Consider the following 57671-nt stretch of genomic DNA (forward strand, 5'->3'; position numbering starts at 1 on the left):
GTTCTTCGCAATTACACATAGATTATATTTTAGCAGATAGTTGGTTTTCATCGAGTATAAATATGAAACATATTGTAGCAAACAGTTTAAATTTTATAGTAGCATTAAAATCAAATAGATTAGTGGCTTTATCCGAACAAGATAAACAAGAAGGAAAATGAATAAATATCAAATCGATCGATTTAAGAGCAAGTATCAACGAAAGTTTAGCTTAAAGGCATTAACTTTCCGCTGTTGTTCACAAGACAAGTCTTCAAAAACGGAGATGATACAGCATATTTGTATCTAATAAGTAGCGATTTGAGTTTATCTTTTGAACAAGTAACTGCAATTTACAAAAAACGGTGGACTGTAGAGCAATACCATAAAGAGGTAAAGCAAATAACATCTTTTGGAAAATCACCAACTAAAACAGTAAAAACTCAAAGTAATCATTTTTACCTTTCTATTATGGCATACTCTAAAGTTGAAATACTGAAAATTAGAACAAAATCTAATGCCTTTGCTTTGAAAGATAGAATTTATTATAACGCTCTAAAAAACGCAATGAAACAAATTAATGAGTTATCAACAAATAAATATCAAAATGTGGCGTAATCGTGAATGTTTTGCGTAAGGTCAGTAAAATAAGTTAAATTTGTAAAAATTTTAAAATTATGTACGGAACCATAAAACAAGAACTTAAAAAAGAGTTAGAAAGCCTTAAAAATTCTGGCTTATACAAATCAGAACGTATTATTACATCATCACAAGATGCGGTTATTAAAATTAGTACTGGAGAAGAAGTTATTAATTTTTGTGCCAATAATTATTTAGGATTATCTAATAATAAAGAAGTAATTGAAGCAGCAAAAAAAACTATGGATACTCACGGATACGGAATGTCATCAGTACGTTTTATTTGTGGAACTCAAGATATTCATAAACAATTAGAACAAAAAATTGCCACATTTTATCAAACCGAAGACACTATTTTATACGCAGCAGCTTTTGATGCAAATGGTGGAGTTTTTGAACCACTTTTAACAGAAGAAGATGCTATTATTTCAGATGCTTTAAATCACGCCTCCATAATTGATGGAGTTCGATTATGTAAAGCGGCTCGATATAGATATGATAACAATAATATGCAATCTTTAGAAGAACAGTTAATTGCTGCCAATACTAAAAATCATCGTTTTAAAATAATTGTAACGGATGGCGTTTTTTCTATGGATGGAGTAGTTGCTAAATTAGATGAAATATGTGATTTAGCAGATAAATATGATGCTTTGGTTATGGTAGATGAATGTCACGCTGCCGGATTTATAGGTAAAACAGGCAGAGGAACACTTGAGTTAAGAAACGTAATGGGGCGAGTGGATATTATTACAGGAACTCTTGGAAAAGCTTTAGGTGGAGCAATGGGAGGTTATACTACAGGTAAAAAAGAAATTATTGAAATGCTTCGTCAACGATCAAGACCATACTTATTTTCAAATTCATTAGCTCCATCAATAGTTGGAGGCTCTCTAAAAGTATTTGAAATGCTTTCAAAAGACACTTCTTTAAGAGATAAGTTAGAATGGAACACCAATTATTTTAAAAAAGGAATGACCGAAGCTGGTTTTGACATAGTTAAAGGTGATTCGGCTATTGTACCTATTATGTTATACGATGCTAAATTATCTCAAGATATGGCGAATATGTTGTTAGAAGAAGGTATCTATGTAATTGGATTTTTCTATCCAGTAGTTCCAAAAGAAAAAGCTAGAATACGTGTTCAATTATCAGCTGCCCATTCAAAGAAACATATAGATAAAGCAATAAAATCATTTATAAAAACAGGAAAAAAACTAAAAGTAATATAGAAAATAAAAAAAAAACACGATATTTACACATAAATTACTATTTTTGCTATTAAGTTAAGCGTAAAACGTAAACTTTTATATAAAGAAAGAACATTAAATTTAAATTTTTAAAAAATGAAACACTTTAAAGTAGCCATTTTGGCTTTATTATTAATTACAGGTTTATCCAATGTAAATGCACAGGATAAAAACAACCCTTGGGCTGTTGGTGTTGGTGTAAATGCGGTAGATTTTTACCCAACAAACCCTGGTTTAACAGGGCATGGATCATGGTTTAATGAATTTGCAAACGCAGATGCTCATTATAACATTCTTCCATCTGTTAGTAAAATAACAGTTAGCAGATACTTAAATGATGGATTTACATTTGAGGTTGCAGGAACTTTAAATAAAATTAAACATGATGGAGACATAAATGTTCGTGATTTGATTTATTATGGAGTAGATGGTGCCGTTAAGTACAATTTATATAATTTATTTGGAGAATCTACATGGTTTGAACCTTATGCATCTGTTGGAGGAGGTTATACTTGGTTAGGTCACGATTTAGGAACAGGTACTTTTAATGGAGGTTTAGGAATTAACATTTGGGTTACTAAAAATATAGGATTTACTATCGAAACAAAATACAAACATACATTTGATAGCAAAATTGTGCAACACTTCCAACATTCAGCAGGTATAGTTGTTAAATTTGGAGGTACTGATACTGACGGAGATGGCGTTTATGATAATGAAGATGCTTGTCCAGAAGTATTTGGTTTAGCTGAATTTAAAGGTTGTCCAGATTCTGATAACGATGGTGTTATTGATTCAGAAGATGCTTGTCCAAATGTAGCTGGTTTAGCAACATTAAACGGTTGTCCAGATGCAGATGGTGATGGTATTGCTGATAAAGATGATGCTTGTCCAAATGTAAAAGGATCTAAAGCAAATAAAGGTTGTCCTGATACAGATGGTGACGGCGTTGTAGATAAAGATGATGCTTGCCCTCAAGTTGCAGGTCCTTCTGCAAACAAAGGATGCCCTTGGCCAGATACTGATAAAGATGGAGTATTAGATAAAGATGATCATTGTATTGATATTGCAGGTCCTGCTTCTAATAATGGTTGCCCAGTAATTACTCAAGTTGAAGTAGCTAAATTAGAAGAGTTATTTAAAACTGTTTATTTTGATTCTGGTAAATCAAATATTAAAAACAATTCTGCATCTCTTTTAGATGAAGCAGCTATTATTATAACAAAATATCCAACCGCTAAGTTCTCAATTTCAGGTTTTGCAGATAGTACAGGAAGTGCTAAACGTAATTTACAGTTAACTGATGATAGAGCTAATGCTGTTAAAAATTATTTAGTATCTAAAGGAGTTTCTTCAAACAACTTAACTGCAAAAGGTTATGGTGAAGCAAATCCAATTGCTTCAAATAGAACAAGAGCTGGTAGAGCTGAAAATAGAAGAGTTGAAATTAAATTAGTAAAATAGTTTAAATTAACCTTTTAATATAAAAAAAAAGCCATTCGTTAACGAATGGCTTTTTTTTTAATTATTTTTTTGAGATTAAAATATAACCACTTAAATTAGTAAAAACTAATCTTATGAAAACGAATATTTTACCCAAAAGAATTTTAATTTTAGCATTACTTTTTTTATTTATTATTCCTATAAAAGCTCAAGACAAGGATAATCCATGGTTAATTAGTTTTGGTGTGAATTTTGTTGATTTTTACCCTACAAATATACAAGGAATGACTTCAGAATCTGGTGTTCCAACGAAGTGGTATGATCAATTTTTTAATTTAAATAATCACTACAATTATGTTATTGCACCTACAAAACTAAGTTTAGGACGGTATATTAACGAAAGTTTTAGTGGAGAGTTAGCTGTTAGTGTCAATAAAATTGATAAAGTGGGTTCAATTAAATTAGCTGAAAGCGTATCTTATTTTGCAATTGATGCCAACTTAATTTATAATATCAATAAAATTATAGGGGAAACAGGATGGTTTGAGCCTTATGCTGTAGCTGGATCAGGTTTTAATGCAAAAGGGAATAATATAGCTAACAGTATTCAGTTCAAAAACTATGCTTCATTTAACAGTGGTTTAGGGGCTAAAGTTTGGCTATATAAAAACTTAGGAGTAAAAGTACAATCTGTTTATAAACACTTTTTTAATAATGGTTCGTATCCTCATTTTCAACACTCAATAAGTATCATGTATAAATTTGGTGGGTATGATGAAGATGATGATGGTATTTATGATAAAAATGATAAATGTCCAGAAGTTTTTGGATTAAAAGAATTTAATGGCTGTCCAGATACAGATGAAGATGGAATTTCAGATGCAGAAGATAAGTGTCCAAAAGTTTATGGATTAAAAGCATTAAGTGGATGCCCAGACACAGATGGAGATGGAGTAACCGACAAATTAGATAAATGTTTGTATGCAAAAGGAAGTTTAAAAAATAATGGATGCCCAGATACAGACAATGATGGAATTATTGATTTAAGAGATGCTTGCCCAAAAATAGCTGGACCATTATCAAACAGAGGTTGTCCTGAGCCAGATACGGATGGAGATGGAGTTATTGATAAATTAGACCATTGTAAATATGAAATAGGAACAAAAACAAATAACGGATGCCCAGATATTAAAAAAGATTTAGAAGCTAAGCTAACTAAAATAACAAGTAATATTTTATTTATTTCAGGTACAGATAAGTTCAGTTCTAAATATGATAAACAATTAAATGAAGTTTCTGAGTTAATGAAAAAACATAAAGATTTAAAATTTCAAATTCAAGGATTTACTGATAACGTTGGTTCAAAGGAGTATAATAAAATATTATCACTTAAAAGAGTTAACAGAATATTAGGATATCTAATTTCTACGGGTGTTAATCAATTAAACTTACGCGTTAAAGGGTTTGGTGAAAAAAAACCTATAGCTCCAAATAATACAGCAGAAGGAAGAGCTAAAAACAGAAGAGTTGAAATAAAAATAGTTAATTAAAACTACTAAATAATTATAAAAAAGCCATTTCAATTGAAATGGCTTTTTTACTTTTAAGGTTTAAAAAATTATATGGCTTCATTTATTACAAACGTTGTAAAAGAAATTTTACAAAATCATCAAATTAATAATCAACTACAACTTGTTATGCCAAGCCAAAGGGCTTGTGTATTTCTAAAAGAAGAACTGTTAAAAAATAGTTCAAAGGCATCATTTTTGCCTGAAATTGTAAGTATTGAAGAGTACATTCAAAAAATAGCAGGTATAAATATAATAGATAACACAAAATTATTATTTGAATTTTATAGTGTTTACAAAAAAGTTATTCCGAAAGAAAATTTAGAAGAATTTAGCTCTTTTTCTCAGTGGGCAACAACTGTTTTACATGATTTTAATGAAGTAGATAGTTATCTTATAAACGCAGAACAATTATTTACTAATTTAAGCGATGTAAAACAGCTAAACAAATGGTTTCAAAATAAAAAACCTAGTGAATTAGCTGTTAATTATTTACATTTCTTTAAATATTTACATCAAATTTATAAAGCATTTTATCAAAGATTACAAAAAAATAAGTTCGGATATCAAGGACTTATTTATAGAGAAGCAATTCAAAATTTACCTTATTACATAAATATTAACAAAAATTCACACACGGTTTTTATAGGGTTTAATGCTTTAAATGGGGCAGAAGAAAAATTGGTTCAAGAATTATTGCAATCAGGTATTGCTTCAATTTATTGGGATGCCGATGCTTCTTTTTTTGAGACTACAAATGAAGCAGGATATTTTTTACGAAAATATAAAACTACATGGAAATATTACACAAATCATCCTTTTTTATGGATTAATAAAAATTCTTTTTCTAATAAAAATATCGAATTAATAGGAGCTCCAAAAAATATTTCTCAAATTAAATTGGTAGGGGAATTATTAGAAAAATTTAATAATTATTCAAAAACAGCAGTTGTTTTAGCAGATGAAAACTTATTAAACATTACGTTAAATTCGTTACCTGAAAAAGTAGAAAAAATAAACATTACTATGGGCTATCCGTTAAAAGATATTCCTTTAGCTAATTTATTTTTAAACCTATTTAAATTACATTTAAATCAGGATAAATTAGGAAAAACTAAACAACAAGAATTTTATTATAAAGATGTTTTAAACATATTATCAAATTCAGTTTTAAGTAAAAAATGTGAAAAAATAATAGCTAAATTAAAATCAAAAATAAATACTGAAAATGCAATTTTCCTAAATCTAAAATCCTTAACAGAAAGTATTTCTAATGAAAACGAGTTGCAATTTTCTGAATTAACTTTAATTTTTGGTAAAATTGATACTGTTTCTCAATTAATAATTGTTTGTAAAACTTTAATTGAAAAATTAAAACAAGATGTAGTTGGACTTGAAAAGGAATATTTATATCGATTTTATCAAATTTTTCAACAGCTTGAAAGTTTAAATAATTTGTATGGATATATTACCGATTTAAAAACATTTTATCAATTTTTTACACAATTATTAAAGGTTGAAAAACTTTCGTTTAAAGGCGAACCTTTAGAAGGTTTACAATTAATGGGAATGCTTGAAACCAGAACTTTAGATTTTGAAAATGTAATTATTACTTCTGTAAATGAAGGCGTTTTGCCAGGAGGTAAAAACGAATTTTCCTTTATTCCTTTTGATATTAAGGTGCATTTTGGATTACCAACTTATCAAGATAAAGATGCTATTTTTTCATATCACTTTCAACGATTATTATGGCGAGCTAAAAATATTTATCTACTCTATAATACAGAAAATGATGGTTATGGAGGTGGCGAAAAAAGTAGATTTTTAACACAATTAGAAATCAAATATCCCTTTATTAAAACCAGCACGGTAAGTCCAAAAGTTAAATCATTAAAAACTGCACCAATACAAATAGAAAAAACAGAAGAAATTCAACAAAAACTTAAACATTTTTTTTCAAAAGGTATTTCCCCTTCTGCCATAGCAAGTTATATTTATAATCCTATTCAATTTTATGAACAAAAAATATTAAAAATTTATGATAAAGATAATGTAGATGAAAATATAGCAGCCAATACTATGGGAACTGCAATTCATGAAACTTTAAAAGATTTATACTCACCGTATTTAAATACTTTTTTAACGGTACAGCATATAACCGAAATGCAAAAAAAAGTAGCGGAATTATTAAAAAAACAATTTAAAATATATTACAAAAAAGGGACTATTGAAATTGGTAAAAATAAGTTGATTTACGAAGTAGCTAAAAATCAAATTCAACTTTTTCTAAAAAAAGAATTGACATTAATCAAAGAAGGAAATACCTTAAAAATATTAGAAATAGAAACGGATTTAGCTTCTGAAATCCAAATTAAAGGAATTAATTATTCTATTAAAATTATAGGTACTGCCGATAGAATTGATGAGTTAAATGGGGTGGTTAGAATTGTAGATTATAAAACGGGAAAAGTAATTTCAAGCGATTTAAAACTACCAGATTTTTCAATGATAAAAGACAATTACAAATACACTAAAGCCATGCAGGTTATGTTGTATTCCTTTTTGTATAAACAAACTTTTAAAAAAAATAATTCACCTATGGAAAGTGGTATTATTTCTTTTAAAAACTTAAATGAAGGATTTTTAAAAATTAATTTTGCCGCAGGAAGAAGTAAAGATTATGAAGTTACCGATGAAAAAATTGCAGATTTTATGATTGAAATAAAAGAAATAATTAAAGCCATTTTAAATCCTAAAAATCCATTTATAGAAAATTTAGACTTACCTTTTTAGCCTTATGAATATTATTAAAAATAAAATTATTAAAAGCACGCATCATCAAAAGCCAATAATTACTGATTTCTTTTTTAAAGAAAATAACATAAAAAAACCAATAGTAATTTTTTGCCATGGTTATAAAGGTTATAAAGATTGGGGTGCTTGGAATTTAGCAGCATCAACATTTGCAAAAAACGATATGTTTTTTGTTAAATTTAATTTCTCACATAATGGAGGAACGTTTGAAAACCCAATTGATTTTCCTGATTTAGATGCTTTTGGAGAAAACAATTTCACCATTGAACTTGATGATTTGGAAGATGTTATAAACTCTGTATCGGAAAATGATGAATTTAAGGAAGAATTAAATCCTAATAACATAACATTAATTGCACATTCCAGAGGTGGCGGAATAATAATTATTAAAGCTGCTGAGAATTCAAAAATCACTAAATTAATTACTTGGAGTTCAGTTTCTGATTTTGGTTCTCGTTTTCCAAAAGGCGAAGCTTTAGAACAATGGAAAAAGGATAGAATAGCCTATATTTTAAATACTAGAACGCATCAAAAAATGCCACATTTATATCAGTTTTATCAAAATTTTAAAGATAATGAAAATCGGTTAACCATTAAAAAGGCAGTTCAAAAATTAAACATTCCATATTTAATTATACATGGAGAAAAGGATGAAGTTGTTTTACCTCAAGAAGCAAAAAATCTGCACCTTTGGAATCCTAAAAGTGAACTTGTTTTTATAAATGAAATGAATCATTCTTTAGGATGTACTCAACCTTGGAATCAACCAAAAATGCCAATTCATTTAGAAGAAGCTGTTCAAAAAAGTATTGACTTCATTAGAAAAAAATAAGATTTCAATGTAAATGTACAAAGAGTCAAATATATCTTTTAAAGGAATTAATAAACTTGCCATTCCCGCAATTATTTCAGGAATTGCTGAACCATTACTTTCTATTACTGATACGGCAATTGTAGGTAATATTCAAAACCACCCAACAGCAGCTTTGGCTGCAGTTGGTATTGCAGGCTCTTTTATTTCTGCTTTGGTTTGGATTTTAGCTCAAACACGTTCTGCTATTTCAGCCACTATTTCTAAATATTTAGGTGCAAAAAAATTAAATGAAATTGCAACCTTACCAGCACAAATTATTGGAATTAATTTATTAGTAAGTATTATCATTTATTTGGTTACGCTATTTTTTGTAACAGAAATATTTCAGTTGTACAACGCCAACGGATTAATTTTAAATTATGCAGTATCCTACTACAAAATTAGAGCTATAGGTTTTCCATTAACCTTATTTGTGTTTTCGGTATTTGGTATTTTTAGAGGATTACAAAACACTTTTTGGCCAATGATGGTAAGCATTGTTGGAGCAACTTTAAACGTTGGATTAGATTTTATGTTAGTATACGGAATAGAAGGCTTTATAAATCCAATGAATGTTGAAGGAGCGGCTTGGGCAAGTGTTATTTCACAAGCTGTTATGGCAATTTTTGCATTAATCTTAATCATTAAAAAGACACCATTTAGTTTAAAAATCACCTTCCCTTTTAATAAAGAAATTAAAAATTTATTATCTATAAGTTTTAATTTAATTATTCGGGCTATTTCATTAAACGTAGCTTTATATTTGGCAAATTCCTATGCTACTAAATACGGAGAATTCTATATTGCAGCTCAAACTATTGCATTTCAAATATGGTTGTTTTTTGCCTTTTTTATTGATGGCTATGCTAGTGTTGGTAATATTGTTTCAGGAAAGCTTTTAGGTGAAAAAAATTATAAAAAAATGTGGAAATTAAGTATAAAACTTAGTCGATATTCAATTATAGTTTCCCTTTTATTAAGTTTAGTTTGCGGACTAACTTATTTTTCAATTGGAAAATTATTTTCTCAAGAAACCGAAGTTCTTAAATTGTTTTATAGCATTTTTTGGATTGTTTTAGTAATGCAACCAATCAATGCAATTGCGTTTGTTTTTGATGGAATTTTTAAAGGATTGGCTGAAGCGGCAACACTTCGAAATTTATTAATATTCGCTACATTCTTAGGGTTTTTACCAGTATTGCTAATTACTGATTATTTTAATTTAAAATTATACGGAATTTGGATTGCCTTTACCGTTTGGATGTTACTTAGAGCAGGAATTTTAATGGTGAAATTTAAACGAAAATATTTACATAAAAACACGTAACTTTGAACCTTATGAGCAACGGAAGTCTATATACAAATATTCAGCACAACATAGCTACAGTTGAGTTTTATCACCCGTCAAGTAATGCTATGCCAAGCGAGCTTTTATTGCGTTTGGCTAAAACCTTTGATGAGTTAAGTAAAAATAATGAGGTTTATGTAATTATTTTTAAAAGTGAAAAAGATACTACTTTTTGTGCGGGAGCTTCTTTTGATGAATTAAAGGCAATTTCAAATTTAAATGAAGGTAAAAAATTCTTTTCAGGGTTTGCAAATGTAATAAACGCAATGCGAAATTGCTCTAAATTAATTATAGGAAGAGTTCAAGGAAAAGCAGTTGGCGGTGGTGTTGGCTTGGCAGCTACCTGCGATTATTGCTTTGCCACAGAAAAAGCGTCAATAAAACTTTCTGAATTTACTATTGGGATTGGTCCTTTTGTAATTGCTCCAGTTGTTGAACGTAAAATTGGAGTTGCTGCTTTAAGTGAATTAACCTTAGATGCTACCCATTGGAAAACGGCTTATTGGGCACAACAAAAAGGATTATTTGCTCGTGTTTTTGAAACCATTAAAGAAATGGATATTGAAGTGGATGATTTGGCATTAAAATTATCAAGATATAATCCAGAAGCATTAACTGAAATGAAAAAAGTACTTTGGAGTAATTCAAAAAATTGGGAGTTATTATTAAAGGAAAGAGCAGAAATAAGTGGTAAATTAGTACTTTCAGAATTCACGAAAAACGCCTTAGAAAAATTTAAAAAATAAAAATGTTCTTATCTAGTATTAGTTTATTAACACAAGTTAATATAGAAGAAAAGCTAAAAAATTCACCTGATAGTAATTATCAAATAGGAGTAGTTATTGGTACATATTTGCCTTTTGTATTACTTGTAATATTGGCTTATGTTATTTATTACAGATTAAAAAATAGAAAGGATTTAGACGATTAGCAATGGGAAAAATTAGAATTACAAAGCATTTCTTTTTTGAAACAGGTCATGCTTTATATGGTTATGATGGAAAATGTAAAAACGTTCACGGTCATAGTTATAAATTATCAGTTACGGTTATAGGAATGCCTATTAAAGATGCTACTAATGTTAAATATGGAATGGTTATAGACTTTGGTGATTTAAAGAAAATTGTAGCTTCTGAAATTGTAGATAAATTTGATCATGCTACTGTTTTTAACCAAAACACACCACATATAGAATTGGCTCATGAATTACAAAAAAGAGGGCATAATATAATCTTAGTAGATTACCAACCTACAAGCGAAATGATGTTGATTGATTTTGCTAAGAAAATTAAAAATAAATTACCAGATACCGTTAAATTACATTCGTTAAAATTACAGGAAACTGGCACATCTCATGCTGAATGGTTTGCTTCAGATCAAGTGTAGTTTATTTTCCATTAAAAGCATTCATGGTATTATTTAAGCCAGCCAAACCAAAAGAAATTATTAATTCTGTTGCTTTTGTTAAGCGTTCTGGTAATAATTTTAATTCATCAGAACTCCAATCTCCTAAAACGAAATTGCATTGTTTCCCTTTTGAAAATTCTGCACCAACACCAAATCTAAATCGTGCATATTTTTGAGTTTGTAAAATAGCGTTTACATCTTTTAAACCATTGTGACCACCATCACTTCCTTTAGCTTTTACACGAATTGAACCAAAAGGTAAATTCAAATCATCACATATAATTAATAAATTTTCTAAAGGAATATTTTCTTTAGTAAGCCAGTATTTAATTGATTTTCCACTTAAATTCATGTAAGTTGAGGGCTTTAAAAGTACAAAAGTTCTTCCTTTAAATCTAAATTTTGAAACTGCTCCTAATTTTTCATTTTCAAAATTTAGCTCTTTATTTTTAGCCAATTCATCTAAAATAGTAAATCCAATATTATGTCTGGTATTTTGATAGTTATCACCAATATTTCCTAAGCCAACAATTAAGAATTTTTTCATAAGATCATCTGCTGTAGTTTTTTCTTTTTTTAAAAGGAATATTTTTTTAAGTAAACTAATAAAATTCATAACACAAAAGTAAGAAAACCCAACCTAATTTCTAAAAATAAAAAAAGCGTTGTTAATTAACAACGCTTTTTACATCTTATTAAAGGATTTACTATTCAGTAGCTTCAGTTGCCCCTTCTTCAGTTGCTCCTTCTTCAGTTCCTTCAGTTCCTTCAGCTCCTTCTTCATCAACCACTTCGTCTTCTATAGCAGCACGTGCAGTTCTAACTTGTGCAACAACAGTATTATCAGGGTGAAGTATTGTGAATTTTTCATTTTCTAACTCAGTAACATATACTTTACTTCCAATTCTTAATTCTGAAATGTCCGCATTTATAAAGTCAGGTAAATCTTCTGGTAAAGCTCTAACGTGCAATTTACGCATTGGAAAACGTAATGAACCACCATTTAAAACTCCTGGAGCGTTCCCAATTAATCTTACTGGAATATTCATAGCCACTAGTTTATCATCAAATAATTGATAAAAATCTACGTGTAATATTTTATCACTTACAGGGTGAAATTGAATATCTTGCAAAATAGCATTATAAGTTTCGCCGTCTAACTCAATCTTAGCAGTATAAACGTTTGGAGTGTACACTAATTTTTTGAACGAAATTTCGTCAGCTGAAAAGTGTAATGGTTTATCTCCTCCGTATAATACGCAAGGCACCTTTTCAGCATTACGTAAGGCTTTGGTAGCAACCTTGCCTACGCTTTCTCTTTTGGATCCTTTGATTGTAATTGATTTCATTTATTCTATTTATTTATTATTTACATTAAAAATTGTCCGCTTATAGATGTATTGTTTTGTACTTTATACATTACATCAGCGAATAAAGGGGCGCAAGATACAACTTTTATTTTAGAACTTGTTTCTTTTAAAGGAATTGTATCTGTAACAATTAATTCAATTAAAGATGAATTTTCAATCTTTTCATAAGCATTACCAGATAGTATTGGATGCGTACAAATTGCTCTTACACTTAACGCTCCTTTTTCCATCATTAAGTCCGCCGCTTTTGTTAAAGTTCCACCAGTATCAATCATATCATCTACAATAATTACATGTCTGTCTTTTACATTACCAATTAATTCCATAGATGAAATTACGTTTGCTTTTAAACGCTGTTTATAGCAAATTACCACTTCACTTCCTAAAAATTTAGAATATGCATAAGCGCGTTTTGAGCCACCCATATCAGGAGATGCAATAGTAATATTATCTAATTTTAATTGATGAATATAAGGTAAAAATATAGTGGAAGCGAACAAATGGTCAACAGGTTTTTCAAAGAAACCTTGAATTTGATCTGCGTGTAAATCCATCGTCATAATTCTGGTTGCTCCTGCTGTTTGCAATAAATTAGCTACTAATTTAGCTCCAATAGCAACGCGTGGCTTATCTTTTCTATCCTGACGAGCCCAACCAAAATAAGGAACTACTGCTGTAATATGACGAGCTGAAGCACGTTTAGCGGCATCAAGCATAAGTAATAATTCCATTAAATTATCTGCATTTGGAAAAGTAGAACCTATAATAAAAATTCTTCGTCCTCTAACCGATTCTACAAAAGCTGGTTGAAATTCTCCATCACTAAAATGTGAAATATCAACATTTCCTAATTTAGTTCCATAACTTTTAGCAATTTTTTCTGCTAATTCAATACTTTGTTCACAGGCAAAAATTTTAGGTTCTAAAAGATGTTCTTCCATTTTTTTGTTGTGTTGGTTGTTAATTAGTGTTGTTTTTTTGTTTCTTGTGTGCAAATTTAGAATTATTTACAGAGTATTTAAACAACTTAGTTAAGTTTTTATGTTTTAGATAAAAATTATTTATAAATTTGCAATCCATTTTATTAGCCTCGATGGCGGAATTGGTAGACGCGCTGGATTCAAAATCCAGTTCTTTCGGGAGTGTGGGTTCGATTCCCACTCGAGGTACTTAAAAAAAATCCTGTTAATTAAATTAGTGGGATTTTTTGGTTTTTAAGCTATTTGAATATAAAAATTGGTTTGAGAAAAGTATAAAAGCTCATTATTACTTTTTATTTACGTGATATTACAAATCTCTTTTAAAGGTTCATATCCTCTCCATTTATCTGTAAATATTTTGGCAGAGGTATCAATGTGTTCTTCAAAAATAGGAATTAATGATTTAGATGAATAATCATCTATTGATTTCACATAAACTCTCTTAACTCTATGTTTATCTGTTAGTTCTACTGCTATAATTGCCTTTTTCTTTTTTGGATCGTAACTTCTTCCTTGTTTGTCTTGTTCTTTTCTGCCAACAGTAAATTCATCAACATGAACTAGTTCTGATAAAAAATGTTTTTTACTACTCTCCATTGATTTTCTAACTTTTTGCATAAAAAACCATGAGGTTGTCTGACTTATTCCATAGCGTTTTCCGACTTGAATACTTGACAAACTCTTACTACTAGTACTCATCTCAAATACGATACAAAATGCTTTGTGAAGACCAAATTTAACCTTATGAAATAGCGTATTTGCTGTGGCACTTTCTACATGATCACAAGAATAACAATGATACTTATATCCTGATTTTTCACACTCTTTTGTATTCCCACATTTAGTACATTTAAAACCATCTCGCCATTTTATTTTTGTTAAATAGGCTTTACAAGCATCATCATTTGGTAATTCTTTTACAAAGTTTAGTATATTTACTCCTATAAATTCTGACATATCTTTTTATTGATTGACAACAAGACACGGAATTTATGTTAATAACTCAATAAATTTATATTAGAGCAAAAAATCCGTTTCTAAAATATTCACTTAAATTTGTTAATTAAAAAACAGGAGTTTAAATTGATGTCACCAAAGTTTAAAAAAATATTTTTTTTAATAGCAATATTCTTCAATATTCAAATAATTAGTGCTCAATTCTCACATTATCTTAAAAATTTCACTACTACTGATTACAAATCGAGTAATCAAAATTGGGATATTAAAAAATCTGAAGACGGTAGAATTTATGTTGCAAATAATAGTGGCCTTTTAGAATTTGATGGAGTTCATTGGAATTTATGGAAAATGCCTAATGAAACCATAGTTAGAACAGTTTTTGTAGATAAAAAAAGAATTTATGTTGGCTCCTATGAAGAATTTGGTTATTTTAAAAGAAATGCCAAAGGGGCATTAAAATATTATTCTTTAATAGAAGAGTTAGGTATAAAAAATATTCATAGAAATGAAGCCTACTGGCAAATAATAAAGTATAAAAATGCGATTGTGTTTAGATCGTTTTTAGATATTTATATTTATGAAAACGGTAAAATTTCTCGATTTGAAACAGGGTCAACCATTATGTCTTGTGATGTTGTTAAAAATAAATTATTGGTTTCTACATTAGGAGATGGAATTTTTATTTACAAAAACAAACAACTTAAACCGTATTTTAATTCTTCAATATTATCTAATGTCAAAATAGTAAATATTTATCAGAATAATAATCAACTTTTTATTAATACAGCTTTAAATGGTATTTTCATTCTTAAAAACAATCAATTAATTGCTTTAAACACAGAAATAAATGGTCTGATTAAAAAATTTCAATTAAACAGATTTTCACAACTACCTTCAGGAAACTTGATTTATGGAACTATCAAAAACGGAATCTATATAACTACTAAATCGGGTAAAGTTTTATTTAATATTAATAAAGAAACAGGATTATTAAATAATACTATTTTAGGACAGTGTTTATCAAATACAAATGAACTTTGGCTGAGCTTAGATAATGGCATTGCCTTTGTTGATTTAAATACACCCAATTTTTTTTATAATGATAGATCTGGAAGATTGGGAGCAGTTTATGACGTTATTAACTATAAAAACACTATTTATTTGGGAAGTAACACGGGTTTATATTTTATAAATAAAGAACATAAAGTTGAGTTTATAAAAGGATCTCAAGGTCAAGTTTGGTATTTAAAAGAAATTGATGGTAAATTGTTCTGTGGTCATAATAACGGAACATATATTATTGAAAATAAGCAACTGAAATTAATTAGTAATTTTACAGGTGGTTGGGTTATTAAAAAAGTACCTGAACATACAAATATATATATGGAAGGTACTTATGCAGGTCTTGTGCGTTATAAAAAAGAAAATGGTATTTGGACACCAAAACATCTAGGAATAATATTAAGTCCAATACGGTTTTTAGAATTTGAAGATGAACATACAGCTTGGGCTGGTCTTGCAAACAGAGGGCTTTTTAAAATTAAGTTTAATAGTGCTTATGATAGTATTGAGCAAGTCACTAATTATAACAAAAAAGGACTTTGGTCAGATTATTTTGTTCGTATCCATAAAATAAAAAATACGATTGCTTTTCACACTATTAAAGGATGGCAAAAATATGAACCCTTGCTCGACAGCATTGTACCCTATACTCTTTTAAGTAATAAGTTTTCTAATAATAGTTATATTATTTCAGAAGACAAAATAAATGAACTTTTCTTTAAAATAGGAAATGCCATTACATATACTCCAATTTTGGAAGGAAATGAATCCATTTCTATACCGGTAGAATATTTTAGTAAAAGACTTATCAGTGGAAATGAGAATGTATCGAAAATAAGTGATTCTACTTATGCTCTAAGTTTGTATGATGGGTTTATGGTTATAAATACCAAAAATATTACAAAAAAAGAGGTATTACAAAAACCAAATATGGTTAAACTTGTTTTAAACGGTAAAGAATTAGATTTAGACACAAAAAATATTACGCTCCCTTTTAGAAAGAATGACCTAAAAATTGAAGTGTCTTCTTCAATGTTTAAAATACATAATTTTGAATATAAATTGTCAAATTCATACATTAATGAAAACTGGATAAAGTTTAAAAATGGCTTATTAGAGTTTTCGAACCTTTCTGATGGTGATTATAATTTAAGTATTAGAACAGTAGATTTTAACAATAAAAAGTCAACTATTTTGCCAATTCAATTTACAGTATCATCCCCCTGGTATAAGTCAAATATTGGTTTTTTGTTATATACTTTTTTAATTATATTATTTAGTTCATTATTATATTTTATAAATAACAGAAAAACTATTAAACAACAAAACATATTAAAGAAAGAGTTTCAATATGCTCAAAAACAAATGTTGGATGAGCAAAGCAAAAAATCTGAACAAGAAATAATTAAGATAAAAAACGAAACACTTAAAAATGAATTACTATTAAAAAGAAAGGAATTAGCGAATACAGCAATGGCATTAGCGAACAAAAATGAAACGCTATTAAAATTAAAGAATGAATTAATTGATCAACAAGAAAATTTTTCAAACCAATATTCTTTTAAAAAGATTTTAAAACAAATTGACCGTTCAGTAAAACATGAAGATGAATGGAAAATATTTGAACACAATTTTAATCAGGTTCATGAAGAGTATTTTAATAAACTAAAAGCCAATTACCCTAATTTAACTCAACGGGATTTAAGGATATGTGCTTATTTAAAAATGAACTTAAGTACTAAGGAAATTGTACCGCTTTTAAACATATCTATACGGGGTATTGAAACACAACGATATCGATTAAAAAGAAAACTAAATTTAGATAAGAACGACAGTTTGAGAGGATTTCTTCAAAACTTTAATTAATTTACATCATAAATCTTTCTAAAATAATACGTCAACACTACTTCAATTTAAAAGATTGTCCCTTATTATAGTTAATAAACTTCACTAAATACCTACGTCAATACCCGTTATTTAACATTATTTTAAGAATGACGTAACTAAAACGTATTCGGATTTTTTTTGTACAACTTCTTTAGAATTATCTTTAATAAAAATTTAACATTAATTTAATTTTATGAAAACAAAAATAATTTATGCCTTTTTGTTATTGCCTTTTTTAATTTTCGCACAAGAAAGAACAATAACTGGTAAAGTTACTTCATCTAATGGAGAGCCAATTCCTGCGGTAAATGTTTTAATTAAAAACACAACAAATGGAGTTACTACTGATTTTGATGGAATTTATTCTATTAAAACTGCTCAAAATGATATTTTAGTTTTTAGTTATGTTGGTTTCCAAACTAAAGAAATTACGGTAGGGTTAAGCAACGAAATAAATGTTGTTTTAAATCAATCTAATGAACAGCTTGATGAAGTTGTTGTTGTTGGATATGGAACAAGTAAAAAGAGAGATTTAACAGGTTCAATAGTAAGTATTAAATCTGCCGATTTGTTAAAGCAACCAGCATTAACTCCTGTCCAATCTTTACAAGGAAAAGCAGCCGGAGTTCAAATTACTAGTTCTGCAGCTCCAGGAAGCTCTCCTATAGTTAGCATTAGAGGTACTGGAACCATTTTAGCTGGTAGAAATCCTATTTATGTGGTTGATGGAATTATTACAAACAGAATTGATAATATTAATAGTGATGATATTGTATCTATGGATATTCTTAAAGATGCATCATCACTTGCTATATATGGTAGTAGAGGTGCTAATGGTGTAATAATTATTACTACTAAATCTGGTAAGATAGGAAAAATGCAAATTAATGTTTCAACTTATTATGGAACTAAAGACGTTTTAAGTAAAGTAAAAATGGCAAACTCTTTGGGCTTTGTTAATTTTTCAAATATAGCTTTTGGAACAAATCGTTTTTCTCAAGATCAACCGTATAATACAGATTGGTTTGATGCTATTACAAGAACGGGTTCTGTAATGAATCAAAATATTTCTATTTCTGGAGGAAATGAAAAAACGAGAACTTTTTTCAGTGCAAATTATTATGAGGAAGAAGGAATTTTGTTAAATGATGATTTTAGAAGATTAAATTTAAGAAACAAAGTAACCTATACAATTTCTCCAAAATTAAGATTTGAACATAGCATTTCATTATCATTAAATCGTTCTACTCCAAAGCCACAAGGGGTATTTACAACCGCATATAAACAATCTCCTTTAGTTCCAGTAAAATACTCTGATGGTGCATTTATTGGTAGATGGGGAGTTCCTTTTGATGATGCAGGAGCTCAATATAATAATGTTGGTAATCCTGCTGCAGAATTATCATTAAGTAATAATTTGATTAAAAATTTATTATTACAAGGAAATTTTAATGCAGAATATAAAATAAATGATAATATAAAATTAAACACCAGTTTTGGTATAGAAAGCAGTTACGGTAAATCGCGTAATTTTAATGATAATTTAGCAGCATTTTTAAATGGAGATCCTAATAGAGAAATTTTAGATTTTGCTTCAACAAACTTAAATACGTTAACGGTTAATAATAGTAATTCATACCATTGGGTTTATGATGCTTATTTAACTTACTCCAAAACAATTAAGGACAATCATAACTTTAATTTAGTATTAGGTACAACAACAGAAAAAGGTCAAAGTGAATTTTTACAAGGAGTAAGAAATAATGTGCCAACTGATGAAAATTTATTTTCGTTAAATAATGGAGATATAGGAACAGATGTTGCCAACAGCTCAAAATCTAATGTTAAAACGTTACGATCTTATTTCGCTAGATTATCTTATAACTATATGCGAAAATATTTGCTAACAGCAACGATAAGGAGAGATGGATCTAGTGTATTTGCTAACAAAAGTAGAAACTGGGGGAATTTCCCATCCGTTGGTTTAGGTTGGGTTGTAAGTAAAGAGAATTTTTTTGAGAATGTAGATTTCATAAATAACTTAAAAATTAGAGGTAGTTGGGGTGAATTGGGAAATCAAAATATTCCCTTAAATCAATTAACTTTTAATTCTGATCTTTCCTATGTGTTTGGTAATGATCAATCCGTTTACCCAGGTTCAACTATTACAGCAATTATTGATGAAAATGTTAGCTGGGAGGTAACTAGAGAAATTGATTTAGGAATAGACTTTGCAGTTTTAGATAATAAATTAGTTGGTGTAATAGATTATTATAATAGATTAAATACTAATGCAATTTTACCTATTAGCTTACCTCAAGCATTTGGGGCTAGTGGAGCAACCCTTACTCACGCTGGTAAAGTTAGAAATAAAGGATTAGAATTTTCATTAAACTGGTCTGATAAAATTAATGATTCATTTAGTTATCATATTGGAGGAAACTTAACTTCTAATAGTAATAAGTTAGAGAAAATAACAAATCAATTTGCATTTGAACAAACAGGTGGTTCTATTAATAACGGACAAGTAACTAAATTACTTAGGGAAGGAGAACCCATTGGAAGTTTTTTTTTGCTAGAAGCAATTGGTATTGATGAAAGAGGAGAACTTATTTATAATGATTTAAATAATGATGGAATTATTGATAATCAAGATCGTAAATTCTTTGGTTCTTATCAACCAAAAACATTTTATGGAATTAATATAGGGTTCAATTATAAAAATTGGGATTTTAATCTTGATGGTTATGGAAATGCAGGTAACAAAATATATAATGGTAAAAAAGCACAACGTTTTGGAGGGGAAAACATTGAACAAAGAGTTGCAGACAATATTTTTTCACCTAATAATACCTTTAATGAAAATCCACTACCTTCCAATAGTGTTCCATTATCATCTTCATATTATTTAGAAAGTGGCGATTACTTTAGGATAAACAATATTACCATAGGATATACTTTACCAAAAATAATGGATGGTATTCAAAAAATAAGGGTTTATGCTTTAGCTCAAAACCCATTTATTTTCAAAAAATTCACAGGTTTCACTCCTGAATTACCAGGAAATGGAGATCCTATGGGAAGCTCAGGAATTGAATTAGATGCATATCCATCAGTTAAATCATACCTATTTGGATTAAATATTAATTTTTAAACTTTAATATAATGAAAAAACATATAAATATTTTAATCACAAGTTTAATGCTAATTGCTTTTATTTCTTGTAATGACAACGCATTTCTTAATGTAAATCCATCTGTCGAAACACCAGAACAAGCTTTGTCTAGCCCAACTGCAGCTACTGAACTTGTAAATGCAGTTTATAATAAGTTTTTAGATTGGGGTGAGAGTACATTTTCTTGGATAGGGGTTAGCAGTATAACTTCTGATGATGCAAATAAAGGTAGTGATCCAGGAGATACCGGAGGAGATAAAGATTTATTAGATGCATTAACATTTACATCTACTTCAATATCATTTAATGAAGTTTGGGAAAATAATTACCAAGGAATTGCAAGAGCAAATCAAGCCCTTAAATACTTACCTAATCTAGATATTGATGATGGATTAAAACAACGATTGATTGGAGAAACTAAATTTTTAAGATCGATTTTTTATTTCAGGTTAGTTAGAATGTTTGGAGGAGTACCATTGATAAAAAGTGTTCCAGATATTCAAAATCAAGATGACATTAATGCCGCAAATACAAGAGCAACTAGACAAGAAGTTTATGATTTTATCATAAAAGATTTAGATGAAGCTTCTAAAGTTCTTCCAGCCTCCTATAGTGGGAATGATATTGGTAGAGCAACAAAAGGAGCTGCATTAACATTATTGGCTAAGGTTAATATGTATCAAGAAAATTGGCAAGCAGTATTTGATTTAACCAATCAAGTAATGGGTATGGGTTATAGCTTAACCCCTGACTATTCTGAAATATGGAGAGAAATTGGTGAAAATAATGAAGAATCTATTTTTGAAATTCAAGCAAGAGGTGAAACACCAAATTTAGGCGTACAAGGTTATAGTCTTAGTCAAGGTGCGCGTGGTGCTGGAGGCTGGGGCTGGGGCTTTAATACGCCAACCCAAGACTTGGCAGATGCTTATGAGCCAGGAGATACAAGACGAGATGCTACTATTATTTTTAGGGGAGAAACTTTATGGGATGGTCTATTGGTTCCAAATACAGTTTCAAACCCAATGTACAATCAAAAGGCTTATGTAAGTAAAACAGATGAAACCTTTGATGGTGATGATTGGAATTCAAATAAAAACGTACGTATTTTAAGATATGCCGAAGTGCTGTTAATGAATGCTGAGGCAGCTCTATATGTTGGCGGAGATGCTGCTACACCTTTAAATATGGTAAGACATAGAGCAGGATTAGGAGATGCTCCAGTAGTAGATATTATGGCAGTTTGGAAAGAACGAAGAGTTGAATTAGCTTTTGAACACGATCGTTATTTTGATTTAGTTCGACAAGGAAGAGCAGGTGAAGTATTAAGAGCACAAGGGAAAAACTTTGTAGATAACAAAAATGAATTATTCCCAATTCCACAAAATCAAATTGATTTAAGTGGTGGATTATTAGAACAAAATCCAGGATACTAAATTATAAAAAAAACAAAAGGATTAACATTAATCCTTTTGTTTTCCAAAAAAAAATAGAATGATAAATTCACTAAAAATACTAACAAAAATATGCGTTGTCATTTTTATGATTATGTTCAATTCTTGCTCAAGTGGTACTTCTAAAAATGATGCAACTATTGACACGCTTATTGTTAATAATCAATTAAGTGATGAGGCTTTGTTGGATTTAGTTCAAAAAAGCACTTTTAAATATTTTTGGGACTTTGCTAATCCTTCAAGCGGAATGGCATTGGAACGCTCAAACCCAGAAGCGTATGGTGGAGAGGCAAATAACATAGTTACAACCGGAGGAAGTGGATTTGGAGTAATGGCTATAATTGTTGGAGTTGAAAGAAATTTTATTACCAGAGATCAAGGAGTCGATAGATTATTGAAAATCACTAATTTCTTATTAAATGGAGATCGTTTTCATGGTGCATTTCCTCACTGGTATTATGCTAGTACAGGTAAAGTAAGACCTTTTTTTACAGAGGATAATGGAGGAGATATTGTTGAAACTTCATTTATGATACAAGGATTATTAACTGTGAGACAATATTTTAATATAGATAATGAAAAGGAGAAACTGTTAAGAGCTAATATAAATAAACTATGGAATGACGTTGAATGGGATTGGTACACAAACGGAAAACAAATTCTTATTTGGCATTGGTCTCCTACATATAATTGGACTATTAATCACGAATTAAAAGGATACAATGAAGCGTTAATTACTTATGTTTTAGCTGCTTCTTCAATAACTCATGCTATAAATCCTTCCGTTTATCATAATGGATGGGCTTCAGGTAATAATTTTATAAATGGTAAGGTTTATTATCAAAAATGGAGACTTCAATTGGGACCTGAAATGGGAGGCCCCCTATTTTTTGCACATTATTCCTTTTTAGGTCTCAACCCCAACGGATTAGTTGATCAATATGCAAATTATTGGGATCAAAATTTAAATCATACTTTAATAAACCGCGAATACTGTATAAAAAATCCTAAAGGATTTGAAGGATACAGTTCTGTAGCATGGGGATTAACCGCAAGTGATAATAATGGAGGCTATTCAGCACATAGCCCAACAAATGATTTAGGGGTAATTTCACCAACTGCTGCATTGTCTTCAATGCCATATACGCCAAAATATTCTATGCAAGCAATGAGAAATTTCTATTATAATTATAATGGTAAATTATGGGGGAAATATGGATTTTATGATGCCTTCAATAAAACTGAAAACTGGTATTCAACTAATTATTTAGCTATTGACCAAGGGCCTATAATTGGTATGATAGAAAATTACAGAACTAAATTATTATGGAATTTATTTATGTCTTGTCCTGAAGTTAAGGAAGGCCTAAAAAATTTGGGGTTTTCGAGCCCAAATATTTAATCAATTAAAATATAATATAACTGTTAAATTACAATAAAACCGAAATTTATGGAAACCTTTAAGTTTAATTTTAAAAGCTTAGTATTGGCCTTAGTAGTTGTGCTAAGTTTTAGTTCGTGCAATGAAGAAATCAACACATATAAATATGTTGAATCAGTTCCTTGTGATAATCCAGATGTAGTCGCATTACCAAATATTATAACAGATTTTGAATGTCAGGCTAATGTAGATTTAGATAACGTGGAAACTGTTTTTAATCCAGATCGGTCTGGTATAAATAAAAGTAGATTTGTTGGTAAATATATAGATCCAGCTGCCCCTTGGGATGCTTTAATTATTGATTATGGAGTTCCAATAGATTTATCAACATTTAATACTTTTAAAATAAAGGTTAAAACACATGTTGAAGGTGTACTTAAAGTTAAATTAGAAGGAGGATCATCCACACCTATTGAAATTGATAATAATATAACAAACACTTCTGATTGGGTTGAATATTCTTTTGATTTTAGTGATCAATTTAACCAAAACCATAATAAAATTGTTATATTTTTTAATGCGGGAAATGAAACCAATGGTTCAGATGAATATTTTATTGATGATCTTCGTTTTGAACCAACAGCAGACCCTTGTAATGGAGTTGCACCTGATTTAAGTATTGTTAATGATTTTGATTGTCAACAAAATCAAGACATTCCAGAAGTTGAAACTATAGCAACACCATTTAAATCTTCTGTAAATAGTAGTAAATTTTCTGGTAAATATATTGATGAACTTGGAGCTTGGGATGCTGTAATTATCGATTATGGGCAACCAATTGACTTAACTACTCAAAATGTATTCAGCATTAAAGTAAATGCACCTGTTACCGGTACTTTAAAAGTTAAACTGGAAGGAGGCACATCAACGCCTATTGAAAAGGATGCTGAAATTACTAAAACAGGTGAATGGGTTGAATACACTTACGATTTTAGTTCTCAAGCTTCAGAAAATCACACTAAAATAGTATTATTCTTTAATGCAGGAGTAGATACAGATGGCACTGATATATATTATATGGATGATTTGAAATTTATTGAATTAACAGATCCATGTAGTGGCGTAAATCCAGATTTATCAGTAATGAACGATTTTAATTGTCAACAAAATACTACAATACCAGGCTTTTTGGCAAATGAGATTGTGGATAACCCAATGGTAAATAATAATAATCCTAGTAATGCCGTTCTTAAAGTTACAGATGATGGCACAAACGCCTGGGATGCGTTAGTATTTGATTTTGGAGGTCCAATTGATTTGTCAACTAATAATATTTTAAAAATAAAGATTTTATCAACTAGAGCAGTTCCTTTATTAGTAAAACTAGAAGGAGGAACTTCCCCTGCTAAGGAAGTTTGGGGTTCTATTGATGTTGTTGGCGATTGGGCAGAATATTCATTCGACTTTAGCGACCAAGCAAGCGAAAATCAAAATAAAGTTGTTTTATTTTTTAATGGTGGCACCACGGATGGTACAGCTACCGATATTTACTATATTGATGACGTTCGATTTAAAGAAAAAGTGGTGGTGCCAACACCAATTTTATATATGCTATTTGATGCTAATTATAGAGATGCAATTAGTAATACGGATCCAACGATAACAGGTACTCCTAGTTTTGCTGGGGAAAGTGTAATAGGAAGTGATGCTTATGCTGGTGCTACAGATTCTTATTTAAGTTTTCCTACAACAGGATTAACATCGCCTGAGTTTAGTGCCACTATGTGGTATAAAATTAACAATAATCCTGATCGAGCTGGAATTTTAGTAATGAGTCCTAAAGATACTAATAATGCCAATTACCCATCAGTACAAAATTTAAGAACTAGCGGATTTAGATTTTTTCGCGAAGTTGGTGACAATGGAAATCAAAGATTTAAACTTAACGTTGGTGATGGTGCTACCGATATATGGGTTGATGGAGGTGCTTCAGCTGATGTAGATCCAACTACAGGTAATTGGATTAATTTAGCTATAACTATTTCAGCAACTGAAGCATCAGTTTACATTGATGGTGCGTTAGTAGCACAATCAACTTTTTCTGGCATTGATTGGACAGGATGTGACGTATTATCCATTATGTCTGGAGCTCCTAGATTTACAGAGTGGGGGCATTTGTCAGATAGCAGTTACCTTGATGATTTAAAATTATATAATGTTGCTTTAAGCCAAAATCAAATCAAAGCAATCATAGGAATTTAATCAAATTTATATTTTACATTTTTATAAAACACACATAATTATCCGCATTTCATCATTATAAAATGCGGATAATTATTCTAATCTATTTCTAAATGGTTAAAAAAAACAAAATTATAATTATAATCCTTACTGTTTTAATTTTTAACAATTGTACTAATAATAGTAAATCATTAAAAAATAATAATGCTTCAAACTTTGATGTCAAAGTTGATTCTATTTTAAATTTAATGACTTTAGATGAAAAAATAGGTCAACTTAATTTACCAAGCACTGGAGAAATAATAACGGGTCAAGCCAAAAACTCAGATATTGCAAAGAAAATAGAAGAAGGTAAAGTAGGAGGATTGTTTAGTATAAAATCAGAAGAAAAAATAAGACAAGTACAAAAAATAGCTATTGAAAAAAGCCGTTTAAAAATACCACTACTTTTTGGAATGGATGTAATTCATGGGTATGAAACAACTTTCCCAATTCCGCTCGGACTGTCTTGTTCTTGGGATATTTCAATGATAGAAAAAACCGCTAGAATTGCTGCGATAGAAGCTAGTGCTGATGGGTTAAATTGGACCTTTTCTCCAATGGTGGATATTTCTAGAGATCCAAGATGGGGAAGAGTTGCTGAAGGGGCTGGTGAAGATCCTTATTTAGGTAGTGAAATTGCTAAAGCAATGGTAAGGGGATATCAAGGAAAAGATTTAACACAAAATAATACCATTATGTCCTGTGTTAAACACTTTGCTTTGTATGGTGCTGTTGAAGCTGGTAGAGATTATAATACTGTTGATATGAGTAAAATCCGTATGTATAATGAGTATTTACCACCTTATAAAGCAGCAGTTGATGTAGGAGTTGGTTCAGTAATGGCTTCATTTAATGAAATTGATGGTATTCCTGCAACAGGGAACAAATGGTTACTTACAAATTTGTTAAGAAAACAATGGGGATTTAAAGGTTTTGTGGTTTCAGATTATACAGGTATTAACGAAATGATTGCTCATGGTATGGGTAACTTACAAAAAGTTTCTACTCTAGCAATAAATGCAGGAGTGGACATGGATATGGTGGGCGAAGGATTTTTAACTACTTTAAAAAAATCATTAAATGAAAATAAAATTTCCATAGAAGAAATTAATACAGCAGTAAAAAGAATTCTAAAGGCTAAATATGAATTAGGATTATTTCAAGATCCTTATAAGTATTGTGATAGTATTAGAGCTAAAACGCAAATTTTCACCAAAGAAAATAGGGCATTTGCTAGAAAAGTAGCTTCTCAATCAATGGTATTATTAAAAAATGAACATCAATTGCTTCCTTTAAAAAAGTCAGGTAAAATAGCACTCATTGGACCATTAGCAAATACTCGTGTAAATATGGCTGGTACTTGGAGCGTTGCAACTGATCAATCAAAATCAATTTCCTTTCTAGACGGATTAAAAACTGTAGTTGGAAATAAAGCAGAAATATTGTATGCTAGAGGAAGTAACTTAGATTATAATGCCGAATTTCAAAAAAGGGCTACCATGTTTGGAAAAGAAATTCCAAGAGATAAAAGAAATCCAAAAGAAATAATAGATGAAGCAGTAAAAATTGCTTTAAAAGCAGATGTTATAGTTGCTGCATTAGGCGAGTCAGCTGAAATGAGTGGAGAAAGTAGTAGTAGAACAAATATTTCAATTCCTCAAGCACAAAAAGATTTGCTTAAAGCATTAAATAATACAGGGAAACCTGTTGTTTTAGTTTTGTTTACTGGCCGACCTTTAGTGTTAGTTGAAGAAAATAAAACGATTCCAGTAATACTAAATGTTTGGTTTCCAGGAAGTGAAGCAGGGTTAGCTATTTCAGATGTATTATTTGGAACTGTTAATCCTTCAGGAAAATTAACGACTACTTTTCCAAGAAGTGTAGGTCAAATTCCTATTTATTACAACCATAAAAATACTGGAAGACCTCTTCTGAATACTGATGGGAAATTTGAAAAATTTCGTTCAAATTATATTGATGAAAGTAACAAACCATTGTACCCATTTGGTTTTGGGCTAAGTTATACAACGTTTAGTTATAGTAAGTTGCATTTAAATACTCATAAAATGACTAAAAACAGTTCTATAGAAGTGTCAGTTAATGTTACAAACTCTGGAAATTATAACGGAAAAGAAATTGTTCAACTCTACATAAGAGATTTGGTAGGTTCAATTACCAGACCTGTAAAAGAATTAAAAGGTTTTCAAAAAATATATTTAAAAAAAAGAGAAACTAAAAAAATAACATTTACATTAACTATTGAAGATTTAAGATTTTATACTAGCAATTTAAATTTTGTTGCAGAGCTAGGAGATTTTGAAGTGTTTGTAGGAGCCAATTCCGATACAAATTTAAAATCGACTTTTAAGTTGGTTAAAAAGTGAAATTTTAGTTATTATTACAATTAATATGGTTACCTATTAATTCGTTTTAAATATTAAATTAGCACTAGGAGATGATTGTGCAAAATCCATTCAAAAAATAAATTATGACTACTATATCAAACAAACGAATAAACATTTATTTTATCACTATAGTCATTACTTTAGGAGGATTGTTATTTGGGTATGATACTGGAGTTATTAACGGTACCCAATTTTACTTTTCAAAATATTTTGAGCTAACGGGTGCATTAAAAGGGTTTATAGTAAGCAGTGCATTGTTAGGTGCATTAGTTGGAGCCGCAGGAGCAGGTTTGTTGAGTAAAAAAGTAGGTCGAAAAAAATCATTGATTATTGGGGCTGTATTATTTATAATATCTGCTTGGGGGTCAGGACTGCCAAGTATGTTGCCACAATCCACAACCTTATTGGTAATATTTAGAATTATTGGGGGAATAGCTATTGGAATTGCTTCTATGAATGCACCAATGTACATTGCAGAAATTGCCCCTGCTAAAAAACGAGGGAATTTGGTAACGTTTTATCAATTAGCGATTGTCATCGGATTTTTCGTAGTGTTTTTAGCTACTTATTTTATAGGAAATGAATTAACTGAAGCTCAAAATATTTCTTTTGGTTGGAGGCAAATGTTTTGGTCAGAATTAATTCCAGCATTTTTATTTTTAATCCTATTATTTTTTGTGCCTAAAAGTCCAAGATGGCTAATGATAAATAACAAAGAGATTGAAGCAAAAAATATTTTAAAAAGAATTCATGGAGAAACTATTGCAGTAAAAGAATTTTCTGAAATTAAAGAATCCATAGATAAAGATATAAAATCAGCTAAAGTTTCAGTATTTACAAAATCGTTACTGCCAATTGTAATTATTGGAACAGTATTATCGGTTTTACAGCAATTTACTGGAATAAATGCAGTGTTGTATTATGGAGCAGATATTTTTGAACAAGCATTAGGTTTTGGACAAGATGATATTTTAAAACAACAAATCCTGTTAGCTACGGTTAATTTACTATTTACATTTATTGCTATGTTTACGGTAGATAAAATTGGTAGAAAACCATTATTAATGATTGGAGGATTTGGTATGTTAATAGGGTTTTTAATGATGGGATTCACTTTGTATTTTAGTAGTTATTCATATATAAACTCAGCAGGAATACCAGGAATTTCACCAACGGAAGGTGTTATAAGTTTAATTGGAATTTTAATTTTTATTGGCTCTTTTGCAATGTCTATGGGACCTGTGGTTTGGGTAATATTATCAGAAATATTTCCAAATAAAATAAGAAGTGCAGCAATGTCAATAGCCGTTGCAGGTCAATGGTTAGCAAATTACTTTGTGTCACAAACTTTCCCAATTATGGTAGATAGCAATGCTAATAAATTGCAAATTGATGGAGGTATTTGGAATCATGCGTTACCCTATTTTGTGTTCTCTTTCTTTATCATAATTATCATTGTATTCGTTTGGAAGTTTATACCTGAAACTAAAGGAAAAACCTTAGAAGAAATGGAAACAGTATTTCAAAAATAAAAAGTTATTAAGAAAACTTTAACGTTTATTTTTTAGTGATAATAGCCCTTTACACGACATAATTATAATTATTGTTTAAATTTGAAATCATAAATTTATTACTAAGTTTTTAAACATGAAAAAAAATCTATTATTATTTGTGTTTGTGTTGTTTAGCCTTACTGCTTTCAGCCAAATCTACAATCCTGTAAAATGGAAAACTTCCACAGAAAAAATATCAGATAACACTTATAATTTAGTAATAACAGCCACTATTGAAGAGAACTGGCATTTATACTCTCAATTTGTACCCGAAGACGGACCTATACCAACAGCATTTACTTTTACTAAAACAAATGATTTTGAATTAATTGGCAAACCTTCAGAAGATAAGGGGCATACTATTAATGATAAGGTGTTTAATATGAAAATTAAATTCTTTGAAAACAAAGCAACGTTTAAACAGAAAATTAAAATTTTAACGAATAAAAATATCAAAATTAAAGGTGAAGTAGAATTTATGACTTGTGATGATACCAGTTGTTTACCACCATCATACATTGATTTAAACTTTTCAATTCCTTCAAATACCGCTATTACAAAAGCAACTCCTGTTTTTAATAATACAATAGCTAAAACCGAACAAGTAAAAGAAAAAACAACTGAAAAGAAAACAACTAAAAAGAAAACCAATAAAACATTATTAAGTATTTTTATAATTGCATTTTTATCAGGATTTGCAGCATTACTTACACCTTGCGTTTTCCCTATGATTCCTATGACGGTAAGTTATTTTACAAAGCAAAGTAAAACTAGAGCAATAGGCATTAGAAATGCTATAATTTACGGACTTTCTATTGTTATTATTTATGTTTTATTAGGAACAATAGTAAGTGCAATTTTTGGTGCTGATGCATTAAACGCACTCTCTACTAATGTTTGGTTCAATGTTATATTTTTCTTGCTATTAGTCATTTTTGCCATTTCCTTTTTAGGAGCTTTTGAAATTGTTTTGCCAAGCTCTTGGGGAACAAAAATAGATTCAGAGGCTGATAGAGGCGGTGTTATTGGCATATTTTTTATGGCATTAGCTTTGGCAATTGTTTCATTTTCTTGTACCGGACCAATTGTTGGAACCTTATTAGTACAAGCAGCAGCAGGAGGAAATCAAGTTGGCCCAATCATTGGAATGTTAGGTTTTTCATTGGCATTAGCAATTCCATTTACGCTATTTGCCGCTTTCCCGGGTTGGATGAATTCCTTACCAAAATCTGGAGGATGGTTAAATACCGTAAAAGTAGTGCTAGGATTTTTAGAACTTGCTTTAGCTTTTAAATTTTTATCAAATGCCGATTTAGTTTTGGATTTACATTGGTTTGAAAGAGAAGTTTTTATTGCCATTTGGATTGCCATTTTTGGTACGTTAACCCTTTATCTTTTTGGAAAAATACAATTACCACATGATTCGCCTATAAACCATATTTCAGTGGGCAGATTAAGTTTAGGATTAATAACCTTAACATTTACCATTTATATGATTCCTGGCTTATGGGGAGCTCCATTAAATTTAATTAGTGCATTTCCACCACCACAACATTATAGTGAATCTCCTTACGGAGTAGGATTTTCCAAATTAGGTAATGGTGGCAATCAAAATATCTCCGAGCTACCCGATGGTGCTCATTTAATGGCTCCGTATGATATTTTAACTTTTAATGATTACGATAAAGGATTGGCTTATGCAAAAAAAGTAAATAAGCCAGTAATGTTAGATTTTACAGGAAAAGCTTGTGTAAATTGTAGAAAAATGGAGCAAAATGTTTGGGTAAAAGATAAAGTATTGGCAATTTTAAAGAATGATGTAGTATTAATTTCACTATACGTTGATGATAAAAGAAAATTACCCGAAGGTGAAGCGGTAGATTCTAAGTTAAATCCAGGTAAAAAATTACGATATATCGGTCAGAAATGGAGTGAAATGGAAACCATTAAATACGGAACAAATGCACAGCCTTTTTATGTTTTAATTAATCAAAATGAAGAAAATTTAAATGATCCTGTTGGATATACTCCAGATGTAGATGAGTTTTATAACTGGCTTAAAGATGGAATAAAAAATTATAAATAAAAATCCATTTTTTTGATAAAATTTCGTCAATTCGAGTGAATTTTAGCCTTTTTAGGCTTAAAATTAGTATCGAGAATAGGTTTCTTTAAAAAAAAACCGTTTTCAATACAATTTTTTATCAAAAATTACCTGCCTTGCCGTCAGGCAGGCTTGAACTTACGTAACAGTAAGTTTAAAAAGTCAAAATGCACAACGAGTAAATAAAATTAGATTTTTATTGTAACGGAAACACGCTGATTTTATTTAAATTAGCGTGTTTCTTTTTTTAAATTAAAATGAAGTATTATGGCTAAGGATTCTAAGTTAGATTTAGAAAATAAATTGGAGGTAAAAGATGGAGAAATCAATGCTGATTTAACCGAATTAGAAATTTATTTTAAGCCTTTTAGAAAAAACATTATTGGAAATGGACAAACATTTTCTACTCCTTTTGGTGAAAAAAAAATCATTTATACCGATTGGACTGCTAGTGGAAGAATGTACCGCCCAATTGAAGAAAAATTGATAAATGTTTTTGGTCCTTTTGTTGCTAATACGCATACCGAAACTTCCACTACAGGTTCAGTGATGACTTCAGCATATCATAAAGCTAGAAGAATTATTAAAAATCATGTAAATGCAAATGCGGATGATGTTTTAATAACTAGCGGAAGCGGAATGACTGGTGTAATTAATAAATTTCAACGGATTTTAGGCTTAAAAGTAGCGGAAAATTTAAAAGAATATACTCATATTCCTTTAGATTTAAAACCTATTGTGTTTATTTCACATATGGAACATCATTCTAATCAAACTTCTTGGTTAGAAACCATAGCCGATGTAGAAATTATTCCATGTCAAGATAATGGATTATTTTGCTTTAAAAGTTTTAAAAAATTATTAGAAAAATATAAAAACAGACCTATAAAAATAGCTTCTATTACAGCGTGTTCAAATGTTACAGGAATTAGAACTGATTACCATAAAATTGCAAAAATGATTCATGGTTACGGTGGACTTTGTTTTGTTGATTTTGCTTGCTCTGCACCCTATGTTGCTATGGATATGCATCCATCAGAAAAAGAAACCTATTTAGATGCTATTTTCTTTTCACCACATAAATTTTTAGGAGGTCCCGGATCTTCTGGAGTACTTATTTTTAATAAAAAACTCTATAAAAATATGGTTCCTGATAATCCTGGTGGCGGAACAGTTATGTACACAAATCCTTGGGGAGCACATGATTATATTGATGATATTGAAACTAGGGAAGATGGTGGTACTCCAGGATTTTTACAAGCAATAAAAATAGCTTTGGCAATTCAACTTAAAGAGCAAATGAAGGTAGATAAAATTTTAGCAAGGGAACACGAAATAAATGCCATTATTTTTAAAAAACTTTCTGAAATTCCAAACCTTACTATCTTAGCAAAACAACATACCGATAGATTAGGGATTTTTTCGTTTTTTGTAGAAAATGCTCATTTTAATTTAATTGTAAAATTGTTAAATGATAAGTTCGGAATTCAAACTCGTGGAGGTTGTTCTTGTGCGGGAACTTATGGACATTATTTATTGCATTTAGATCAACAAACTTCTGAAAACATTGAAGATCAAATAAGCGAAGGTTGTTTAATTGAGAGACCAGGTTGGGTTCGTATGTCTATTCATCCAACTATTAGTAATAAAGAAATTTTGTTTGTGTGTGAAAGTATCAAAAAAGTTGCTGAAAATTTTGAAGAATGGGGAAAAGATTATGAATATGATGCTATAAAAAATGAATTCACTTATAAATTTGGTGAATCTTCAGAAAAAAAATTAGTAAATAATTGGTTCAAATAAACGTATTAAACCTAGATGTTTTTATATATTTGGGTTTGAAATTTTAAAAAAATAATGGATAATTTTATTTTCTTTCTCAAACAAGGCTTATTTCATGTGTTAGATTGGAGTGCTTATGATCATATTTTATTTTTAATTGCCTTAACAGTGGTATATGATTTTAAAAATCTAAAAAAAGTAATTTGGTTAATTTCAGCTTTTACAGTTGGGCATACGTTAACACTAATACTATCTTCATACAACGTAATTTCTATAAGTACAAAATGGGTTGAATTTTTAATAGCTATCACTATTTTAATTACCGCTTTAGTTAATATTTTCTATGTAAAAAATACCACTAAGCAAACCAAAACTAATATAAATCTAGTATTTGCATTATTTTTTGGATTAATTCACGGGCTTTCATTTTCGGGGTATTTTAAAATGTTAATTGGCAGTTCGCACAGTAAATTAATTCCTTTGTTAGAATTTGCTTTAGGAATTGAAATGGCACAAATTATTATTGTTATTATTGTTTTAATTGTTGGATTTATTTTTCAAACTATATTTCGTTTTTCAAAAAGAGATTGGGTTTTAATTATTTCATCTATTGTAATTGGCGTTGTTTTGCCAATTTTAAAAAGAAATATTTTTTGGTAAATTTTAACTTTAAAAAGAAAAGTTTCTTAGTACTTTCGTAATTCCTTTTAATTAAAATGAATAAAAAACTGCTAAAATACGATAAAGCTTATATGAGAATGGCTTTGGAATGGGCAAAATTATCATACTGCGAGCGAAAAAAAGTAGGGGCTTTAATTGTAAAAGAAAGAATGATTATCTCTGATGGATTTAATGGAACGCCAACAGGGTTTGAAAATAATTGTGAAGAAAGCGAAAAAACAAAATGGTACGTTTTACATGCTGAAGCTAATGCAATATTAAAAGTAGCATCTTCAACACAATCTTGTAAAAATGCTACGTTATATATAACCATGTCACCTTGCAAAGAATGTAGTAAATTAATACATCAATCAGGAATTAAAAGAGTAGTATATGCAAACGCGTATAAAGATACCACAGGCTTAGATTTTTTAGAAAAAGCAGGTGTAGAAATAATGCATCTTAAAAATTTAAAATGACAAACAGAAAAATAACTTTACCATTATATTTAGCAATTTCAGTTGTTATAGGAATTGCAATAGGTACACTCTTTAACTTTAAAAAGAAACCTGCATTATTTAGTTCAAACACTAATGAAGCTAAAATAAAAAGGTTAATAGATTACATAAATTACGATTATGTAGATAAAGTTGATACCGATAGTTTATTAGATGATGCCATTACTAAAATGTTGAGCGAATTAGATCCACATTCGGTTTATATTCCTAAAAATGAATTAAAGAGTATAACGGAAACCATGCAAGGAAAATTTGTTGGAATTGGAGTTTCATTTTTAATGCATAATGATACTGTTGCGGTAAGTAGCGTTATTAAAGGAGGTCCAAGTGAAAAAGCAGGAATTAAAGCTGGAGATAGAATATTGGTGGCTAATAAAGATACCCTTTACGGAAAAGCTATATTACATAAAGCTGAAGTTGCTGAAAACAAAGCTAAAACTATTTCAGGGAATAGAAAACTTTCTGATGCAGTTATAAAATCATTAAAAGGTGAGCCAGATACTAAAGTTAACGTTTCAGTTTACAGAAAATCTTCCAATAAAATTCTAAATTTTAAAATTACAAGAGGCGAAGTGCCAATTATTAGTGTTCCTTCTTACTATATGATTAATAAAAAATTAGGATATATAAAAATTGACCGTTTTGCCAGAACCACTTATAAAGAGTTTAAAACAGCTTTAGAGGATTTAAAATCAGAAGGAATGACTTCCTTAATATTAGATTTAAGAGGAAATCCAGGTGGATTTATGGATATAGCAGATAAAATTGCTGATGAATTTTTAAAAGATGGTAAATTAATAGTTTTCACAAAAAATAAAAATGGCGAAGTCGATAAAATCTATGCAACAGGAAAAGGAGAATTTGAAAATAATAAAGTGTATGTTTTAATAAATGAAAATTCTGCTTCGGCTAGTGAAATTATATCAGGAGCATTACAAGATAATGATAGAGGAATTATTGTAGGCAGACGATCCTTCGGAAAAGGTTTAGTACAACAAGAAATGGATTTAGGTGATGGTTCAGCCGTTAGACTTACTACAGCTAGATATTATACGCCAACGGGAAGATCAATTCAAAAACCATACAATCATAAAGATAATACAGCTTATAGAAACGATTATTTAAATCGTATTCATAATGGAGAATTACTATCAAAAGATAGTATCAAAATTGATGATAAATTAAAATATACAACGCCAAAAGGCAAAATTGTGTATGGTGGTGGCGGAATTATACCAGATGTTTTTGTACCAATAGATACTACCAGTGTTTTTAGTAATAAACTATTTGGAAGGCTAAATGAGTTTGTATTTAATTATGTAGATGATCATAGAAAAGAATTGAGTTCATGGAAACTAAAAGATTTTGTAACTAATTTTGATCATTCAAATAAGGTTATAAATTCTTATTTAAATTTTATTGATGTAAAAAAACCTATATCACCCAAAGCTAAAGAAAATTTAAAAATCTATTTAAAAGGCCTAATTGCTCGTAATTTATTTGGCGAAATAGGGTACAATATGGTAACTCAAAACAATGATAATATGATTCAAAAAGTTATTGAGTTAGATCAAAAAGACTAATATTATTAGTTATTAACTGTAAAGTGTATCTTTGGCGAACAAAATAATATAACATTGAATACTCCTAAAAAAATATACTTTGCTTCTGATCAGCATTTTGGAGCTCCAACTACTGAAAAGAGTAAAATTAGAGAAAAAAAATTTATTGATTGGTTAGATGCTATTAAAAAAGATGCTGAAGCTGTTTTTTTGTTAGGAGATTTATTTGATTTTTGGTTTGAGTATAAAACAGTTGTTCCAAAAGGATTTATTAGAGTTTTAGGAAAATTAGCTGAATTAAAAGATAGCGGAATAAAAATTCATTTTTTTGTAGGAAACCATGATTTGTGGATGAAAGATTATTTTGAAAAAGAACTAAATATTCCTATTTATCGGAAGCCTACTGAATTCACCTTTAATAATAAATTATTTCTAATTGGTCATGGTGATGGATTAGGACCTGGAGATAAAGGATATAAACGAATGAAAAAGGTGTTTACAAACCCTTTTTCAAATTGGCTATACAAATGGTTGCATCCAGATATTGGAATGCAATTAGCTCAATACTTATCTCTTAAAAATAAATTGATTTCAGGTGAAGAAGATATTAAATTTTTAGGAGAAGAAAACGAATGGCTCGTTCAATATTGTAAGAAAAAATTAGTACACAAACAGTATGATTTCTTTGTTTTTGGGCATAGGCATTTACCTATGGAAATAGCTGTTTCTGAAAATTCAAAATATATTAATACTGGAGATTGGATTACCCATTTTACCTATGGCGAATTTGATGGAGAACAATTAAGATTAAAAAAATATAAATCATAAAAAAAAGAGGCTAATTAGCCTCTTTTTTTACCATAGTATTAATATTTTTCTTAGAATTTATAGCTTACACCAGCTTTTAAAGTAGTCCCATTAAAACCAAATTGATTTACTTCCCAAGGATATTTGAAACGTCCACCAAGATCAGTTACAAAATCACCTTTAGTATCAATTGCATCAGGGTAAACATTTAATAAATTGTTTACAGATAAATTTACAGATACTTTTTCTGAAAAAGCATAATTAAAATTAAGATCGGTTACAACTTTTCCTGCAAAGGTTTGATCTTTATTAGGATCTGACGCATGTTGCCAAGTAACTTCACCAAAATAAGTATTATTTAATTGTGCACTAAATTTATTTATTTCATAATCAAAACCTAATAAAATTTTAGTTTTTGGTCTAGAATCTGTAATTCTGGCTTGTTCTTTTCTGTTAAAAATGTCATATCCATTATCAGCTAAAATTTGTGGTGTTGCAATTTTTCCTACAATTTTAGTATCGTTAAAGTTTCCTGCTAAATTGATAGCTAAACTTCCTTCTCCTAATTCAAGATTTGAATACGATGCAGTAAAATCAACTCCATTTGTTTCCGTATTAACAGCATTAATAAAAAACTTAATACTGGTTACGTTGAAATCATTTAAAATTTGCTCAACAGGATTTGTAGTTGTATTATCACCATCAAAACCAACTTCTCCTGTAAATAAAACCCTATCATTAACTTTAATATTATAAAAATCTAATGAAAAAGTTAAATTTCTGTCAGGTTTATAGGTGAATCCTACTGAAAAGTTTTTAGAAGTTTCAGCATGTAGTTGAGGTACTCCTAAACCATCGCGAATTACTGGGTCAACATTATTGAAAGTTCCTTGGTTAGATATGGTACCTCCAGAAACTAATGTTTGAATATTACTTAAATAAATTTGATGTAATGAAGGAGCTCTAAAACCCGTTCCATAAGATGCACGTATTGCACCTTTATTTCCTAATTTATATCTTGAATCAACTTTCCATGAGGTATTACTTCCAAAATCAGAAAAATCCTCATAACGTACAGCACCACCTATTAAAAAATCCTTTGTAGCATCCCAATCAAGGTTTGCATATACACCGTAATTAGTTCTATCTTTATTTATAGCATTTGCTGGTTGAATACCAGGGAATGATTGTGCTCCACCTCCAAAATAAGAATCTGGTTCACCTGCAGATGCTTTAAAAACTTCTTTTCTGGCTTCTGCTCCAAGAGCTAAACTTAATTGCCCAAAACTTCTGCTTAAATCAAAATTTGCTATTAAATTACTAAAAGAGTAAGCACCCGCTTTAAATTTTGTAGGGCTTGCAGCCCCTAAATCAGGATTTAAAGTATTTCCAATGGTATAATCAACTTGGTTCATCCCGAAAGTTCCACTTAAATCGGCTTTAAAACCTAAAAGGTCAAATTTTACACCAACACTATTCATAAAGTCTTGTATGTTAGCTTCAAATGTTGGTTGAAATCCTTGATATTCAGTTCCTGCAGCATGTAATAAATTATATGGATCTGGAACCCAATATGGAGTTCTGTAAAGAGCAAAACTAGTTCCTTTTCTTGAGGTTAATCCACCAAAAGCATAAAATTCTCCAGAACTGTTTTTAAAAGGAAGCCCCATATTATAAAAAATTTTCCCTTCCTTCATTTCAGGCTGTCCTACAGTCATTCCCATATCAGGATTTTGTTGAAGCCAAGGAAGTGTACCGTTCAATATTGCTGGGTCATTGAAAATAACGCCAAATAATCCATCACCTCCAGGTCTGCCAGCTCTGTTAGTAAGCTCTTGACGATAATAAGATAATGTAAAGTTTATGTAACCATTTTCGCCAACATTTAATGTTGAATTTATATCGGCACCTATATTAAAACCATCACCTTTAGTTGTAATCCCTGAATCTACATTTAAGTTGGTATATTCTACATTTTTCTTTAAAACAATATTAATAACACCAGCAATAGCGTCTGAACCATATTGAGCAGAAGCACCATCTCTTAAAACTTCAATTCTTTCAATAGCAGCAGCAGGAATACTTTTCATGTCTGTACCAACTTCACCTTTTCCGGGGGTATCGTTAATATAAACTAAGGCACTTTGATTTTTTCTTTTACCATTAACCAATACTAATGTTCTACTTGGACCTAATCCTCTTAAATCTGCAGGGTCAAAATGTGCTGTTGCATCAGAAATGGTTTGATTAGAAGCATTATAAGATGGAACTTTGTAGGTTAACATTTGTTCTATACTAGTTTTTCCAGTAGATTTTAGTTCCTGAACGCCAATATTATCAATTGGCACAGGAGAATCTAACACGGTACGTGGTTTTGCTCTGTTCCCGGTTACTATAACTTCATTTAAACTAACTCCTTCTTCTTGGAGTTTGATAATAATATTGGATGAAGTAGTTATATGATGCTTCTTTGTTGTGAAACCAATAAAGGAAACAACTAAATTAGTAGGTAGATTAGATACTTTAAATTGAAAATCACCATTTTCATTAGATGTTGTACCATTTGATGTTCCTGCTTCTAATATTGTTGCAAAGGGAACACCATTCCCTTTATCATCAATAATTTTACCCGAAATTGTTGTTTGTCCCCAAGTTAGTAAAGGGAAAAACAATAATAACAATAAAAATTTTAATTGTGTAATTGATTTTTTCATATATAGTAATATTTAAATTTCGGTAAATATTAAAAAAATGTTAAAACTTACCAAGTAATTCAATTAAAAATGCACATATTTAACAACTTTAATGATAAGTGTTTAAAAAACAACACTTATCATTGAATAATAGTTATTTTTTATAATTTTTAAATATGAAAAACTTTTAAAAAGTGAAAATCCTGTTAAACCTTAAGGTTTAGTTTGATTTTTAACCTATTTTTAACAGCAAAAAATGAAAATTATGTGCTACTTGCACGGTGAATTTTAAGAAGGTTATTTTACCCAAAAAAATAAATATAACATGTTAGAAGAAAGCAATGTATCAGTTGATATTAAAGCTATTAACGAGAAAATAGAAGCGGAAAGTGCTTTTATTGATTTATTAATGATGGAAATGAATAAAGTAATTGTTGGCCAAAAACATATGGTGGAACGCTTACTTATTGGTTTGTTAGGTAATGGACATATTTTATTAGAAGGTGTGCCAGGATTGGCAAAAACTTTAGCTATTAGCACATTATCTAAAGCTGTTCATGGAAAATTTAGTAGATTACAATTTACCCCAGATTTATTACCTGCGGACATTGTTGGTACTATGATTTATAATATGAAAGACAATGATTTTTCTATTAAAAAAGGACCAATTTTTGCCAATTTTGTTTTGGCAGATGAAATAAACCGTGCTCCAGCAAAAGTGCAATCAGCTTTATTAGAAGCCATGCAAGAGCGTCAAATTACTATTGGTGATACTACTTTTAAATTAGACGATCCTTTTCTAGTAATGGCTACTCAAAACCCAATAGAGCAAGAAGGAACTTATCCTTTACCAGAAGCTCAAATTGACCGTTTTATGTTAAAAACTGTAATTGATTATCCAAAAATTGCTGAAGAGCAACTAATTATGCGTAAAAATTTAAATGGGAGTTTTGGTGATGTTAAACCCGTTGCGTCTTTAGAGCAAATTAATAGAGCTAGAAATGCTGTTAAAGAAGTTTATATGGATGAGAAAATTGAAAAATATATTTTAGATATTATTTTTGCTACTCGTTATCCTGAAAAATATAATTTACCTGAATTAAAAGGACTTATTAGTTTTGGAGCTTCTCCTCGTGGGAGTATCAATTTAGCATTGTCAGCAAAATGTTATGCATTTATTAGAAGACGAGGATATGTTATTCCAGAAGATATTAGAGCAATGGTACCTGATGTTTTACGTCATAGAATAGGACTTACTTATGAAGCCGAAGCCGAAAATGTTACTTCCGAAGAAATTATTTCTAAAATAATTAATGAAGTAGAAGTCCCTTAAAATTAAATAGATTTTTTAAGAACAATTAATGAATTTCTTTTTAATTTTTCTAACCTAAATTTATGGAAACCAAAGAAATACTTAAAAAAGTTCGAAAAATAGAAATTAAGACACGCAGGTTGTCTGATCATATTTTTTCTGGTGAATATCATAGTTCATTTAAGGGACGAGGTATGACTTTTTCAGAAGTAAGACAATACCAATTTGGAGATGATGTTAGGTCTATTGATTGGAATGTTACCGCAAGATATCATGAACCTTATGTTAAAGTTTTTGAAGAAGAACGTGAATTAACTATGGTTTTAATGGTAGATGTTAGTGGTTCTGAATTATTTGGAACAACAAAACAGTTTAAGAAAAATACCATTACTGAAATTGCTGCAACATTGGCGTTTTCAGCAATTCAAAATAATGATAAAGTAGGTCTTTTGCTATTCTCCGATCAAACTGAATTATACATCCCTCCAAAAAAAGGAAGAAGTCATGTGTTGCGAATTATTAGAGAATTAATTGAATTTAAACCTAAAAGTACAAAAACAAATATTTCTGAAGCCCTTAAATTTATATCTAGTGTGCAAAAGAAAAAAGCTATTGTTTTTATATTATCCGATTTTTTAGATGATGAATATGAAGCTACTTTAAAAATTGTAGGTAAAAAACATGACGTAACAGGAATTAGAATATTTGATAAACACGAAATTTCTATGCCAAACCTTGGTTTAGTTCCAATGTTAGACGCCGAAACAAAAGAAGTAATGCTTGTAAATACTGCTTCCAAAAAAGTTAGAAATAGTTATGCGGGTTATTATTTAAAAACTGCTAATTATTTTGAAAAATCTTTTAGTCGTAGTGGAGCTGGAGTTATAAGTTCTCAAATAGGTGAAAGTTATGTAAAAAAATTACTAGGATATTTTAAGCAAAAAGGAGTAAGATAGAACGTTTGTATGAGCCTCATGAAAAAACAGTTAATATATATAATGGTTTGTTTAGGTTTTATTGGGTTTTCACAAGAAAGCCCTGTAAAAGTTAGTACAGATACCACATTTATTAGAATAGGAGAACAATTTCAATACAAAGTATCAGTAGATAAAGGTACTAAAGTGGTTTTTCCAAAGCTTCAATTAGATAGCTTGCATAAAGTAGAAGTAATAACTGCTTTACCAGTGGATACACTTAAAAATAAATTAGAAAAAAAATATGTACTTACTAGTTTTGATAGCGGACAATATGTAATTCCTCAACAACAAGTTTTAATAAATAATAAAAAATACCTTACAGATTCTTTGTTGATAAATGTTGCTACGGTAAAAGTGGACACTACTAAGCAAAAAATGTTTCTAATTAAAGCTGTAAAAAGTGAACCTAAAATATTAGACGATTACTTGCACTTATGGTGGCTAATATTCCCTTTACTAGCAATAATAGGACTTATTTTATATTTTATCTTAAGAAAAAAAGAAAAAAAAGAAGCAGTTAAAGTTTACATTCCGCCAATTCAAGAAGCAATGCAACGCCTAAAAGAACTTGATGAAAAGCAGTTATTAAAACAGCATAAAGTTAAATTGTATTATTCTGAATTAACAGAAATAGTTAGATCTTATATTGAAAAGGATATTAATATTCCAGCATTAGAATCTACCACAAATGAATTATTAGAAACGATAAAAGATTTTAATGAATCTAGTAAACTAGGCATTTCAAAAGAAACCATTAAGGAACTAAAAGAAGTTTTACAAAATGCTGATTTAGCGAAATTTGCAAAATACAAACCAATAGTTGAAGAAATTAAAGCAGATAGAACGCTATCAGAACGTATTTTACAAAATTTAAAACCTATTAAAAATACTGAAAATGAATTGGAATAACTTTGAGTTTTTACATCCTCAGTTTTTATGGTTGTTATTGTTATTACCAATAATAGCTGTTTGGTATTTTTTAAATCAAAAAAAAGATGCTTCAACCTTAAGTGTTTCAAGTTTAAAAGGATTTAAAGCATCACCATCATTAATTTCAAAATTAAAACCATTTTTAGCAATTTTACGATTATTGGCAATTGCTTTACTAATTATTGCTTTAGCTCGCCCAAGAATTGTAGCAGTTAGTAAACGTACTAAAACAAATAAAGGAATTGATATTGTTATGGCAATTGACGTTTCAGCAAGTATGTTAGCACGAGATTTAAAACCAAACCGATTAGAAGCTCTAAAAAAAGTAGCTACTCAATTCGTAAATCAAAGACCTAATGATAGAATTGGTATTGTAGTTTATGCAGGAGAAAGTTTTACAAAAACTCCTATAACCAGTGATAAACGAATTATTAGAAATACAATAGCCAATATTAAATGGGGAGAATTAGATGGAGGAACTGCTATTGGCATGGGTTTAGGCTCTGCAGTTAATAGATTAAAAGGCAGTAAAGCCAAAAGTAAAGTTATTATTTTATTAACTGACGGAGTTAATAATACAGGTTTTGTAGATCCTAAAACAGCTACAGAATTAGCTGCAGGATTAGGAATTAAAGTGTACACCATTGGTTTAGGAACTAATGGAACGGCATCATTTCCTTATGCAAAAGACCCAAGAACAGGAAAATTATTATTTAGAAGTTCACCTGTAGAAATAGATGAAGGATTGCTTAAATATATAGCTAAAGAAACAGGAGGAAGATATTTTAGAGCAACAGATAATACAAAGTTGAAAGCTATTTATAATGAAATTAATAAACTTGAAAAAACAAAAATTGACGAGTTTAAATACTATAATTACGATGAAAAATATCGAGAATTAGTATTACTGGCTTTGTTTTTAATAGTATTGGAATTTGTGCTAAAAAACACAATATTTAAAAGTTTTATATAATTAAATTAAGAAATTAACAAATAAAATGTATCAATTAGAAGAACCAACATATTTTTATTATTTGCTTGTAATCCCAGCAATGTTGGTGCTATTTATTGGAGTGCTTTGGTGGAAAAAAAGAAAACAAAAACAGTTTGCTTCAAAAGAATTATTTGATAAATTAAGTCCTGAAAAATCAACTTTTAAATCAGTATTAAAATTTAGTTTTTTAGCTATTGCCATTGCTTTGATAATAATTTCATTGGTAAATCCAAAAATGGGAACAAAATTAGAAACGGTTAAACGAGAAGGTGTTGATATTGTTTTTGCTTTAGATGTTTCTAAAAGTATGTTAGCAGAAGATATTGCTCCAAGCAGGTTAGCTAAAGCCAAACAAATTATTACTAAAATAATTGATAACCTAGGAAGTGATAGAGTTGGAATTGTTGTTTACGCAGGAAATTCATACCCATTATTGCCAATCACTACAGATCATGCCGCTGCAAAAATGTTTTTACAAAATGCAAATCCAGATATGGTTTCTAGCCAGGGAACCGCAATTAATGAAGCTATAGAAAAATCTATCACTTTTTTTGATGACAATGAGCAAACAAACCGCTATTTATTTGTAGTTTCTGATGGAGAAGATCACGGAGAAAATGCTTTGAGTGCTGTAGAAAAAGCAACAAAAGAAGGTATTAAAGTGTTTACCATTGGAGTTGGCACTGAAAAAGGAGCCCCAATTCCTATTAAAAAAGATGGAACGGTTGTCAGCTACAAAAAAGATAGTAAAGGCGAAGTGGTAATTACTCAATTAAATCCAAAAATTTTGGGAGAAATAGCTTCAGCAGGAAAAGGCAGTTATATTGACGGGAATAAAACTCAAAAAGCCATAGATTATGTCAATAATTTAATTTCAAAAGCCAATAAAACGGAGTTTGATGCCAAGCAGTTTTCAGATTATAAATCTCAATTTCAATGGTTTATTGGTTTTGGATTATTGTTTTTACTTTTTGATACGTTTTTACTAGAAAAGAAAACCAAATGGATTCAAAAATTAAACCTATTTAATCAAACTAAAAATTAGAAATATCATGAAAAAAAGTATTGTTATTTTAATTTTATGTTTAACTAATCTTGGTTTCGCACAACAAAAAAACAATAAAAAGTTAGAACGAGTTGCAAGAGAAGAAGTAAGAAAAGGAAACAAATTGTATAATCAATTAAAATTTAAAGACGCTGAGGTTGCTTATAAAAAAGCATTGGATGACAATCCTAATTATCCAAAAGCTTCTTATAATTTAGGAAATGCATTATATCAGCAAAACAGAACTAAAGAAGCTGTAAGCCAATATGAATTAGTTGAAAAAACTTTTAAAGATAAAATGGGTAAAGCTGAAGCATTTCATAATATGGGAAATTCATTTATGAAAGCTAAGCAATATGCAAAAGCTGTAGAAGCTTATAAAAACGCCTTAAGAAACAATTCTAAGGATGATGAAACTAGATATAATTTAGCATTGGCTCAAAAATTGCTTAAAAAACAACAGCAACAAAATAAAAACAATAAGAAAAATAAAAAGAACAATAAGGATAATAAAAAAAATAAAAAGGACAAGAATAAGGACAATAAAAAGGATAAAAATAAAGGAAAAGACAAAAAAGATAATAAAGGTAATTCAAAGAAAAATAAACCTAAAGATGAGAAAAAACAACCACCAAAACCTCGTCCAAATCAATTATCACCTAAGCAAATGAAACAGTTATTAGATGCTATGAATAACGAGGAAAATAAAACGCGAAAAAAATTAAATGCTAAAAAAGCAAAAGGCAGAAAAATAAAACAAGAAAAGGATTGGTAAAAATGAAATTACGTAAATTTTATATACTTGGTTTTTTAATAATTACAACGCAATTTGTGTTTGCTCAAATTGAGTTTACAACGTCTGTAAGTAAAAATAAATTGGGAGTTAACCAACGTTTTAGAATTGAATTTTCAGTAAATAAACAAGGTGCAGATAATTTTAAAGCCCCTTCATTTTCCAATTTCAATATAATTGGCGGACCAAGTTCATCGGTAAATCAATCTTGGATTAACGGTAAAGCAAGCTATTCACAATCTTATATTTATTTTTTACAACCTAAACATATAGGCGAATTTACCATAGCTCCTGCAAAAATTGAATATAATGGCAATATAATACAATCAAATTCAGTCAAAATTACAGTGGTTAAGGCGGTTGAAATACCAAAAGATCCTAACAATCCATTATATGTTGCTCAACAAAACATCCATTTAGTTGCCGAAGTTTCAAATCAAAGTCCGTATATAGGTGAAGGAATTTATGTGGTTTATAAATTATATGTTAGCCAAAATATTAGTGTTAATGATTGGCGAGTTACAGAAGCACCTCAGTATAATGGTTTTTGGAATCAGGATATTGGCGTGAAAAATATCAAAGTTAAAAATGGCACTTACAACGGAGAAAAATATCGATATATAATTCTTAAAAAAGCAGTTTTAATTCCTCAAAGAGCAGGAAAATTAAAAATTGAACCCATAAAAATGGATTTTTCTGTTGGAGTTCCAACTGGAAAAGGTGATTTTTTTGGGAATATGATTACCAATAATATAAACTACGACACACAATCTGCAACAAAATATATTAATGTTAAAGCACTGCCAGATAAAGGAAAACCTATTGATTTTACTGGTGCGGTTGGCGAATTTCAACTAAATGTTACTACAGATAAAAATGTTTTAAAAGCAAACGAAGCAGCTCAAATTAAAGTAGAAGTTACCGGTAGAGGAAATTTAAAATTATTTGATATTCCAAAAATAACCACCCCAAAACAATTAGAAACTTATACTCCAGAACATAAAGAGCAAGTATCCACATCGTTAGTTGGTTTAAGAGGAAGTATTTCAGATACTTATACTGTTGTTCCGCAATTTAAAGGAAAATATAAAATTCCAGCGGTAACCTTTAGTTATTTTAATCCAAAGGATAAACAATATAAAACGTTAAAAACAAAGGATATTATTGTAGAAGTTACTGAAGGAAAAGAAATACCTTCTATTACAGATACCTTAACAAATCCAAACAAAAAACGAGTAATAGAAAAAAATAATAGATTTCGATTTATTACTTTAAACACCGAATTTAAACCTACAAAAAAAGAATCATTTTTATTTACTTCTAAATTTTATTGGCTATTATTGTTGCCATTTTTAGCTATTCCGATAGGAATGTTTATAGGTAAAAAACGTGCAGAAAGAGCCAAAGATGTATTTGGAAATAGAATTCGTAAAGCAGATAGATTAGCTAAAAAATATTTATCTGAAGCTAAAAAACAATTAGGTAAAAAAGAAGCTTTTTATATCGCTTTAGAAAAAGCTTTACACAACTTTTTAAAAGCAAAATTATTTATGGAAACTTCAGATATTTCCATTGAAAAAATTACAGAATTACTTCAGAATAAAAAAGTAGATAAAGGCATTATAAATCAATTTATTGAAGTTTTAAAAGATTGTGATTTCGCCAGATTTACACCAACATCTAATGTTATGATGGAAAATGAATTTGAAAAAGCAAAAAAAATAATCACTAAATTAGATAAACAACTGTAATATGAAAAATATAGTTTTTAGTTGGTTTTTATTGTTTACAACCATAATGTTAGCCCAAACGCCAAAGGAATTGTTTACCAAAGGAAATGAGTTTTATAAAAATGGGAATTATTTAAAAGCAATTGATTCGTATAAATCTATTAAAGAACAAGGATTACAGTCTGATGGTTTATTTTTAAATTTGGGAAATTGTTATTATAAATTAAACAAAGTTGCTCCTGCCATTTATTATTACGAAAAAGCGTTAAAATTAAATCCAGAGAACGAAAAAGCAAAAACTAATTTAACCTTTGCAAATAGGATGACTATTGATGCAATTGATGAACTTCCAAAAACATTTCTACAAAAGTTATCAGAAAACATAATTCAAAAATTTTCATTTGATACTTGGGCAATTATTGCTGTGGTTGCCTCTTTTTTAGTAGCAATATTCTTTTTACTCTATTATTTTTCATTCTCTTCAACCAAAAAATTAATGTATTTTAACACTTCAATTATTTCATTAGTTGTGTTAATAATTACGTTGTTTTTTGCTATTGAAAATTATAATTATGAACAAAAAAATAGAACTGCTATTATTTTTGCTACAAAAGTTGAAGTTAAAAACGCACCATCAACTAGCAGTAATGATGCATTTGAATTACACGAAGGAACTAAAGTAATAGTTTTAGATGAGTTAGATAATTGGAAAAAAATTAAAATAGCAGATGGTAAAACAGGCTGGATTTTTGCCGATTATTTAAAGGAAATTTAATTTGTAAATAGTTGGTCTATTTTTGAAGCTAACTTTTCTCCAAATATATTAACTGCAATAATATTTTTTTGTTCGTCTAATAACATATTAAAAGGTAACGAAGTTATTCCAAAACTTTTAGAAACAGTAGTGTTAAACCCTTCTAAAGAAGAAACATTTATCCAATCTCTTTGATCTTTTTTTATAGCATTTACCCAGCTTTTTCGTTTAGTATCTAATGAAATACTATAAATTTCAAAACCTTTAGCATGGTTTTTTTTATATAATTTTTTAAGTAATATACTTTCGGTTCTACAAGGTGGACACCAACTTGCCCAAAAATCAACAAGAGTAATTTTACCTTTTAAAGAAGCTAAGCTCTTAAAAGTATTTGAGGAATCAGAAAGTGTAAAGTTTGGTATTTTTGATCCAATATTTAATCTTTTTAAAATAGTAAGGCGTTCTTTTAATTTTTGAGTAATTGCATAATTTGGATGTTGCACATCAAAAGCATTAATTAATGAATCTAAAAAAGGAATATATTTACCTCCAATCCATCGGGTTGAAGTTGGATAAATAGCCACGGATATTCCCATTTTTTCTTTAATAAAATTCATAAGTTCCTCTAAATGAAGCTTATAGTTGGCAATTTCAATATCTCGTAAAGTGGCAATTGTTGAAGAATTAGGATGTTTATTCTGTGTTTTTTTTATTTTTAAGCGGACAGATGTCACTAACCGTTTTAAAGAATTTTTTCGATAATTTTCATATTCTTGTAATAATTTTGTGTCTTTTGAGCCTTTAATTTTTATGTGCTCAAAATCTTTCCCTTTAATTTTTAACTGTTGCCCTTTATCAATGGCTAATAAAGTACTTTTAGTATTGAATTTTAAACTATAAATACCAGGCTTTAAAATGTAAACTACATTAAAACCTCCTCTTCTGTTTACTTGAATGGAATCAATTATTACTTGTTTATTAGAAATTAACTTTCATAGCGGATTCGACTCAGATTGAATAAAAGTTCGTTAAAATAAAAATTTAATAAAGCGGAGAAATCTCGAATTTTAGAAATGAAAAGAAAAGGATTTTGAGAGCGAAAAGATTTTGAGAAAGAACAGATTTTAGAAATTAATCGCACAGAATTTGAGAAAAGAAACGTAAAATGAAAATGGAAAGAGAAATGACACGTAAAGAGTTACGAAAAGAAACGTAAAAGAAAAAAGAAAAATAGGAGAGAAGGAGAAAGGAAAAAGTTTGGAGAAAATAATAAGTTCAAAGACAATTTTCAGAAACGAGAAAGCAAACAAGAGGAAAAACGAAAAGGAAAGATAAATCAGAGTAAATAAGCTACAAAAGTTAACACCGCATATAGCAAATTGCTAAATTGTTGTTTAAACAAAATTTTTCGCTACTTTTAACCTAATTAAAATATATGGAAAATTTCGATTTCAAACCCGCAACTTACCATATTCAAACCCGTTGTGGGTTATTAAAAAAAAATGAAAAGAGTACTATATTTAATTATTATAATTTCAGTTTTTGGTTGCTCAAACGATGAACCTCTAAATGACTTAAATCTTTGGAACGAATTAAACACTCCCACTCCACAGACTTTGGTTGATATTCAATTTATTGACGAAAATTTTGGCATTACTTGTGGAGCATTAAAAACTTTAATGAAAACAGAAGATGGAGGTGAAAATTGGATAAAATTAAATGTTGACGTTTCTGCTTCTTTTAATTCTGTTTTCATATTAAATAACAATAATTTTTACACATCAAGAGTAGGACTATATCAAACATTAAATTCAGGAAATACATTTAATGAAGTTGGAAACTTATCTAATTATTTTGGGACAATTTTTGATATTCATTTTTTTAATATTCAAAATGGAGTTATTGTAAAAGGTGGACAAGTATTAAAAACAAATGATGGAGGATTAAATTGGGTATCTGTTCTTCAAGGTCATTCAAATAAATTAGTAGTTACATCTAATGAAACCTTGTATTTGGCTGGTGGTTCAACTTACGATAATGTTCATTTCGGAGAACTTTATAAATCTACTAATAACGGAGGAACCTGGAATGAGTTAAATTTACCTTCAACTATTCAAAATAGTGAAATTGTGGCTATTAATTTCATTGATAATAATAATGGGTTTATTGTTAATTTTAATAGAGAAATATATAAAACATCCGATGGAGGTCTAAACTGGATTTTAGTATCATCTGGAGGAAATTTCACAGACCTTATTATGAGTATTCTTTTTCTCAATGAAAATGATGGATATGTTTTAAGTGGTAATTCAATTTATAGAACAAATGATGGAGGCTTAAATTGGAGTAAAGAATATGAACACGAAGATATAGATAATTATCTTATTTCAATGACATCTACACCAAATGGGAAATTATATGTAGTTGGTGAAAATGGAATTATTCTAAAAAGAAACAAATAACAACCCACAACAAATTGTATAGTTAATGGCTACTATTTGCTATACTCAAAGTTCTTTTCATTAAACAAAAGTTTTGTACATAACCGAAAATATAGTAATTTTAACACGCCACTAACCATACAAGCAACCGAAATATCCTCAATTTTAGAAAGTACTAATATTCCGTTTTTAGCAGATTTTATAGTTCCTGAAATACTAAAAGAATTATTAGTTTTATCCTTGCATCCTGTTGCTGCTACTAACAGTAAAAAAATAATAGCTATTTTAGTAAAAGTGAGTTTCAATAGATTTTAATTCTAAATAAATTTAACGAATAAATAGGTTTAAACTAACAAAACTCGTTGTGCATTTTGATAAAATTTCGTCAATTCGAGTGAATTTTAGCCTTTTTAGGCTTAAAATTAGTATCGAGAATAGTAATTTTAAAGAGTCAAAATGTACAACAAGTTAACAAAATTTAATTTAGTTAGCGGTTTTGTTTTCAGATTTATCTGAAAACTTTATTAAACTCGGGAAAAGTGTAGGAGCTAAATTTTTAATAGGTTTATATAAAATAGTTGCTTCTTGTTGTTCTTCAGACATAAAAGGAATGGTATTATTAAGTTTGCTGAAAACTAGTAATATAATACTTAAAATTAATCCAATTTTTAAAGCTCCAAAAACACCACCTAATAATTTATTTAAAAATCCTAATGCGGCAAAGTTGGCAATTTTTGTAAACAATTTTCCAAGCAATGCAATTACAATAACAATAATTGCAAAAGTAATAGCAAAAGCAACAATAGTAATGTATTTTTCATCCCAAGAAACATAATTTTTTAGTAGTGCAGAGGCAAAATACGAAAAATGAATTGCTCCGTAAACCCCAAGTATTAGTGCAGCTAATGAGGCTACTTCAACAAATAAACCTTTTAACAAACCTCTTATAAAACCAAAAACAAGTAAGGCGGTGATAACAATATCAAAAGTATTCATGTGATAGTTTTTGTAAATATACATGAATCGATTTGTATATTTGCAGACTAATAAAAAAAATCAAATGGCAAGAGATCAAGTTTTAAAAGAAAATTGGGAAGCTGTGGTAACCAAATTATCAAATAAATTTGGAGAAGGAGAAACGTTGCAAATAGATGCTATTATTTATTTAATTGGTGTTCAGGAATTAGGAAAAGGCTCTCAATCTTTTGAAAAGGATGAAAAAATAAACTTAATGCATATCGCAATTTGTAGGTTATTAGAACCCTTTGGCTATTATAAATTTGATTTTTTTGATGAAGAAGGCTGGCCACACTATAAAATAGTAGAAGAATTACCAATTTTAAAACCCGGTGAACAAACCGTACTTATAAAAGAAGCCATTGTACTTTACTTTGAAGAAAAAGAACTAATTTAGGTTACAGCCATTTTTCGTATCATTTTTGCAAGTAATTTCGGAAAAAACCGTTTTATACCAATTTAATTTTATAATATCGCATTAAAAGCATTTATATAGTGATGATTTCCAGTGATTGATTTAATGGTTTTTGGAGTCATTTGATTTACCATATTATGCAACCAATCTGTTAAATTTTCCATAGTTTCAAAACGTTGATTTTTATATCGATTTTTAATATACTGCCAAACTTGTTCGCAAGGATTTAGTTCTGGTGCATAAGGAGGTATTCTCAAAAGAAAAATATTTTCGGGCACTTCAATGTTTTTTGTTGAGTGAAAACCAGCGTTATCAATAACAACAATTTTATACTCATTTGGTTTGTATTGCGAGAACTCTTTTAGATAGGCTTCAAATATTATGGTGTTTACACCATTGATTTCCCAAACAAAACTATTACCATTTATTGGCGAGTAACTTCCATATAAATAGGTGGTTTTAAAAATATGTTGATAGGAAACAATTGGCTTTACTCCCGATGCAGTTAAATACCTTCCAAGATGTGTCATCATTCCAAATCTAGCTTCATCTTGAAAATATAAATTGACACTAGAGTACTTCTCTTTATTTAGACTAAATCTAATGTTTTGTAGCGTATTAGGAAGTTTTTAAAAAAGCATCCACCGCTTTATCATCTTTTTTATAATGAGATTTTCTTGGGGTTTTAAGTTTGGTCTTAAAATGTTGAATTAAATATCTTCTCAAGTTGTGATATTGTACCTCAATATTGTACTCGTTTTCAACCCATTGAACAGCATCCCAGTATCCTAAAAAAGGGTGTTCACTGGAATTCACTCGCTTTGCTAATCCCTTGTGAATCTCTGGTGTGATGATTCTAGATTTTAAGTTTTTTGGGGCATCAGACAGTAAGCCTTCAATTCCTTTTGATTTATACTTTTGAACCCAACGCTCTCCTGTACGTGAAGTGATTCCTAAATAATCAGTTAATGATTTTCTGGTTTTGAATCGTTTGTTTTTGATTTCTATTAACCAAATAATACGTTTTTCAAATTTAAAATTAGATTGCTTTTTACGGAGTAAATTCAATTCAGGAATGTCCTGATTTATCACAAATTCTTTTGCTTTTGACATCCTTAAAGATATAAAATAATAACGACTTTAACTAATTAAATTGGTATTATATATACCGCTAATTTTTCTTTAAAACCACCAATAGTTACTTCTTGCTTTTCGTGTTCAACAGCTTTAATTAGTTTTTTTGAAAACGCTTTAGGAGTTAATCCATTTTTTGTGGCTTTATCCATTTTATTTTGTGGCGTTCCATCACCAGTTAACGCATTTACAGAAACATTAGTTTGTACAAATCCTGGACAAGCTAAAGTAACCTTAATATTGTATTTATAAACTTCAGCTCTTAAACTATCAAAAAACCATGTAATGCATGTTTTGAAGCCGCATAAGAAGAACGTAAAGGGGTTCCAATTTTACCAACAATACTTGTGGTAACTACAAAAACGCCACTTTTTTGTTGAATAAAATAGGGTAAAACTGCTTTAGTTAAAGCTATAGTTCCCAAATAATTAATATCTAGTATTCTTTTATCAACAGAAATATTGGTATCTTTTACTAAACTTCGTTGGCTAATACCACCATTGTTAAAAAGTACATCTATTTTGCCGAAAAGCTTAATGGCTTCTTCAGTTTTGGCTTTTAAACTAGCATAATCTTCCAAATCTAACGGCAGTATTTTTATATTTTTTTGATGATCACATTTCTTTTTAGCTTCATTTAACTTTGCTTCATTTCTTGAAGATAAAATGATTTTGGTGTTTTTTTTACTTAATTCAATTGCCAACGATTTTCCAATTCCAGAGGAAGCACCCGTTATCCAAATTACTTTTTGGTCAAAAGTCATATTTAACATTTTTAAAAAGATAAAAATAAGTACTTTTGGTTTGATTATTGAATAAATAATAAAAAACTCTAAAATGATAAAAAAAATAATATTTAGTATTGTATTGTTTAGCCAAATTGCTATTGGTCAAAATTTTGTAAAAGGAACCATGAATCCTGCTAGTAACCAATACAAATGGGTTATTTTATATCAGCTAAAAGGAGCTAGGCAAGTTTATATTGGAAATTCTACTTTAAATGACGGAGCTTTTAATATTGCAATTCCTGCTACTGCAAGTAAAGGAATGTACCGCTTAATGTATAAAATGGATCAAAAAAACAAAGTTGATTTTATTTACAATAAACAAAACGTTGAATTAACCTTTAACCCAAAAGCACCAAAAACCTCAGTAAAATTTTTAGTTTCTGATGAAAATAAATTGTATAATAATTACTTAATTAAAACTACAGTTTTTGAGCAAAAGTTAGACTCATTACAGTTAGAATATTTTAACGCTAAAGATAAAAAAGCAAAGTCAGAAATTTCAAAACTATATACAAAAACACTTAAAAACTATAAAGAAATACAACAGTTATATCAAGCAAAAAGTAAAGGTTTACAAGCCAATCATTTTATTATTGCCGATGAAGTTTATTTCCCAAATAAAATATTAAATACTCCACAAGAATTTTTAAACAGTAAAAAACAGCATTATTTTGATTTTGTAAATTTTAAAGATGAAACTCTTAAAAACTCGATTTTTATTACAGAAAAGGTAATTGATTATGTATTTTATTTAAGTGTGTCTGAAGATGTTTCTGTTCAAAAAATGTTATATGAACAAGCCATTAAAGAAGTTATTGCTAAAACAGGAAATGATTTACAATTAAAAAGTGATTTGTTGACTTCTATTTTGTATAATTTCACACAGCAAGAAAATTATTCTTTAATGAAATATGTTCTAAATATTTATACTAAAATGCCGAAAAAATTTCAAAGTGAAGAAGTTATTTTAGTAACAAAGGATAAATTAAAACTAGCTTTAGGAAATACTGCTCCAGATTTTTCTTGGAATGAAAATGGCGTAGCTAAAAAACTATCCGATTTAAATGTTGCCGACCATTATATTTTGGTTTTTTGGAGTACTACTTGTTCACATTGTTTGCATGAAATTCCATTATTATATAAGTTTTCAAAAACTTTAAAAAATGTTCATGTAATAGGTTTTACATTAGAAAATGATGATTTAGGATTTAAAAAATACTCAAAAATGTATCCAGAATGGACAAATATTTTAGGACTAAAAAGATGGCAAAACAAAACTGCTAGAACTTATGAAATACGTGCAACGCCAACCTATTTTATTTTAGATAAAGATAAGAAAATTGTTGCTGAACCTCAGCATTTTAAGGATTTAAAAGCTTTTTTTAATCACTAAAAATATAAAAAAGCATCTTTTAAATGTTCAATTTTAAAGGTGCTTTTATTTTTTAAAATTGCTATAATATCAAACCGAACTTCAATATCTAAATCTTTAGAAACTACATATTCATTAATAGCTTCCACTAATAATTTTATTTTTTTTTCATTTACAAAATCTTGAGGATTTCCAAAGTAATTGGATGAACGTGTTTTAACTTCAACTACAGCTAAAACTTCATTTTTTTGAGCAATAATATCTACTTCTGCTTTTTTATATCTCCAATTTCTATTTAATATTTTGTATCCTTTTTTTTGAAGAAATTCCACTGCAAGTTCCTCTCCTTTTTTACCTAATTCGTTATGTATAGCCATTTTTTTATTTTACCATTCTAAGTTAAAGCGAAGAATTTAAGGTTCTTCGATTATTTACGTAAACATTCTTTATTCCGTTACTCTCCATTCCTTTAGACTTGCAATATAAATATTATAACTTTGATTAAGTTAAATATTTTGATTGAGAGAAAGGAAAAGTGAACCACAAAAGTTCTAAGTTTCAAGACTTAAAACCTGAGTTCGATGTAAGAAAATAAATACCGGGTTGAAAATCAATAAGCTACGTCATTGCGATGAATGAAGCAAAGCGAAATGAGGAAGCAATCTCATTTTTATGAAAAGATTACTTCAAATTATGGCACTACATTTATAATTTTCGCAATGACATTTTGATTTTTAGTTATTTAAAGTAAATCCTTAGGTCGAACTCAGGTTTAAAAGCTGATTTGGACTTTTCCCTTCTTTTCAAGTTAAGATTCATATTAGAAATTCAGGCGTTATGGCCCATTATTAACCTGAGTTCGATGTAAGAAAATAAATACCGGGTTGAAAATCAACAAGCTACGTCATTGCGATGAATGAAGCAAAGCGAAATGAGGAAGCAATCTTATTTTTATGAAAAGATTACTTCAAATTATGGCACTACATTTATAATTTTCGCAATGACATTTTGATTTTTAGTTATTTAAAGTAAATCCTTAGGTCGAACTCAGGTTATTAAGGAATTAAATTCAACTTGAATTCTCAATCTTTTGTAAATCTTAAAACAAAATTATGAAAGAAAATTCAATTTTTATTGGAATTGATGTTAGTAAATTAAAACTAGACATTTATCTCTTATCTAAAAAAGGGTATAAATCCTTTCAAGTTAAGAACACTACCAGTGGTTATTACCCGTTTATTTAAAAGGCTTATTAAAAATCATCCAGAAGAAAAACTTTTAATTTGTATGGAAAGTACAGGATATTACAATTGGCCAAGCTACCGAGTTTTTGACAATCTAAATTTAGAATTATATGTTATTAATCCGTTACATTTAAAAAGAAGTTTAGGATTAGTAAGAGGTAAAAATAATCTGATTGATGCTGAGCGAATTGCTAAGTTTTTGAAATTACATTTAGAGAACCTTCATCCTTTTATTTTTACACGAAAAGTCATCAAAAAATACAAGCTTTAGTAACGTATAGAAATCGTTTGATTAAATCGAAACTTAAATTTAAGGTCCCTTGTAAAGAATTAGAATTTCTTGAAGAAAAAAATTTTGTAAAAACAAATGAATTTAAAACAATTAATAACCCACAAAAATTAGCCTGTTATGTGGGAGTAGTACCCTTTGAACATCAATCTGGATCTTCTATCTACAGAAGACCCAGAGTTTCTTATATAGCAGATAAAGGATTGAAAAAATTATTACATTTATCCGCCATGAGCTGTAAAATTGGAAGGAGATTTACAAAGATATTATCAAAGAAAAGTAGCTGAAGGCAAAAATAAAATATTAGTTTTAAATGCGGTAAGAAATAAAATAGTCGCTCGAATTTGTTCTGTGGTCAATAACCAAAAAATGTATCAAAATAATTTAATACTTATGCAAACATAGGATGACGATTTCAAAATTTTATGGATAGCCTATTTTATAGTATAAATACTCGTTGTGCACTTTAACTCTTTAAACTTACTGTTAACCTGAGTTCG

General features: G+C 29.2%; 49 protein-coding genes, 1 tRNA gene and 1 pseudogene. 39 read left to right on the plus strand and 12 right to left on the minus strand.

Annotated elements, in window-relative coordinates:
* Nucleotides 1-234: 234 nt before the first annotated feature.
* The 10 genes from L3J60_RS00805 (at nucleotide 235) to L3J60_RS00850 (ending at nucleotide 11280) form a co-directional block, all read left to right on the plus strand.
* On the plus strand, nucleotides 235-597 hold the full coding sequence (locus L3J60_RS00805) for a transposase (RefSeq protein ID WP_291973396.1): 363 nt from the start codon (nucleotides 235-237) through the stop codon (nucleotides 595-597).
* 59 nt (nucleotides 598-656) lie between these two features.
* Entirely contained in the window at nucleotides 657-1850 is a 1194-nt protein-coding gene (gene kbl, locus L3J60_RS00810; RefSeq protein WP_291973398.1) for a glycine C-acetyltransferase, read from the plus strand.
* Between the two features lie 114 nt (nucleotides 1851-1964).
* Nucleotides 1965-3332: an OmpA family protein gene (locus L3J60_RS00815; RefSeq protein WP_291973400.1), complete on the plus strand. Its 1368-nt coding sequence runs from the start codon at nucleotides 1965-1967 to the stop codon at nucleotides 3330-3332.
* A 113-nt stretch (nucleotides 3333-3445) separates the two neighbouring features.
* A complete protein-coding gene (locus L3J60_RS00820; protein WP_291973402.1) occupies nucleotides 3446-4861 on the plus strand; it encodes an OmpA family protein in 1416 nt (471 codons plus the stop codon).
* Nucleotides 4862-4933: 72 nt separating this feature from the next.
* Nucleotides 4934-7672: a PD-(D/E)XK nuclease family protein gene (locus L3J60_RS00825; RefSeq protein ID WP_291973404.1), complete on the plus strand. Its 2739-nt coding sequence runs from the start codon at nucleotides 4934-4936 to the stop codon at nucleotides 7670-7672.
* 4 nt (nucleotides 7673-7676) lie between these two features.
* Nucleotides 7677-8525, plus strand: coding sequence for an alpha/beta hydrolase (locus tag L3J60_RS00830; protein WP_291973405.1), 849 nt, complete (start codon nucleotides 7677-7679; stop codon nucleotides 8523-8525).
* Between the two features lie 13 nt (nucleotides 8526-8538).
* Nucleotides 8539-9873, plus strand: coding sequence for an MATE family efflux transporter (locus tag L3J60_RS00835; protein ID WP_291973407.1), 1335 nt, complete (start codon nucleotides 8539-8541; stop codon nucleotides 9871-9873).
* Between the two features lie 11 nt (nucleotides 9874-9884).
* Nucleotides 9885-10640, plus strand: a complete 756-nt coding sequence (locus L3J60_RS00840) for an enoyl-CoA hydratase/isomerase family protein (protein ID WP_291973409.1) — start codon at nucleotides 9885-9887, stop codon at nucleotides 10638-10640.
* A gap of 2 nt (nucleotides 10641-10642) precedes the next feature.
* A complete protein-coding gene (locus L3J60_RS00845) occupies nucleotides 10643-10825 on the plus strand; it encodes a hypothetical protein (protein ID WP_291973411.1) in 183 nt (60 codons plus the stop codon).
* A gap of 2 nt (nucleotides 10826-10827) precedes the next feature.
* Nucleotides 10828-11280 carry a 6-carboxytetrahydropterin synthase gene (locus L3J60_RS00850; RefSeq protein ID WP_291973413.1) on the plus strand — a complete coding sequence of 151 codons (453 nt, stop codon included), beginning with the start codon at nucleotides 10828-10830 and terminating at the stop codon, nucleotides 11278-11280.
* A gap of 1 nt (nucleotide 11281) precedes the next feature.
* Here the strand turns inward: L3J60_RS00850 and pth are convergent, their stop codons facing one another.
* The 3 genes from pth to L3J60_RS00865 form a co-directional block, all read right to left on the minus strand.
* Entirely contained in the window at nucleotides 11282-11848 is a 567-nt protein-coding gene (gene pth / locus L3J60_RS00855) for an aminoacyl-tRNA hydrolase (RefSeq protein WP_291973519.1), read from the minus strand.
* Nucleotides 11849-12008: 160 nt separating this feature from the next.
* Nucleotides 12009-12650: a 50S ribosomal protein L25/general stress protein Ctc gene (locus L3J60_RS00860; RefSeq protein ID WP_291973415.1), complete on the minus strand. Its 642-nt coding sequence runs from the start codon at nucleotides 12648-12650 to the stop codon at nucleotides 12009-12011.
* 20 nt (nucleotides 12651-12670) lie between these two features.
* A complete protein-coding gene (locus L3J60_RS00865; protein WP_291973417.1) occupies nucleotides 12671-13612 on the minus strand; it encodes a ribose-phosphate pyrophosphokinase in 942 nt (313 codons plus the stop codon).
* A 146-nt stretch (nucleotides 13613-13758) separates the two neighbouring features.
* On the opposite strand from L3J60_RS00865, the gene L3J60_RS00870 reads away from it, so the two are divergent.
* Nucleotides 13759-13840 (plus strand) — tRNA-Leu (locus L3J60_RS00870).
* A 114-nt stretch (nucleotides 13841-13954) separates the two neighbouring features.
* On the opposite strand, the pseudogene L3J60_RS00875 reads toward L3J60_RS00870, so the two are convergent.
* Nucleotides 13955-14608, minus strand: a pseudogene (locus tag L3J60_RS00875) (IS1595 family transposase); the annotation flags it as partial.
* A 129-nt stretch (nucleotides 14609-14737) separates the two neighbouring features.
* Between L3J60_RS00875 and L3J60_RS00880 the strand changes: the two are divergent.
* The 13 genes from L3J60_RS00880 (at nucleotide 14738) to L3J60_RS00940 (ending at nucleotide 37265) form a co-directional block, all read left to right on the plus strand.
* Nucleotides 14738-17539 (plus strand): transcriptional regulator, encoded by a 2802-nt coding sequence (locus L3J60_RS00880; protein ID WP_291973419.1) that lies wholly within the window; start codon nucleotides 14738-14740, stop codon nucleotides 17537-17539.
* Nucleotides 17540-17753: 214 nt separating this feature from the next.
* A complete protein-coding gene (locus L3J60_RS00885) occupies nucleotides 17754-20714 on the plus strand; it encodes a TonB-dependent receptor (RefSeq protein ID WP_291973421.1) in 2961 nt (986 codons plus the stop codon).
* 11 nt (nucleotides 20715-20725) lie between these two features.
* Nucleotides 20726-22171, plus strand: coding sequence for a RagB/SusD family nutrient uptake outer membrane protein (locus L3J60_RS00890; protein ID WP_291973423.1), 1446 nt, complete (start codon nucleotides 20726-20728; stop codon nucleotides 22169-22171).
* Between the two features lie 58 nt (nucleotides 22172-22229).
* Nucleotides 22230-23591: a glucoamylase family protein gene (locus tag L3J60_RS00895; RefSeq protein ID WP_291973425.1), complete on the plus strand. Its 1362-nt coding sequence runs from the start codon at nucleotides 22230-22232 to the stop codon at nucleotides 23589-23591.
* Nucleotides 23592-23639: 48 nt separating this feature from the next.
* On the plus strand, nucleotides 23640-25832 hold the full coding sequence (locus L3J60_RS00900) for a LamG domain-containing protein (RefSeq protein ID WP_291973427.1): 2193 nt from the start codon (nucleotides 23640-23642) through the stop codon (nucleotides 25830-25832).
* A gap of 92 nt (nucleotides 25833-25924) precedes the next feature.
* Entirely contained in the window at nucleotides 25925-28237 is a 2313-nt protein-coding gene (gene bglX, locus L3J60_RS00905) for a beta-glucosidase BglX (RefSeq protein ID WP_291973429.1), read from the plus strand.
* A 104-nt stretch (nucleotides 28238-28341) separates the two neighbouring features.
* Nucleotides 28342-29790: a sugar porter family MFS transporter gene (locus tag L3J60_RS00910; protein WP_291973431.1), complete on the plus strand. Its 1449-nt coding sequence runs from the start codon at nucleotides 28342-28344 to the stop codon at nucleotides 29788-29790.
* 115 nt (nucleotides 29791-29905) lie between these two features.
* Nucleotides 29906-31897, plus strand: a complete 1992-nt coding sequence (locus tag L3J60_RS00915; RefSeq protein WP_291973433.1) for a thioredoxin family protein — start codon at nucleotides 29906-29908, stop codon at nucleotides 31895-31897.
* Nucleotides 31898-32182: 285 nt separating this feature from the next.
* Nucleotides 32183-33718, plus strand: coding sequence for an aminotransferase class V-fold PLP-dependent enzyme (locus tag L3J60_RS00920; RefSeq protein WP_291973435.1), 1536 nt, complete (start codon nucleotides 32183-32185; stop codon nucleotides 33716-33718).
* Between the two features lie 54 nt (nucleotides 33719-33772).
* Nucleotides 33773-34357: a HupE/UreJ family protein gene (locus tag L3J60_RS00925; RefSeq protein WP_291973437.1), complete on the plus strand. Its 585-nt coding sequence runs from the start codon at nucleotides 33773-33775 to the stop codon at nucleotides 34355-34357.
* Nucleotides 34358-34413: 56 nt separating this feature from the next.
* The gene (locus L3J60_RS00930; protein ID WP_291973439.1) at nucleotides 34414-34836 is read left to right on the plus strand and encodes a dCMP deaminase family protein; all 423 of its coding nucleotides are present in this window, start codon (nucleotides 34414-34416) and stop codon (nucleotides 34834-34836) included.
* The gene (locus tag L3J60_RS00935) at nucleotides 34833-36458 is read left to right on the plus strand and encodes a S41 family peptidase (protein ID WP_291973441.1); all 1626 of its coding nucleotides are present in this window, start codon (nucleotides 34833-34835) and stop codon (nucleotides 36456-36458) included. Before L3J60_RS00930 ends, L3J60_RS00935 begins: the two co-directional genes overlap by 4 nt.
* 54 nt (nucleotides 36459-36512) lie before the next feature.
* Entirely contained in the window at nucleotides 36513-37265 is a 753-nt protein-coding gene (locus L3J60_RS00940) for a UDP-2,3-diacylglucosamine diphosphatase (RefSeq protein WP_291973443.1), read from the plus strand.
* Between the two features lie 50 nt (nucleotides 37266-37315).
* Here the strand turns inward: L3J60_RS00940 and L3J60_RS00945 are convergent, their stop codons facing one another.
* Nucleotides 37316-39958 carry a TonB-dependent receptor gene (locus L3J60_RS00945; protein WP_291973445.1) on the minus strand — a complete coding sequence of 881 codons (2643 nt, stop codon included), beginning with the start codon at nucleotides 39956-39958 and terminating at the stop codon, nucleotides 37316-37318.
* A 304-nt stretch (nucleotides 39959-40262) separates the two neighbouring features.
* Between L3J60_RS00945 and L3J60_RS00950 the strand changes: the two genes are divergently transcribed.
* The 8 genes from L3J60_RS00950 to L3J60_RS00985 all read left to right on the plus strand — a co-directional run bounded on the left by L3J60_RS00950 (nucleotide 40263) and on the right by L3J60_RS00985 (nucleotide 48493).
* Nucleotides 40263-41270 (plus strand): MoxR family ATPase, encoded by a 1008-nt coding sequence (locus L3J60_RS00950; protein ID WP_291973447.1) that lies wholly within the window; start codon nucleotides 40263-40265, stop codon nucleotides 41268-41270.
* 62 nt (nucleotides 41271-41332) lie between these two features.
* Nucleotides 41333-42205: a DUF58 domain-containing protein gene (locus L3J60_RS00955; RefSeq protein WP_291973449.1), complete on the plus strand. Its 873-nt coding sequence runs from the start codon at nucleotides 41333-41335 to the stop codon at nucleotides 42203-42205.
* Between the two features lie 18 nt (nucleotides 42206-42223).
* The gene (locus tag L3J60_RS00960) at nucleotides 42224-43135 is read left to right on the plus strand and encodes a hypothetical protein (protein WP_291973450.1); all 912 of its coding nucleotides are present in this window, start codon (nucleotides 42224-42226) and stop codon (nucleotides 43133-43135) included.
* Complete coding sequence (locus L3J60_RS00965; protein ID WP_291973452.1) at nucleotides 43122-44129, plus strand: VWA domain-containing protein; 1008 nt, start codon at nucleotides 43122-43124, stop codon at nucleotides 44127-44129. Before L3J60_RS00960 ends, L3J60_RS00965 begins: the two co-directional genes overlap by 14 nt.
* A gap of 25 nt (nucleotides 44130-44154) precedes the next feature.
* Entirely contained in the window at nucleotides 44155-45195 is a 1041-nt protein-coding gene (locus tag L3J60_RS00970) for a VWA domain-containing protein (protein ID WP_291973454.1), read from the plus strand.
* A 7-nt stretch (nucleotides 45196-45202) separates the two neighbouring features.
* Nucleotides 45203-45970: a tetratricopeptide repeat protein gene (locus L3J60_RS00975; protein WP_291973456.1), complete on the plus strand. Its 768-nt coding sequence runs from the start codon at nucleotides 45203-45205 to the stop codon at nucleotides 45968-45970.
* 2 nt (nucleotides 45971-45972) lie between these two features.
* On the plus strand, nucleotides 45973-47739 hold the full coding sequence (locus L3J60_RS00980) for a BatD family protein (protein WP_291973458.1): 1767 nt from the start codon (nucleotides 45973-45975) through the stop codon (nucleotides 47737-47739).
* Between the two features lies 1 nt (nucleotide 47740).
* A complete protein-coding gene (locus L3J60_RS00985) occupies nucleotides 47741-48493 on the plus strand; it encodes a tetratricopeptide repeat protein (protein ID WP_291973460.1) in 753 nt (250 codons plus the stop codon).
* On the opposite strand, the gene L3J60_RS00990 is transcribed toward L3J60_RS00985, so the two are convergent.
* A complete protein-coding gene (locus L3J60_RS00990) occupies nucleotides 48490-49206 on the minus strand; it encodes a TlpA disulfide reductase family protein (RefSeq protein WP_291973462.1) in 717 nt (238 codons plus the stop codon). The two genes, L3J60_RS00985 and L3J60_RS00990, sit on opposite strands and share 4 nt — an antisense overlap.
* Before the next feature lie 768 nt (nucleotides 49207-49974).
* Here L3J60_RS00990 and L3J60_RS00995 point away from each other — a divergent pair.
* A complete protein-coding gene (locus L3J60_RS00995; RefSeq protein ID WP_291973463.1) occupies nucleotides 49975-50934 on the plus strand; it encodes a YCF48-related protein in 960 nt (319 codons plus the stop codon).
* A gap of 36 nt (nucleotides 50935-50970) precedes the next feature.
* A complete protein-coding gene (locus L3J60_RS01000; protein ID WP_291973466.1) occupies nucleotides 50971-51228 on the plus strand; it encodes a hypothetical protein in 258 nt (85 codons plus the stop codon).
* Nucleotides 51229-51396: 168 nt separating this feature from the next.
* On the opposite strand, the gene L3J60_RS01005 is transcribed toward L3J60_RS01000, so the two are convergent.
* Nucleotides 51397-51909: a CvpA family protein gene (locus L3J60_RS01005; RefSeq protein ID WP_291973468.1), complete on the minus strand. Its 513-nt coding sequence runs from the start codon at nucleotides 51907-51909 to the stop codon at nucleotides 51397-51399.
* A 64-nt stretch (nucleotides 51910-51973) separates the two neighbouring features.
* On the opposite strand from L3J60_RS01005, the gene L3J60_RS01010 reads away from it, so the two are divergent.
* Complete coding sequence (locus L3J60_RS01010; protein ID WP_291973470.1) at nucleotides 51974-52327, plus strand: hypothetical protein; 354 nt, start codon at nucleotides 51974-51976, stop codon at nucleotides 52325-52327.
* 68 nt (nucleotides 52328-52395) lie between these two features.
* On the opposite strand, the gene L3J60_RS01015 is transcribed toward L3J60_RS01010, so the two are convergent.
* From L3J60_RS01015 to L3J60_RS01025, 4 genes are all read right to left on the minus strand, one after another.
* Nucleotides 52396-52950, minus strand: a complete 555-nt coding sequence (locus L3J60_RS01015) for an IS630 family transposase (protein ID WP_291973521.1) — start codon at nucleotides 52948-52950, stop codon at nucleotides 52396-52398.
* Nucleotides 52951-52963: 13 nt separating this feature from the next.
* A complete protein-coding gene (locus L3J60_RS01020) occupies nucleotides 52964-53458 on the minus strand; it encodes a winged helix-turn-helix domain-containing protein (protein WP_291973472.1) in 495 nt (164 codons plus the stop codon).
* Nucleotides 53459-53493: 35 nt separating this feature from the next.
* Nucleotides 53494-53631 carry a hypothetical protein gene (locus tag L3J60_RS13425; RefSeq protein WP_366836621.1) on the minus strand — a complete coding sequence of 46 codons (138 nt, stop codon included), beginning with the start codon at nucleotides 53629-53631 and terminating at the stop codon, nucleotides 53494-53496.
* A gap of 110 nt (nucleotides 53632-53741) precedes the next feature.
* Nucleotides 53742-54242: an SDR family NAD(P)-dependent oxidoreductase gene (locus tag L3J60_RS01025; RefSeq protein ID WP_366836623.1), complete on the minus strand. Its 501-nt coding sequence runs from the start codon at nucleotides 54240-54242 to the stop codon at nucleotides 53742-53744.
* Nucleotides 54243-54315: 73 nt separating this feature from the next.
* Between L3J60_RS01025 and L3J60_RS01030 the strand changes: the two genes are divergently transcribed.
* Entirely contained in the window at nucleotides 54316-55659 is a 1344-nt protein-coding gene (locus L3J60_RS01030; RefSeq protein ID WP_291973474.1) for a TlpA disulfide reductase family protein, read from the plus strand.
* On the opposite strand, the gene L3J60_RS01035 is transcribed toward L3J60_RS01030, so the two are convergent.
* Nucleotides 55656-56015, minus strand: a complete 360-nt coding sequence (locus tag L3J60_RS01035) for a YraN family protein (protein WP_291973476.1) — start codon at nucleotides 56013-56015, stop codon at nucleotides 55656-55658. The two genes, L3J60_RS01030 and L3J60_RS01035, sit on opposite strands and share 4 nt — an antisense overlap.
* Nucleotides 56016-56750: 735 nt before the next feature.
* Here L3J60_RS01035 and L3J60_RS01040 point away from each other — a divergent pair.
* The 3 genes from L3J60_RS01040 to L3J60_RS13430 all read left to right on the plus strand — a co-directional run bounded on the left by L3J60_RS01040 (nucleotide 56751) and on the right by L3J60_RS13430 (nucleotide 57458).
* Complete coding sequence (locus L3J60_RS01040) at nucleotides 56751-56882, plus strand: hypothetical protein (RefSeq protein WP_291973478.1); 132 nt, start codon at nucleotides 56751-56753, stop codon at nucleotides 56880-56882.
* Nucleotides 56860-57153, plus strand: coding sequence for a transposase (locus L3J60_RS01045; RefSeq protein ID WP_291973480.1), 294 nt, complete (start codon nucleotides 56860-56862; stop codon nucleotides 57151-57153). The genes L3J60_RS01040 and L3J60_RS01045 overlap by 23 nt, the downstream gene beginning before the upstream one ends.
* Before the next feature lie 140 nt (nucleotides 57154-57293).
* Nucleotides 57294-57458 (plus strand): transposase, encoded by a 165-nt coding sequence (locus L3J60_RS13430; RefSeq protein WP_366836626.1) that lies wholly within the window; start codon nucleotides 57294-57296, stop codon nucleotides 57456-57458.
* Nucleotides 57459-57671 lie beyond the last annotated feature (213 nt).

Source organism: Lutibacter sp., from assembly GCF_021647475.1.
Classification (GTDB): Bacteria; Bacteroidota; Bacteroidia; order Flavobacteriales; family Flavobacteriaceae; genus Lutibacter.

Bases quoted from the DNA above. Each gene is read 5' to 3' on its own strand.
- kbl (WP_291973398.1), top strand. From the start codon at position 657: ATGTACGGAACCATAAAACAAGAACTTAAAAAAGAGTTAGAAAGCCTT.
- L3J60_RS00815 (WP_291973400.1), top strand. From the start codon at position 1,965: ATGAAACACTTTAAAGTAGCCATTTTGGCTTTATTATTAATTACAGGT.
- L3J60_RS00820 (WP_291973402.1), top strand. From the start codon at position 3,446: ATGAAAACGAATATTTTACCCAAAAGAATTTTAATTTTAGCATTACTT.
- L3J60_RS00825 (WP_291973404.1), top strand. From the start codon at position 4,934: ATGGCTTCATTTATTACAAACGTTGTAAAAGAAATTTTACAAAATCAT.
- L3J60_RS00830 (WP_291973405.1), top strand. From the start codon at position 7,677: ATGAATATTATTAAAAATAAAATTATTAAAAGCACGCATCATCAAAAG.
- L3J60_RS00835 (WP_291973407.1), top strand. From the start codon at position 8,539: ATGTACAAAGAGTCAAATATATCTTTTAAAGGAATTAATAAACTTGCC.
- L3J60_RS00840 (WP_291973409.1), top strand. From the start codon at position 9,885: ATGAGCAACGGAAGTCTATATACAAATATTCAGCACAACATAGCTACA.
- L3J60_RS00845 (WP_291973411.1), top strand. From the start codon at position 10,643: ATGTTCTTATCTAGTATTAGTTTATTAACACAAGTTAATATAGAAGAA.
- L3J60_RS00850 (WP_291973413.1), top strand. From the start codon at position 10,828: ATGGGAAAAATTAGAATTACAAAGCATTTCTTTTTTGAAACAGGTCAT.
- pth (WP_291973519.1), bottom strand. From the start codon at position 11,848: ATGAAAAAATTCTTAATTGTTGGCTTAGGAAATATTGGTGATAACTAT.
- L3J60_RS00860 (WP_291973415.1), bottom strand. From the start codon at position 12,650: ATGAAATCAATTACAATCAAAGGATCCAAAAGAGAAAGCGTAGGCAAG.
- L3J60_RS00865 (WP_291973417.1), bottom strand. From the start codon at position 13,612: ATGGAAGAACATCTTTTAGAACCTAAAATTTTTGCCTGTGAACAAAGT.
- L3J60_RS00880 (WP_291973419.1), top strand. From the start codon at position 14,738: ATGTCACCAAAGTTTAAAAAAATATTTTTTTTAATAGCAATATTCTTC.
- L3J60_RS00885 (WP_291973421.1), top strand. From the start codon at position 17,754: ATGAAAACAAAAATAATTTATGCCTTTTTGTTATTGCCTTTTTTAATT.
- L3J60_RS00890 (WP_291973423.1), top strand. From the start codon at position 20,726: ATGAAAAAACATATAAATATTTTAATCACAAGTTTAATGCTAATTGCT.
- L3J60_RS00895 (WP_291973425.1), top strand. From the start codon at position 22,230: ATGATAAATTCACTAAAAATACTAACAAAAATATGCGTTGTCATTTTT.
- L3J60_RS00900 (WP_291973427.1), top strand. From the start codon at position 23,640: ATGGAAACCTTTAAGTTTAATTTTAAAAGCTTAGTATTGGCCTTAGTA.
- bglX (WP_291973429.1), top strand. From the start codon at position 25,925: ATGGTTAAAAAAAACAAAATTATAATTATAATCCTTACTGTTTTAATT.
- L3J60_RS00910 (WP_291973431.1), top strand. From the start codon at position 28,342: ATGACTACTATATCAAACAAACGAATAAACATTTATTTTATCACTATA.
- L3J60_RS00915 (WP_291973433.1), top strand. From the start codon at position 29,906: ATGAAAAAAAATCTATTATTATTTGTGTTTGTGTTGTTTAGCCTTACT.
- L3J60_RS00920 (WP_291973435.1), top strand. From the start codon at position 32,183: ATGGCTAAGGATTCTAAGTTAGATTTAGAAAATAAATTGGAGGTAAAA.
- L3J60_RS00925 (WP_291973437.1), top strand. From the start codon at position 33,773: ATGGATAATTTTATTTTCTTTCTCAAACAAGGCTTATTTCATGTGTTA.
- L3J60_RS00930 (WP_291973439.1), top strand. From the start codon at position 34,414: ATGAATAAAAAACTGCTAAAATACGATAAAGCTTATATGAGAATGGCT.
- L3J60_RS00935 (WP_291973441.1), top strand. From the start codon at position 34,833: ATGACAAACAGAAAAATAACTTTACCATTATATTTAGCAATTTCAGTT.
- L3J60_RS00945 (WP_291973445.1), bottom strand. From the start codon at position 39,958: ATGAAAAAATCAATTACACAATTAAAATTTTTATTGTTATTATTGTTT.
- L3J60_RS00950 (WP_291973447.1), top strand. From the start codon at position 40,263: ATGTTAGAAGAAAGCAATGTATCAGTTGATATTAAAGCTATTAACGAG.
- L3J60_RS00955 (WP_291973449.1), top strand. From the start codon at position 41,333: ATGGAAACCAAAGAAATACTTAAAAAAGTTCGAAAAATAGAAATTAAG.
- L3J60_RS00960 (WP_291973450.1), top strand. From the start codon at position 42,224: ATGAAAAAACAGTTAATATATATAATGGTTTGTTTAGGTTTTATTGGG.
- L3J60_RS00965 (WP_291973452.1), top strand. From the start codon at position 43,122: ATGAATTGGAATAACTTTGAGTTTTTACATCCTCAGTTTTTATGGTTG.
- L3J60_RS00970 (WP_291973454.1), top strand. From the start codon at position 44,155: ATGTATCAATTAGAAGAACCAACATATTTTTATTATTTGCTTGTAATC.
- L3J60_RS00975 (WP_291973456.1), top strand. From the start codon at position 45,203: ATGAAAAAAAGTATTGTTATTTTAATTTTATGTTTAACTAATCTTGGT.
- L3J60_RS00980 (WP_291973458.1), top strand. From the start codon at position 45,973: ATGAAATTACGTAAATTTTATATACTTGGTTTTTTAATAATTACAACG.
- L3J60_RS00985 (WP_291973460.1), top strand. From the start codon at position 47,741: ATGAAAAATATAGTTTTTAGTTGGTTTTTATTGTTTACAACCATAATG.
- L3J60_RS00995 (WP_291973463.1), top strand. From the start codon at position 49,975: ATGAAAAGAGTACTATATTTAATTATTATAATTTCAGTTTTTGGTTGC.
- L3J60_RS01005 (WP_291973468.1), bottom strand. From the start codon at position 51,909: ATGAATACTTTTGATATTGTTATCACCGCCTTACTTGTTTTTGGTTTT.
- L3J60_RS01010 (WP_291973470.1), top strand. From the start codon at position 51,974: ATGGCAAGAGATCAAGTTTTAAAAGAAAATTGGGAAGCTGTGGTAACC.
- L3J60_RS01020 (WP_291973472.1), bottom strand. From the start codon at position 53,458: ATGTCAAAAGCAAAAGAATTTGTGATAAATCAGGACATTCCTGAATTG.
- L3J60_RS13425 (WP_366836621.1), bottom strand. From the start codon at position 53,631: ATGGATAAAGCCACAAAAAATGGATTAACTCCTAAAGCGTTTTCAAAA.
- L3J60_RS01025 (WP_366836623.1), bottom strand. From the start codon at position 54,242: ATGACTTTTGACCAAAAAGTAATTTGGATAACGGGTGCTTCCTCTGGA.
- L3J60_RS01030 (WP_291973474.1), top strand. From the start codon at position 54,316: ATGATAAAAAAAATAATATTTAGTATTGTATTGTTTAGCCAAATTGCT.
- L3J60_RS01035 (WP_291973476.1), bottom strand. From the start codon at position 56,015: ATGGCTATACATAACGAATTAGGTAAAAAAGGAGAGGAACTTGCAGTG.
- L3J60_RS01040 (WP_291973478.1), top strand. From the start codon at position 56,751: ATGAAAGAAAATTCAATTTTTATTGGAATTGATGTTAGTAAATTAAAA.